This is a genomic window from Sphingopyxis sp. (assembly GCF_035998965.1).
GTDB lineage: Bacteria > Pseudomonadota > Alphaproteobacteria > Sphingomonadales > Sphingomonadaceae > Sphingopyxis.
Map to the genome: position 1 here is coordinate 1 of NZ_DASYHE010000014.1, position 57,671 is coordinate 57,671.

Sequence of the window (57,671 nt, forward strand, 5' to 3'; positions counted from 1 at the left end):
GCACATGCAGATCATCGTTCGCGACAATAATGTCGACCAGGCCCTTCGCGCGCTCAAGAAGAAGCTGCAGCGTGAGGGCGTGTATCGCGAAATGAAGCTGCGCCGTCATTACGAGAAGCCCAGCGAAAAGCGCGCGCGTGAGCACGCCGCCGCCGTCCGCCGCGCCCGCAAGATGGAGCGCAAGCGGATGGAACGCGACGGGATCAAGTAAGACCCGACCTTCCCGGTAAGGATTCGGATCGCGAAACAGGCGCTGCGGGCAACCGCGGCGCCTTTTTCGTTTTTTTTTACGTCATTGCGAGCAAAGCGAAGCAATCCAGAGTGCGCATAAACCGCTCTGGATGGCTTCGCTTTGCTCGCAATGAAGACGGTGCTTACATGCCCCGTAACTTCACGCTGGACCGCCCCGCACCGCTCCGACTATAGGCGTGCCCAACAATATGGCCCGTCAGGGCAGCGTTAAGGATCAGCGACAATGAGCGTAACGACGGTTCCCCTGCGCCCGGTAAGCAAAAAAGGCCTGTGGCTGATCTGGATCGGCGTGATTGCGCTGCTCGGTGCGGCCACCGCCTTTGCCTTTCATGTCACCCCGCGCATCGGGTTTGAAGTCGTCAAGGAAGGCACCGGCAACAGCCCGACCAAGGCCGACGTGGTGCTGGTTAAATATGAAGGCAAGCTGGACGACGGCACCGTGTTCGACGCCAATGAACAGGCGCCGATGCAGGTCGCGGGCGTCGTTCCCGGTTTTTCCGAGGCGCTGACCCGGATGAAGAAGGGCGGCGAGTATAAAATCACCATCCCGCCGCAGCTTGGCTATGGCGACCGCGCCACCGGGCCGATCCCCGCGAACAGCACTTTGCACTTCACCGTAACCCTGCTCGATTACCGCTCGGAAGCCGAGGTCCGCGCGATGCAGCAGCAGATGCAGCAACAGCAGCAGATGATGCAGCAGCAACAGATGATGCAGGGCGCGCCGGGCGGCGCGGGGCCGGCGCAAGGCGCGCCGCAGCCCTGACCCTTGCTTTTGTCATCCCGGCGAAGGCCGGGATCTCTCCGGTTCGTTATTCCGCCACGATGAGATCCCGGCCTTCGCCGGGATGACACAGGAAAGTTTGCAGCGGCCCTTATTCTGCCGCTTTCCCATCCTTCGCCGCCGTTCCCGCATTCCGCTCGGCTTCGCGTTCCAGCGCGACCTTGATCATCGCGACGATCGGGTCGGCGAGGAACAGTCCCATGATGCCGAGCAACGCACCGAGCAGGATCTGCGCGCCGAGCACCAGCGCGGGGGCAAGATCGACGGTCTTTTTGGCGACCATCGGGACGATCAGATAACCGTCGACCGTCTGGACCACCAGATAGATGACGATCGCCCATAGCCCAGCGTCGAATCCGGCCGAAAAGCCGACGAGCACCAGCAGCACGCCCGACACGATAGCGCCGATATTGGGAATGAAGGCGAGCAGCCCGGTCAGCAGGCCGAGCAACGCCGCCATCGGGATGCCGACCGCCATGCAGGCGAGCCAGGTGCCGACCCCCTCGACGAACATGCCGAGCAGGCGCCCCGCCATCAACCGCCGCAGGGTGAACCCCATCCGCGCGGTGGTGATGTAGAAATTCTCGCGGTTCTTCATCGGCAGCATCCACGCGACGCCGCGCTCGTACAGTCGCGGCTCGATCGCAATGAACACGCCGAGCACCAGGATCATCACCAGGCTGGTGAACGCGCCGACGACCGAGCCGACCGCGGCGGTCACGCGGCCAAAGGTGCCGGCGAAATTGTCGGAGATCGTTTTGGTATCGAGTTGAAAGCTGCCCATGCCATGATCGCTCGCCCAGGCTGCCAGCCGCTCGATCTGCGCCATCACCACGCTTTGCAGGCTCACGGCCTGCGCCGCGATCTGCGATCCCGCGAACATCGCGGTCCAGATCATGAACAGCAGCACCGACAGGCAGACGATCAAAAGACGCCAGCCGCGCCCGATTGGCAGCACGCGGCCGAGCAGGCGGGTGCCGCCGTCGAGGATGGCGGCCATGACGATGGCGGCGAAGATCAGCAGGATCGGCTGAATCAGAACGATGCACGCGGCGATCAGCAGCGCGAGGCCGAGCCACACGCTGGCCTTGAGCAATTCGGTGCGGACGAGATGACTGCGGATCTCGGTGGGGCCGGGGGCGTTGGCGGTCGCCTTGGCGCGCGCCTGAGCGCGCTCTTTCCGCTCGACCCGCTCCACCATGAACTCGCTCCCTATTTTGCTGTGCTGCTACGTTCGGGGCGCAGGTCGGTTCCCGCGCGGCCCGAGCGCAGCGCGTTGAACCAGCTGAGCGGATTGTACCATATCGCGGTGCCGTCGGTCGAAAAGCTGATGATCTCGGCCCGCCCGGCGATGACATCGAACGGGACGGGGCCGCCCAAACCCTTTTGCGAGGTATCGACGCGGCTATCGGCGCTGCCGTCGCGGTTGTCGCCCATCAGGAACAGATGGTCGGCGGGCACTTTGATCGGGCCATAATCGTCGGTGGTGTAGCCCGGCCCCATGTCGATGGTGTCAAAGGTAGCACCGCCGGGCAGCGTTTCGCGAACGATCGGCAGTTCGAGTATTTCGCGCCCGTCGGCGCCGCGGGTGATGAAGCGGTCGAGGCTGCTGCCCAGGCTCGGCAGGTTCGGATCGACGGGGATGGCCAGCAGCGGCTGGACCTCGCGCTTCACCGGCTTGCCGTTGATGCTGAGTTCGCCGTTGGTGAGCTGGATCGTGTCGCCGGGCAGGCCGATTACGCGCTTGATATAGTCGATCCGCGTCACCGGATGTTCGAGCACGACGATGTCGCCGCGTTCGGGCAGTTTGCCGAAGATCCGGCCTTCGGTTTTGGGCGCGAGATGAAAACTGACGGAGGCATAGGACCAGCCATAGGGATATTTGCTGACGATCAGCCGGTCGCCGTTGCGCAGCACCGGCATCATCGAATCGGACGGGATGTAAAAGGGCTTGGCGACGCAGCTGTGGATGCCCAGCACTAGCAGCAGGATCACCACGATATCGCGGATCAATTTGCCCCAGCTGCCTTCGTCCTGCGCCTTGTTCTTTGCCATGCTCCGGTCAGTCCTTGATTGCTTCGATGATGACGAACGCCTGCGCCCAGGGATGGTCGTCGGTCAGGGTCAAGTGGATGTGCGCGGTGTGACCCGCCGGGATCATCGCGGCGAGCCGTTCGGCGGCGCCGCCGGTCAGCGCCAGCGTCGGCGCACCCGAGGGGGCATTGACGACGCCGATGTCCTTCATGAACACGCCGCGCTTGAAACCCGTGCCGACGGCTTTGGAAAAGGCCTCCTTGGCCGCGAAGCGCTTGGCGTAGGTGCCGGCGCGGGTGAACGGCCGCCGCGCCGCCTTGGCGCGCTCGACCTCGGTAAAGACGCGATTTTCGAACCGCTCGCCGAAGCGGTCGAGCGAGTTTTGGATGCGCTCGATACTGCAGAGGTCGGAGCCGAGGCCGATGATCAAAGTGATCCTCCCCGGCACGGGGAGGGGGACCACCGAAGGTGGTGGAGGGGCACAGGCGGATTCGTGCGGCGCATGTAGGGCAGGAAACACCTTGCGTGCCCCTCCACCATGCTTCGCATGGTCCCCCTCCCCGTGCCGGGGAGGATCAGCCACGACCTGCTCACCCGCGCGCCTCATCCATCAGCGCGCGCATCCGGCGCACCGCATCTTCCAGCCCGGTGAAAATCGCCTCGCCGATCAGATAATGACCGATGTTGAGCTCGGCGAGCTGCGGGATCGCCGCAACGGGGACGACATTCTCATAGGTCAGGCCATGCCCGGCGTGCGGTTCGATGCCGTTCTTCCACGCCAGCGCCGCCGCGTCGGCAATGCGTCGCAGTTCCAAGGCGCGTTCTTCGCCCTCGCAATGGGCATAGCGGCCGGTATGAAACTCGACGACCGGCGCGCGCAGCATCATCGCCGCCTCGATCTGGCGCGGGTCAGGCTCGATGAACAGGCTGACGCGAATCCCCGCATCCGATAGTCGCGCGACGATCGGCGCGAGGTGGTTGTGCTGCCCCGCGGCGTCCAGCCCGCCTTCGGTCGTGCGCTCCTCACGCTTTTCGGGGACGATGCACGCGGCGTGCGGATTATGGCGCAGCGCGATCCCGACCATTTCGTCGGTCGCCGCCATTTCGAGGTTGAGTGGCAGGTCGGTGGCCGCCTGAATGCGCGCCAGATCATCGTCGCGGATATGGCGCCGGTCCTCGCGCAGATGCGCGGTGATGCCGTCGCCGCCGACCGCGGCAACGATTTCGGCGGCGCGCACCGGATCGGGATGCTCGCCGCCGCGCGCGTTGCGGATCGTCGCGACATGGTCGATGTTGACCCCCAGGCGGAGGCGCCCGGAAGATTGACTGGCGCTCAATTCGCGCGGCTCCCGGGCTTGATCGCCTTGCTGTCCGCCAAATGGTCAGGCAGTTCGTCGGCGGCGTAGGTCGGGAAATTGATCGCGACGAGGGGATAGAAGGGGACACCGAGATCGATGTTGCTGCCCGCGGAGCGATCGACCAGCGCCGCCTCGGCAATCACGTCGCCGCCGGCCGCCGCGACGCACGCCATGGCTTCGCGTGAAGACAGGCCGGTGGTCACGACGTCCTCGACCATCAGCACTTTCGCGCCCGGTTCGATCGTGAAGCCGCGGCGCAGCTCAAACGTACCGGTCGGGCGCTCGACAAAGATCGCGGGTTTGCCGAGCGCGCGGCCCATTTCATGGCCGATGATCACGCCGCCCATCGCTGGTGATACGACAACATCGATTGCCTGTTTCAGGTCGCGGGGCAGCTTGGCGGCGAGCGCGACGGCGAGACGTCCGGCGCGTTCCGTATCCATCAGCACGCGCGCGCATTGCAGATAATATTCGCTGTGGCGGCCCGACGAGAGCAGGAAATGGCCCTGGAGCAGGGCTTCGGCGGCGCGGAATTCGGCCAGAATTTCATCATCGGTCATAGGAGACTTGTTCTTTTATCCAGTGCGTCGCCCTGTGCGGGCGACCGGGTTTGGGCGGTGAAGATTTGCCAGCCGTAAAATAGTGTTAGAGATGCTTGAGGCAAGCGGCAAGCGGGTCTATAGCGCCCGCGAGATTCAGCCTGCCTTTCGGCTGTCGCGACGCTTGTCCGACATGCTGCCAGACGGGACGAAATATGATAAAGAACAACAGGCAACGGGCGGCACCAGTCTTATGAAGAGCTTGAAAACCCTTGTAATTGCGGCGGCTTTGTCGCTTGGCGCGGTGGGCGTCGGCCATGCGCAAACCCCTGCGGCAGCGCCGGTCGAAGCGCCCGTTGCGGCGCCGGTTGCGAATCCCGCGCCGGCCGCTGCCGATGCGACGGTACCGACGGCGGCTCCCGCGGCGACCGAAGCGGCGGTTCCCGCTGGCGATGCGACCTATACGCCGATGAAGCCGACTCCCGGTGTGGGTCAGCCTATCGACGCCGGGATCGATTTCCAGCCGCAGGTCAGCCCGGTTGGTGAGCAGGCTTATTGGTTCAACCATGTCATCCTGTTGCCGGTGATCACGATCATCACGCTGTTCGTGCTGGGCCTTCTGCTGTGGGTCGTGTTCCGTTACCGCGCCAAGGCCAACCCGGTGCCGTCAAAGACGACGCACAACACCTTCATCGAAATCATCTGGACCGCCATCCCGGTGCTCATCCTCGCGGTGATCGCAGTGCCGTCGATCCGCCTGCTGGCGCAGCAATATGAGCCGCCAAAGAAGGAAGCGCTGACGATCAAGGTCACCGGGTACCAATGGTATTGGGGCTATGCCTATCCCGACCAGGGGATCGGCGAATATGTGTCGAAGATGCTGACCGCAGATCAGGCTAAGGCATCGGGCGAGCCCTACCAGCTGGCGGTCGATAACCGCATGGTCGTTCCCGTTGGCCGTCAGGTCAAACTGATCATCACCGGCGCCGACGTGATCCACAGCTTCGCGGTCCCGGCCTTCTGGACCAAGATGGATGCGGTCCCTGGCCGCGCCAACGAAACCACCTTCACCGCCAACAAAGTCGGCGTCTATTACGGCCAATGTTCGGAGCTCTGCGGTGTCGATCATGGCTTTATGCCGATCGCCGTCGAAGTGCTGCCGGTCGATAAATGGGAAGCGTGGGTGCGTTCGAAGGGCGGCAATCCGGCTGGTCCGGTTGTCGCAGCCGCGGCGCCCGCTGCCGCTGCACCAACGCCCGCCGTTGCCGCGCCTGCCGCGACGCCGGCCGCCACCACGACCGAAGCTGCCCCGGCAGCGGCGCCCGCCGCCGCCCCGGTCGCCAAGAATTAATAAGGGGTCCGACAGATGACCGATATTGCCGCAACTGCACCCGCTCATGGTCACGCCGATCACGCGCATCACGACCATGATCACGACACGCCGGGCTTTTTTGTCCGCTGGTTCATGTCCACGAACCACAAGGATATCGGCACTCTCTACCTGATTTTTGCGATTGTCGCCGGGATCGTCGGCGGGGTGATTTCGGGCATGATGCGCCTCGAACTCGCCGAACCCGGCATCCAGTATCTGACCGGCTGGGCGCAATTTTTCGACGGCGCCGCTGGTGACGTTCAGGGCAAGCATTTCTGGAACGTCATGATCACGGCGCACGGCCTGATCATGGTGTTCTTCATGGTCATGCCCGCGATGATCGGGGGCTTCGGCAACTGGTTCGTGCCGCTGATGATCGGCGCGCCCGACATGGCGTTTCCGCGCATGAACAATGTCAGCTTCTGGCTGACCTTCGTCGCCTTCGTCATGCTGGTCGGGTCGATGTTCGTCCCGGGCGGCAGCGGCCTGGGCGCTGGTACCGGCTGGACCGTTTACGCCCCGCTGTCGACCAGCGGGTCGGCGGGTCCGGCGGTCGATATGGCGATCTTCTCGCTCCACCTTGCGGGCGCGGCGTCGATCTTGGGCGCGATCAACTTCATCACCACCATTTTCAACATGCGCGCACCGGGGATGACGATCCACAAGATGCCGCTGTTCGTGTGGTCGGTGCTCGTCACCGCCTTCCTGCTGCTGCTTGCGCTGCCGGTTCTGGCCGCTGCGATCACCATGCTGCTGACCGACCGTAACTTCGGAACGACCTTCTATGATGCGGCAGGCGGCGGCGATCCCGTCCTCTATCAGCATCTCTTCTGGTTCTTCGGTCACCCCGAAGTGTACATCATGATCCTGCCGGGCTTCGGCATCGTCAGCCAGATCATCTCGACCTTCAGCCGCAAGCCGGTGTTCGGCTATCTCGGCATGGCCTATGCGATGGTCGCGATCGGCGTCGTTGGCTTCATCGTGTGGGCGCACCACATGTTCACCGTCGGTATGTCGGTGAACCTGAAGATGTATTTCACCGCGGCGACGATGGTCATCGCGGTCCCGACCGGCATCAAGATCTTTAGCTGGATTGCCACGATGTGGGGCGGGTCGATGAGCTTCAAGACCCCGATGGTCTGGTCGCTCGGCTTTATCTTCATGTTTACCGTTGGCGGTGTGACCGGCGTCGTGCTGGCCAATGGCGGCGTCGACACCAACCTGCACGACACCTATTATGTCGTCGCCCACTTCCACTATGTGCTGTCGCTGGGCGCGGTGTTCTCGCTGTTTGCCGGTTTCTATTACTGGTTCCCCAAGATGTCGGGGCGGATGTACAATGAGGCTCTGGGCCAGCTGCACTTCTGGATCTTCTTCATCGGCGTCAACGTCCTGTTCTTCCCCCAGCACTTCCTGGGCCAGCAGGGCATGCCGCGCCGTTACCCGGACTATCCCGAAGCCTATGCCTTCTGGCACCTGATTTCGTCCTACGGCTATGTGATCATGGCGGTCGGCGTCCTGATCTTCTTCGTGAACATCCTGTGGTCGCTGGTCGCGGGCAAGAAGGCCGCCGACAATCCGTGGGGCGAAGGCGCGACGACGCTCGAATGGACGTTGTCGAGCCCGCCGCCGTTCCACCAGTTCAACGAACTGCCGCGTATCGCCTGATTGTGCGCGCCCCCTGCTAGTTTCGGCAGGGGGCGTTCGCATCCCAGGCTGGAGTTAACATGGCGCAGAGCCTGACCCACGGCGAAACGGCCCTTCCGGCCGACTGGCGCGACCTGTTCGCGCTGACCAAGCCGCGCGTCATGTCGCTGGTGGTGTTCACCGCGCTTTGCGGGCTGCTCGCGGCGCCGGTCAGCGTTCCGCCGGTCCTTGCCTTTTCGTCGATCCTGGCGATCGCATTGGGGGCAGGGGCGTCGGGCGCCCTCAACCAATGGTATGAGGCGAGTCTCGACGCCAAGATGAAGCGGACCGCCGGTCGGCCGCTGCCCGCCGGGCGGCTCGACCCGCAGACGGCGCTGCAATTCGGGATTGGGCTGGCGGCTTTCTCGCTGTTCCTGATGCTGTTTGCGTCGAACTGGCAGGCGACGCTGCTGCTGGCGGCCTCGATCCTCTTCTACGTCTTCGTCTATACGATGTGGCTGAAGCCTCGGACGCCGCAGAATATCGTCATCGGCGGCGCCGCGGGCGCGTTTCCGCCGCTGATCGGCTGGGTCGCTGCAACGGGCAGCATCGCGCCGCTGCCGGTGATGCTATTCCTGCTGATCTTCCTGTGGACGCCCCCGCATTTCTGGGCGCTCGCGCTGTTCATGCGCTCGGACTATGCCGCGGCGGGTATCCCGATGATGCCGGTCGTTGCAGGCGAGAAATCGACCCGGCGCCAGATCCTCTTTTACGCGCTGATCATGGCGGTAGCGGCGATTGCGCCATGGCCGCTTGGCTACACCGGAGCGCTCTATGGCTGGACCGCGATCATTCTGTCGGCGCTGTTCGTTGGATTGTCGGTTCAGGTTGGCACCCGCACCACGGGCGATGCCGATTTGATGCAACCCGAAAAGCGGCTGTTCGCTTACTCCATCGCCTATCTTTTCATTCTGTTCGGCGCCGTTGTTGCCGACCATTGGTGGCCCTTATGACCGAAAATCCGAATCTCGAACCCTTTGATGAGGTCGAATATCGTCGCCGTCAGCGCAGCCGGGCCAACATGATGGCATGGATGCTGGGCGGCCTTGCGGTCCTGTTCTTTTTCATCACCATCGCCAAGATCCAAGTATTCGCATGACATCTTTTCCGGTAATTGGGCGCCTGTCCCCGAAAGCAAAGACTGCGAGCTTGGCATCGGCCTTGGCGCTCGCGATGGTCGGATTAGGCTTTGCGGCCGTGCCGCTCTACGATCTGTTCTGCCGCGTCACCGGTTTCGGCGGCACGACGCAGCGTTATGACCCGGTCGCTGCGGCGGCAGATCCGGTGATCCTGTCGAAAACGATCTCGGTTCGCTTCGACGCCAATGTGTCGGCGGGGCTGCCATGGAAATTCTATCCCGAGCACCCAACCGACACGGTCAGCATCGGCGCGCGCGACATGGCGATCTTTATCGCCGAAAACAGCTCGTCGGTGCCGGTGGTCGGCACCGCCGGATTTAATGTCACGCCGACGCAGGCGGGCAAATACTTCACCAAGATTCAGTGCTTCTGCTTTACCGAACAACGGCTGGAGCCGGGGCAGCAGATGCGGATGCCGGTGCTGTTCTTCGTCGATCCCAAGATCATGGACGATCCCGACGCGCGCGACATCCAAGAAATCACTCTCAGCTATACCTTCCACCCTGTAGACGAGGGTAAAAAGGCGAGCTAAGGCCGCGATCAAGAGTCTAACAAGACCGGCGGGCGATGGGGAATCGCGATGCCGGGACTGCCAAAAACGGGAAACACGCCATGTCCGGTGCGAAACATCATGACTACCACCTCGTAAATCCCAGCGTCTGGCCGCTGATTGGGTCGTTCGCCGCGATGGTGATGTTCTTTGGCCTCGTGATGTTCATGCACGACGATTATTTCGGCGGCGTCGGCAAATGGGTGCTCGGCCTCGGCTTCATGGGCGTGATCGCAACCTTTTTCAGCTGGTGGTCGGACGTCATCAACGAAGCCCATGCCGGCGATCACACCCCGGTCGTTCAGCTTCACCTGCGGTACGGGATGATCCTGTTTATCGCGTCGGAAGTGATGTTTTTCGTCGGTTGGTTCTGGGCGTGGTTCGATTTCACCCTGTTCCCGGTGCCGATCGAATATGTCGATGGCGCGGTTACCTCGCTGTTCGGCCAGGAAGGCGCCGAGGCGATCACCCAGTGGCCGCCCAAGGGCATCGAAGTTATCGACGCCTTCTCGCTTCCGCTACTCAACACGCTGATTCTGCTGTGCTCGGGGACGACGATCACTTGGGCGCATCACTCGCTGATCCACGGCGACCGCGACGGCCTGAAAAAGGGCCTGTGGGCGACGATCATTCTGGGCGCGATCTTCTCGGCAATTCAGGCCTATGAATATGCCGCAGCCCCCTTCGCCTTTGGCCAGAGCAATTACAGCTCGGCGTTCTATATGGCGACCGGCTTCCACGGATTCCACGTGCTGGTCGGCACGATCTTCCTGATCGTCTGCCTGGTGCGCACGTACAAGGGACACTTCACGCCCAAGCAGCATTTCGGCTTTGAAGCGGCTGCCTGGTATTGGCATTTCGTCGATGTGGTGTGGCTGTTCCTGTTCATCATCATCTACGTCTGGGGCGGCTGGGGCGCGCCGGTCGCCGCGCACTAAATTGCCCGACGGCACTATCATTCCAAAGGGGCAGCCGCCGGTCTGGCGCGCTGCCCTTTTTGGCCTCTGTCCCGAGTGCGGCGGCAAAACCTTGTTCAATGGGCCGGTGCAATTCCACGCGAAATGTGACGCCTGCGGGCTCGATTATAGTCGCTACAATGTCGGCGACGGTCCCGCTGCGTTCCTGACCCTTATCATCGGTGCCTTGCTTGTTGCGGCGGCGCTGGGTCTCGATGCGGCGGTGCAGCCGCCCTTGTGGGTGCATGTGCTGTTGTGGGTACCGCTAACCGCCGCCGCGGTGGTCTATGGCCTGCGCGTCGCCAAAGGCGCACTGCTGGCGAGTGAGCATCAGCGGCAGGCGGCCGAGGGTCGACAGGTGGACAAATTGAATGACTGATCCAGCAGCGCCACCGCCGCGGCGCTGGCCGCTCATACCGACGATCGTTGTTATCATCGCTGTTGTTGTGATGATCGCTCTGGGGGTGTGGCAGCTCCAGCGCAAAAACGAGAAAGAAGCGCTGGTCGCGCTGTACCAGCGCAATATGGCGATGTCGTCGCTGGTCACCTATCCCGAAATGCCGCCGGTCGCCGAAGCCTTTCTGTTCCGCAAAAGCAGCGTGGTCTGCCTCGAACCCGTGCGCTGGGATCCGCGCAGCGGCACCGACCAGAAGGGCAAGGCGGGCTTTCGCATGATCGCCGATTGCCGCACTGGCGCCGAAGGGCCTGGGGTGTTGGTCGATGTCGGCATTTCCGATGATTTCACCCCGCCGAAGTGGACCGGTGGGATCGTTCGGGGGACGATCGTTCCCGGCCCCGACCAGCCGACGGTGATGGAGCGCGTCGCGGGCCAGGATATGCCCGCGCGGGCGATGCTGATCGCCGACACGCCCGCTGCGGGCCTGCGCGCAAGTGCGGTGCCGTCGGCCGACAATACGCCAAATAATCACCTCGCCTACGCGGTCCAATGGTTCCTCTTCGCTGCCGCGGCACTGCTCATCTATTTCCTCGCCGTCCGTCGCCGCTTGCGGCCTTGAGCCCGCGCCGCTAGGCGCTTTGGCGTCATGGACTATATCAGCACCCGCGGCACTGCGCCGACTCTAGACTTTCGTGCCGCCACGCTCGCGGGGCTTGCCAGCGATGGCGGCCTGTATCTGCCCGCGCGCTGGCCGCAAATGGCGAAGGAAGAGATCCGCGCGCTCGCCGGGCTCGGCTATGCAGAAACCGCGGTGCGCGTCATGCGCCCGTTTGTTGAAGGCGTACTGACCGAGAACGAGCTGCGGGAACTGTGCCGCGCTGCCTATGGCAGTTTCAGCCATGATGCGGTGACCCCGCTGGTCCAACTCGACCACCGCCACTGGCTGCTCGAACTGTTCCACGGCCCGACGCTGGCGTTCAAGGACGTTGCGCTGCAATTGCTGGGCCAGCTGTTCGAAAAATTCCTGAGCGGTGGCGACACGAACATCACGATCGTCGGCGCGACGTCGGGTGACACCGGATCGGCGGCGATCGAGGCGGTTGCTGGGCGCGAGCATATCCAGATCTTCATGCTGCATCCCGAAGGCCGCGTCAGCGACGTGCAGCGGCGCCAGATGACGACGGTGCTGGCGCCGAATGTCCACAATATCGCGATTGACGGCAGCTTCGACGACGCACAGGCGATGGTGAAGCGGCTGTTCGGTGACGAAGAGGCGCGCGGCCAGCTGACCCTGTCGGCGGTGAACAGCATCAACTGGGCGCGGCTGATGGCGCAGGTCGTCTATTATTTCTACGCCGCTGTCCGCCTCGGCGGACCCGACCGTTCGGTTGCTTTTTCTGTGCCAACGGGCAATTTCGGCGACGTGTTTGCGGGCTATGTCGCGGCGCAGATGGGCTTGCCGATCGCGAGACTGGTCGTGGCCACCAACGTCAACGACATCCTCCACCGTGCGCTCACCAATGGCGACTATAGCGCCGGGACGGTCACCGCGACCGCGACCCCCAGTATGGACATTCAGGTCAGCAGCAATTTCGAGCGCCTGCTGTTCGATCTGTCAGGCCGCGACGGTACCGCGATTACGAGCATGATGGATGAGTTCGATCGCAATCGCGCGATGACGATCCCTGCCGACATGCTCGCGGGCGCCCGAGGACTGTTCTCGAGCGCCAGCATAGATGGTGACGCGATGTCACTGGCGCTACGCTGGGCGCAGGAGCATGGCGGGCAGATCATCGATCCGCACAGCGCAGTCGGGCTGGCCGCGGCGCGCGCGCTGGAGATTGATTCCGACATTCCCGTCGTCACGCTGGCAACCGCACATCCCGCGAAGTTCCGCGATGCGGTCGAGCGCGCAACGGGCGTGCGTCCCGCCTTGCCGCCAAGGATGGGCAATCTGTTCGAGCGGGAAGAGCGTTACGAGCGCCTTCCGGGCGACTATGACGCCGTGAAGGCCTATGTGCTGGCGGAAGCCGCGCGTGGCTAAGCTGCTGCCGCTTGTCACCCTCGTCGGTGAGGCGTGGGACGATTATGGGCTGGTTGACAGTGGCCATGGCCGCAAGCTCGAACGTTATGGCCGCTACCGCTTCATTCGCCCCGAACCGCAGGCGATGTGGGCGCCCGCGCTGCCCACCAGCGAATGGGAAGCCGCCGACGGCGAATTCATCCCGGCGTCGGACGATGATGGCGGCGGACGCTGGTACTATAATAAGCCCGTTCCAGCCGAAGGTTGGCCGCTGGCATGGCGCGAGACGCGCTTCACCGCGCAATGCACCCCCTTTCGCCATTTGGGGTTTTTCCCTGACATGGCCCCGGTATGGGATTGGCTGCGCGCGCAGGTCGCCGACAAGCCCGATCCGGCGTTCCTGAATCTGTTCGGCTATACCGGCGTCGGGAGTCAGGCGCTCGCCGCTGCTGGGGCGACCGTGACCCATGTCGATGCGTCGAAGAAATCGGTGGGGCAGGCCCGCGAAAATGCGGCGCTGGCGGGGATGGCCGACAGGCCAGTTCGTTGGATCCTCGACGACGCCGGCAAATTCACCGCGCGCGAAGTGCGGCGCGAGAAACGCTATGACGCGATCCTGCTCGACCCGCCTAAATTCGGGCGCGGTCCCGGCGGCGAACGCTGGCAGCTGGAGGAGGGGCTGGCGCCGCTGCTGACCGATTGCCGCCGTTTGCTCGATGCCGACAGTCGCGCGCTGTTCCTCACCGTCTATGCGGTGCGTATGTCGGCGCTAGCGATCGGAGAGTTGCTGGCGCAGCTGTTTGCTGACCTGCCCGGTCAGGTCGAATGCGGCGAGCTGGCGGTGCGTGAAGAGACCCGGGGATTGCTGCTTCCGACGGCAATTTTCGCGCGCTGGAGCCGCTGATCGGGCTTATGTGCCGCGAACCGGCGCACATTGCGGTGCCCTGGTTCGCGGCGTCACGCCCCCTGGCGGGACGCTGGGGTCAGCTGGGGTCGGCAAGCTCGATGCGGTTACGACCGCTGGCTTTCGCTTTGTACAGCGCATCGTCAGCGGCCTTGAGCGCCCCGCGCGTTTCGCCATAGCCAAAGACGTCGGCGACGCCGCCGGAAAAGGTGATCTGTCCGAACGGTTCGTCCGTCTTGCGGTTGATCAGCCTGCGCTCGGCGAGCTGCTCGCGGGCCTCGTCAAGCCGCTCGGCGGCTTGCGTGGGGGTCAGGCCGCGGAACAGCATGACAAATTCCTCGCCGCCGTGCCGTGCGACATGACAGCGATCGTCCGAAATCCGCGACAGCGTGTCGGCAATCGCCTTGATCACGCGGTCGCCTGCCTCATGGCCGTGGATGTCGTTGACCTTTTTGAATTCGTCGATGTCGCAAAAGGCAACGCTCAGCGGTTCGCACGCGGCGCGGGCTTCCTTGTAGTGGCGATCGAGCAAGATTTCGAAAGCGCGGCGGTTGGGCAGGCCGGTCAGGAAATCGAGTTCGGCATCGCGTTTGGCGCGTTCGAGGCTGCGGCGCAGCGATTTCGCTTCGTCCTCGCTCTTGCGCATATGGTCTTCGGCCTTGCGGGTGCGTTCGAGCATCACCTTGGCCAGATCCGCAAGGCTGGAGACGATGCGGCCGGTTTTCTGGAGCTGTTCCAGATCATCGACATGCTGTTCGAGTTCGGAGCCATAGTCGCTGGTGACCGTCCGCGCTTCCTTGGCGTGGGCATGGAAGGATTCGAGGTTGGTTTCGAGCCGAGTCATCAGGCGGTCGAGATCGGCATGGTCGGCGGGAGCACTGTTGTGCTCGCCGAGTTCGTTCAGCCATTGCTGGGTGATCCCATCGGGCGATTGCGACCGCGACGTAATCTGGCGGGCCAGATGCGGGTTCATGCCCGAGAAGGCGGCGTGCGCGAGCAACAAATTCGCAGGTGATACATCGAGATCATTATCGACCAAAAACGCCATGATCGTGCCGATCAGCTGATGCCGGGCGAGTTGGGCGAGATCGCGCGTCCCGCCGCCGCTATCGGGCGGCGCATTCCGTCCGGCGGGAGGGGTGCTTCGCGCGCTGCGGAGCCCCAGCCAATCCAGGAGCCGTCCTACCGGCTCGTTCGATGGTGTTGCTTTGGTGGTCATGCGACAATTAACGGGCCGCGCGCCACGAATTTAAGTCGGCGTCAGGGGGATTTTTCCGCCGAAAACCGTTGATGTTGTACTAGTACAGGCAAAGCGATGCCAAATCAGGCGTTTAAGCAAGCTCGCTATGGGCAACGGTTCCATCCGGGGCCGCGGACCACGCGCCCCGGTGTGGCGCCGCTGTGCTCGCCGCCGCGCAGCACCGGGATGCCGTTGACGAACACATCACGCATACCGATTGAATACTGGTGCGGTTTCTCAAACGTCGACAGGTCGGCGACGGTCGCCGGGTCAAACACCACGACATCGGCATAATAGCCGGGTTTGAGCGCGCCGCGATCCTTGATGCCCAGATTGGCGGCGGGGAGGGCGGTCAGCCGGTACACCGCCTGTTCCAGCGAGATCAGTTTTTCGTCGCGGACATAGCGTCCCAGCAGGCGCGCGAAATTGCCGTAGGTGCGTGGGTGCGCGCCCGATTTCAGGAAATGACCCTCGGGCGCCTGTGACGACGCATCGGACCCGAAGCTCATCCACGGCAGCTGAATCTGCTTGCGGACATTGTCCTCCGACATCAGGAAATAGACGGTGCCGACGCGCGATCCGTCCTCGACCACCAGATCCATCGCGGTTTCTTCGGGCGTCTTGCCGCGCATCGCCGCGACCTCGGCCAGCGTCTTGCCGGTGAGCGGTTTGAGCTTCTCGCTCTTGAACCCCGACAGGATCATCTTGTCGGCGCCTGCGCCATAGTAGAGATTTTCCCAATCGCTGCCGGGCTGTTTCATTTCGGCGGCGACGCGGGCGCGGGTGGCGGGATCTTTCAGCCGTTCGATCCACGCTTCCAGCCCACCCGCCTGAACCCATGTCGGCATCGCGGCGTCGAGCCCGGTAGCGCCCGCGGTGTAGGTGTACATATCGGTGGTGATCCGCAGTCCTTCGGCGCGCGCATCCTCGATCTTTTTCACGACGGTATCGAGCTTATCCCAGTTGCTGCGCCCAGCCAGCTTGAGATGATAGATTTCGGCGGGCGCGCCCGATCGCCGCGAAATGTCGATCAGCTCATGGACCGCTTGTTCGATGCGGTCGCCTTCGGATCGCATATGGCTGATGTACATGCCGCCGCATTTCGCGGCTTCGCTGGTCAGCGCGACGAGTTCATCGGTTTCGGCGTAGGAGCCGGGCGCGTAGATCAGCGAGCTGCCGACCCCCATCGCACCTTCGTTCATTGCCTGCCGCACCAGCGCGCGCATCTTGTCGAGCTGCGCCGGGGTTGGATCGACGTCACCTTCGCCGAGTTCGTGGACGCGCACCGTCGCGGCGCCGACGAAGCTCGCGACATTGGTCGAAACGCCGCGTTTTTCCAGATAGCTGAGATAGTCGCCGAGGCTGGTCCATTCGATCGGGAATTTAAGGTCGCCCTGCCGCTCGGTTTCCTGGCGCTTCATTTCGGGGCTGAGCGGTCCCATCGACCAGCCTTCGCCCATCACCTCCAGCGTGACCCCCTGCCGGATGTCGCTCTGGCTTTTGGGATCGACGATCAGCGATTCGGTTGCCCAGCTCAGCATGTTGATAAAGCCAGGCGCCACCGCCATGCCCTTGGCCTGCACCTCGCTTTTGGCGGTTCCCGCCACCTTGCCCACCGTGACGATGCGGTCGTCCTTGATCGCGACATCGCCGACGACGGGGGGCTGGCCCGACCCGTCGTAAAGCGTGCCGCCGCGAATGATAAGGTCATAGTCAGGCGCCTGAGCGGCAACTGACGCCGACAGCAGCATCGAACTGCACAGCAGCAAGGCGGATGGGATAAAGGGCCGCGAACAGGCCATCAATTTTCTCCGAATGCGATCAGCCGTGCAGGCTCATCAGCGAATCCATCAACCCTTCGTCGGCGCTCGAACAGACGCCCAGCACCAGCGCCTCGTCAAAGCCCTCGGCAACCACATAAGCGTGGCCCATCGACGAATCGAGATAGATGCCCTGACCGGTCTTCAGCGCCACGGGATCATAGAACTCCGTGTGAATTTCGATCTCGCCCTCCAGCACATAAATGAATTCCTCGCCCTGATGGCGGACGAGCTCGCCAAATTCGCGTGCGCTGTGGGCGCGGATGCGGGTGATGATCGGGATCATGCGCTTCTGGCGTAGGTCAGTGCAAAGGTAATGATAATCGTAATTGTCGGTGGTGACGCGCACCGCCTGTTCGATCGTTCCGACGCTGCGGCGACCGGTGACACGCGGAGCGCTGTCGCTCTCCTCCTCCGCGAACAGGTCCGCCATGCGGATGCTGAGACGCTGGCTAAGCTGTTGCAATTTGTCATAACTCAGCGTCAGCCGGTCATGTTCGACCTTTGACAAGGTCGAAACCGGGATGCCCGATTTGGCGCTCATCTCCTTGAGCGTCCAGCCGTTTCGCGAGCGAATGCTCTTCATTACGGTGCCGAGCGTGGGTGGGGCCACACGAGCCGCCATCAATTTTTCCATTCCATATTTGACAATTTTCTAATCAGGATCATTATGTCCCTATCGGGTTAACAGTTGTTGACCCTTGGTAAGGGGTCGCGCGGCTTGCTGCAAGGTCAGACAGGGCGTGCCGGACAAAAGGGGAAAGTGATGCGTTTCATCCGCAAGGCGATGATCGGGCTGGCGGCGCTCGCCGCGCTGCCGCTCGCGGCGCAGGGGCCGCTGCCCGCGCCGACGGCGAAGAAAGTCGAGACAGTGGCGGCATCTGCCCCGACGGTGCAGAAAGCGCCCGTCGCGCTCAACGCCGCCGATCTTGAAGCGTGGATGGACGGTTATCTGCCTTACGCGCTCGAACGCGCGCGGATCCCCGGCGCGGTTGTCGTCGTCGTCCGCGGCGATCAGGTCGTGCTGCAAAAAGGCTATGGCTTTGCCGACGTTGCCAAACGCGCCCCGGTGCGGCCTGACACCACGATGTTCCGTCCCGGCTCGGTGTCGAAACTGCTGACCTGGACCGCCGTGATGCAGCAGGTCGAAGCGGGCAAGATCGACCTCGACAAGGACGTCAACGCCTATCTCGATTTCAAGATTCCGCCCTTTGAGGGCAAGCCCGTCACGATGCGTAACATCATGACGCATACCGCTGGATTCGAGGAGTCGGTGCGCCACTTGATCAGCAGCGATCCCAAGGCGGTGATGACGCTAAAAGAACAGATGCCGCTGGCGCTGCCCGAGCGCGTCTTTGCGCCGGGAACGACCCCGGCTTATTCCAACTATGCCACTGCGCTTGCTGGCTATATCGTCGAACGAGTCAGCGGCGAGCCGTTCGATACCTATATCGAAAACCGGATTTTCAAGCCCCTCGGCATGACGCACTCGACGTTCCGCCAGCCGCTGCCCGCGCGCCTCGCGCCGCATATGGCCAAAGGCTATCCCGACATCACGCAAAAGGCGAAACCGTTCGAGATCGTCATTCCCGGTCCTGCGGGCAGCCTGTCGGCGAGCGGTGCCGATATGGCGAAATTCATGATCGCGCATCTCAATGGCGGCGCCGGTCTGCTGAAGCCCGAGACTGCCAAGCAGATGCATGATTTCAAGGCGCCCGGTGTCGGCCCGCTCAACAGCATGGCGCTCGGTTTCTACGAGCAATGGGTCAACGGTCGGCGGGCGATCGCGCATGGCGGCGACACGGTCTGGTTCCACTCCTATCTGTGGCTGTTCCCCGAGGATGACATCGGCGTCTATGTGTCGATGAACAGCGCCGGAACCCAGGGCGACGCGGGCGCGATCCGCAGCGCGCTGTTCCACAAATTTGCCGATCGTTATCTTCCCGGCGAGGACAAGGGAGGGACCGTCGACGCCAAGACCGCCGCCGAGCACGCGCAGATGATGGTCGGCAATTATGTCAGCAGCCGCGGGTCGTTCACCAATTTCCTGAGCCTGCTCGGGCTGTTGGGGCAGGCGACCATCTCGCTCACCGAAGATGGCAAGATCACATTCCCGGCGCTCGACGGGCTCGGCGCCGGAGCGCGCGACTGGGTGGAGGTCGAACCCTTCGTGTGGCGTGACCGTGGTACCGGCGAGCGGCTGGCCGCCGAGGTCAAGGACGGCCGCGTGGTGCGCTTCAGCGTCGATGCCGGTTCGCCGTTCATGGTGTTCGAACCCGCCCCGGCGAGCGTCAATGCGGCGTGGCTCAACCCGGCGCTGATCGCCGCGCTGGGCATCGTGCTGCTCGCCGCGCTGGCGTGGCCGGTGCGCGCGCTCGTCCGGCGCAGCTTCAAGGCCGATTTCGCGCTCGCGGGCAAGTCGCGGCGCGCTTACCGCCTGTCGCGCATCTTCGCGTGGCTGGTGCTGGCGGCGCTCGCCGGTTGGCTGGGCCTGATCGCGGCCTTCTCGGCCGACATTGGCAGCTTGGGCGGGCCGCTCGATTGGCTGATCCATCTGCTGCGTGTCCTGACCCCGGTGGCAAGCTTCGGCCTGCTGGCAACCGCGGGCTGGCACCTGTGGCTGACGATCAAGGATAAGCGTCGCTGGACGATGAAGCTCGGTGCCGTGCTGCTGCTGTTCGCGGCACTGGTGCTGGTGTGGGTGACGCTCGCCTTCAACCTCTATGGCTTTGATATGGTGTATTGATGCCGACGCAAATGACCCAAGAACTGACGCTCGACCTCAGGGTCGAGCGTTTCCCCTACCACCAGCCGTTCCGCATTTCGGGGCATGTCTTCACCGAAACCGCGCTGCTCGTCGCCGAACTGTCCGACGGCAGGCATGTCGGGCGCGGCGAGGGGGCGGGGGTCTATTATCTGGACGACGATATCGACCATATGCTGGCCGAAGCGACGCGCGTCCGCGATGCGATCGAGGCTGGTGCGACGCGGGCTGATTTGCAGCAACTGCTGCCGCCGGGCGGGGCGCGCAACGCGCTTGACTGCGCCTTTTGGGATCTGGAAGCGAAGCAAACGGGGCGGCCGGTATGGGAACTGGCGGGATTGAAACCACCCCGCGCACTGCCCTCGACGCTGACGCTCGGCGCTGATAGCGCAGGCAATATGACGAAAGCCGCGTTGGCGATCGATCCCGACGCGCCGATAAAGGTCAAGCTGACCGGGGATCTGAGCGACGACATCGCTCGAGTCGTCGCGATCCGCACCGCGCGCCCCCATGCGTGGATCGGGGTCGACGCCAATCAGGGTTATGATATTCGGACGCTGGCGGAGTTGCTGCCAGTGCTGGTTCAGACCCGCATCGCACAGCTTGAACAGCCGCTGAAGCGCGGGCGCGAGGCCGATCTCGACGGATTGAAACGGCCGCTGCCCTTCGTTGCCGACGAAAGTGCGGTGACGCTCGCCGACACGGCGACGCTGGTCGGCCGGTTCGACGTCGTGAACATCAAGCTCGATAAATGCGGCGGGCTGACCGAGGGGCTGGCGATCGCGCGGCAGGCGCGGAAGCTGGGGCTCGACGTTATGGTCGGGAACATGATGGGGACCAGCCTGTCGATGGCGCCGTCGTTTGTGCTGGGCCAGCTGTGCGACATCGTCGACCTCGACGGTCCGACCTTCCTGGCGCGCGATCGGGTGCCGGGCGCCGAATATCGCGACGGGATGATCCATTGCCCGGCAGAAATTTGGGGATAATGACAGTTTGATGTCCTAAATGGGTTGACTATTTTCTGATTGGGACAATAGTCGTGAAAGTGTAAATTTCGAGAGTGGAGGGTGGAATGAGTCGATCATTCCCGCTGACGCGCCGCGCCATGGTGGCGGGCGCGGTGGGGGCTGCTGTGTGTGCGCCGATGATCAACCGCGGGGCATTTGCCTTTGCGGCGGCGCCGGAGCGCCGCTACTCGCGCCGCGCGGTCGACCTGGTGGCCTCGTCGCTCGTCATCGACATGCTGGCGCCGCTCAAGATCACGCTGTCGACCGACTATATCACCCACCGTTTGACCGATGCCGAGGCGGTAGAGTTCAAGGCCAGCGGTATCACGGGCTTTCACAATGCCTATGGTCTGGGCGGTCCCGATGCAAAAGAACAGGCGCTGACATTTCTCGCGGGCTGGCAGGGCTTTGCCGGGCGCAACAGCCATGTGTTCACGCTGGTTGATGGCGTCGCCGATCTCGATCGTGCGAAGGCCGATAAGAAATGCGCCGTCATCATGGGCATCCAGAACGCCGAGCATTTCGAAAAGATCGAGGATGTCGCGCTGTTCCGCCGCCTTGGCCTGCGCTGCGCGCAGCTGACCTATAACAGCCAGAATCTGATCGGTTCGGGAAGCACCGAACGGGTCGACGGTGGGGTCAGCGATTATGGCGCCGCGATCATCGCCGAGATGGAAAAGCAGCATATGCTTGTGGATGTGTCGCATTGCGGCGACCAGACGACGCTCGATGCCATCGCCATCGCCAAGGGGCCGATCGCGATCACCCACAGCAATGCTCGTGCGCTGGTCGATCACCCGCGGGTCAAGACCGACGCCGCGATCAAGGCGCTGGCGGCCAAGGGCGGGGTGATGGGCATCACCGGGGTGCGGATGTTCGTGCGCACCACCGACCCGACCAACGTCGCGCATATGGCCGACCATATCGACCATGTCGCGAAGCTGGTCGGGATCGATCATGTCGGCATAGGGTCGGATGCCGATTTGCACGGCTATGACGACATGAAGCCCGACGAATATGCGCTGCTCAAGGGCGCGTACAAGGGCAGCTACGCGTTTCGCGACAAGATCGATATCGACGGTTTCGATCATCCTTTGAAGGTCTTTGACCTTACCGAGGAACTGATCCGCCGCGGCTATTCAAACGAAAACATCACCGCCGTGTTGGGGGGCAATTTCCGCCGCCTGCTGGCGCAAGTCTGGGGATAAGACAATGAACAAGGGACTGTATTTCGCCGCAAGCATCGCCGCATTGATCGCTGCAATGCCGGCACAGGCGCAGGAACCGGGCGCGGTTGAGGCGGCAGGCGAGATCGTCGTCACCGCGCAAAAGCGCGTCCAGAATGTCCAGGACGTGCCGATTTCGATCGCCGTCGTGAACGGTGAAGAGCTTCAGCAGCAGGGTTCTGCATCGCTGGTCGACTATGCGGGTTACGTGCCCGGAATGAACGTCAGCAACAGCGGGACGCCCGGGCAGACGACAATCACGCTGCGCGGCGTCGCGCCGCTGAACTCGAGCCAGACCGTCGGCATCTATTTGGATGACGCACCGGTCGGTTCGAGTGCGATCTACAACCGTGCCGGGGCGTTCACGATCGACCTGATGCCCTATGATCTGGAGCGGATCGAGGTGCTGAAGGGGCCACAGGGTACGCTTTATGGCGCCAGCTCGATCGGCGGCCTGGTAAAATATGTCACGGTCCAGCCGAACACCAATGCGTTCAGCGTCAAAGCCGGGGTTGAAGGTTTCGCGATTAAGGGCGGCGACGGGCTCGGCTGGGGCGCGCAGGTGATGGTCAATGTGCCGATCGTGCAGGACAAGCTTGCTGTCAGCGGCAGCTTTGCGTGGCGCAGCACCCCAGGCTGGGTCGACAGCGTCAACAATGCCGCGCTGAAGGACCAGAATGATTATGAACAGCGCGGCGGCCGCGCGGCGCTGCTGTGGACGCCGACGCCCGAATTCAGTGTGAAGCTGGCCGGGATCTGGCAGTCGCTCGATTCCGACGGCAACGCCCTCTACGCCGCCGACCTGACCGGGCAGCGGCTGGGCGATGGACGCTCGTTCAACAATTTCGTTCCCGAATCTTACGACATCGATCTCGACTATTATTCGGCAACGCTCGATTACGATTTTGGCGCCGCGACACTGACGTCGGCGACAACGTACAGCAAGACGCAGAGCGCGCAGCTGCAAGATGCCAGCTATGCCTTTGGCGTGCTGTTTCCGCTGCTGACCGGCGGCGCGGTGCCGCCGGGCATCACGCCCTTCTCACTCGACCTAGGCCTGAAAAAATGGACGCAGGAAGTGCGGCTTGCCTCGCCGAGTGGCGGACAGTTCGAATGGTTGATCGGCGGCTTCTTCACCGATGAAACGACCAGCAACGCGCAGCTTGTCCGCTCGTTCGACATGGCCGGTAATCCGATCCCCGGGCTCGATCCGCTGGCGATCGTCGGGCTGCCCGCGACATACAAGGAATATGCGATCTTCGGGAACGGCACGTTCAAGCTCAGCGAGCAGTTCGAAATCACCGGCGGGCTGCGTTGGGCGCGCAACAAGCAGACGTTCCGCCAGATCAGCTCGGGCGCGATCGTGCCGCAGGCTGACGATCCGGGCAAATCGGCCGAGAGCGTGTTCACTTACTCGATCAGTCCGCAATTCCACATCAACGACGACGCGATGCTCTATGCGCGCCTCGCGACCGGTTATCGCCCCGGCGGACCGAACGTCATCGTCCCCAATGTCCCCCCGACGGTCGATGCCGACCGCATGAAAAACTATGAAATCGGGCTGAAGGCCGACTTCGCCGATCGTTTGGTTTCGGTCGATGTCGCGCTGTTCCTGATGGACTGGACCGACATCCAGGTCGTGCGCTCGTTCGGCGGCGTGTCGGGCGGTGCGAACGGCGGCAAGGCACGGAGCAAAGGGATCGAGGGCAGCTTTGCGTTGCGTCCGACCCCCGGGCTGACGATCAGCGCCACCGGCAGCTACACCGACGCCACGCTCAGCGAGGATGTGCCCGACATCAGCGGCGCCGATGGCGACCGTCTGCCCGCGGTACCGAAATTCAGCGGCGCGCTGCGCGCCGACTATGAATTCGAAATAGGCGGTGGCAACAAGGGCAGTTTTGGCGCCGGTATCCGCCACGCCAGCAACCGGCTGTCACTGGTCGAAAGCGATCCACTGGTCGCCACCGCAAAGCCTTATACATCGGTCGATCTCAACGCCTCGATCACCTTCAACGATCATTGGACTTTGCGTGCCTATGCCCGCAACCTGCTCGACAATCAGGGCGAGATGGCGCGCTCGACTTTTGCCAATGGGCTCAATCAACCGAGCTTCCTTGGCATTTCGCCGCTCCAGCCGCGAACCGTCGGTGTTGCGCTCGACCTAGCTTATTGAGCGGATTGGAGTTGGAAACGATGAACGCGCCCACCGGCAGGCTGGAGAGCAGCCTCGCCCTGCCGCAGCCCTATCTGCTGTTCCTCGGCGACACGACCGAGGCGGGCTATGCCAAGACCGCCTTTGGTCTGGCCGATTGGGCGGCGGATCGCTGCGTCGGTGAGCTGGCAATCGGCGGCTGCACCGTCACCACCGGCCTGCCGCCAATGTCGCCCGCAGAGGCGCGGGCGGCGGGGGCGCGGTCGCTGGTGATCGGGGTTGCCAACCAGGGCGGGGTGATCGGCGACAGCTGGATCGCCGCGCTGGTCGAGGCGATGGAAGCGGGTCTCGACATCGTCAGCGGCCTCCACGTCCGGCTGGCGAGCCTGCCCGTGCTCGCCGAGGCGGCAAAACGCACCGGCCAGCGATTGATCGACGTGCGGACGCCGCCGCCGTCGATCCCGATCGGCAACGGCCGCAAGCGCAGTGGCAAGCGGCTACTGACTGTTGGCACCGACTGTGCGCTTGGCAAGAAATATACCGCGCTGGCGCTGCACCGCGCGTTCGTCGAACGCGGCATCGATGCGGACTTTCGCGCCACCGGCCAGACGGGGATCATGATTGCGGGCGGTGGCATGCCGATGGACGCCGTGGTCTCCGATTTCGAGGCGGGGGCGGCAGAGATTCTCAGCCCCGATGCGCCCGCTGATCATTGGGACTTGATCGAAGGTCAGGGGTCGATCTTCAATCCCGCCTATGCCGCCGTGTCGCTCGGGCTGCTCCACGGCAGCCAGCCCGATGTGTTCGTCGTCTGTCACGATCCGACGCGCAAGGTGATCCTGGGCATGGAGAGCTTTGCGCTGCCGTCGATCGAGGAGGTTATCGACCTGACCATCCGCCTCGGCAGCCGCACCAATCCGGCGATCCGCTGCGGCGGGGTCAGCCTCAATACATCGAGTTATGACGCCGACGCCGCCGAAGCGCTCATGGCGGCGGAGCTGGCGCGGCTCGGTCTGCCAGTCGCGGACCCGATCCGCGGCGGTGCCTCCTTCGACGCGCTTGTCGAAAATATTCTCGCATGACGGCCCGTTTTTGTGCCCCTGCGAAGGCAGGGGCCCATCTCCGGCCTTTGCGAAATCCGGCGAGCGGCTGTTGAGAGTGATGGAGCAGGTGATGGGCCCCTGCCTTCGCAGGGACGCAAGCGAGGAATTAACCGATGCCGTCCAATTCTAGCTGGTTCCAGCGCTTCCTGCTGCCCGGGCTGGCGCTGAAAGCGGTCATCATCGGCGGTGGTTATGCCACCGGCCGTGAACTCGCCGAATATTTCGTGCCGTCGGGGCCATGGGGCGGGCTGTCGGCGATGCTGCTTGCGACCTTGATCTGGAGCGTCGTCGCGGCGGTCACTTTCGCGCTGGCGCGCAAGATGGGCGCCTATGACTATCGTGCCTTTTTTCAGGGACTTCTTGGACCGGGCTGGGTCGCGTTCGAGCTGGCCTATCTGATCTTCGTCATCCTGATCCTTGCCGTGTTCGGCGCTGCGGCGGGTGCGATCGGCGCCGCGACTTTTGGCTGGCCGGAACTTGCCGGTTCCATCCTACTCGCGATCAGCATCGTCGCCTTCACCGCGTTCGGGACCGACATTGTCGAGACATTGTTCAAATATGCCTCGATGCTGATCTATGCCGTCTATGCGTTGTTCCTGATCTTCGCCTTGACCAGCTTCGGCGGCCTGATCGCCGACGGCTTTGCCAATGCGCCGCCGCCGTCGGGCAATTGGGTTGCAGGTGGGCTGACCTATGCGAGTTACAACATCGTCGGCGCGGTGATCATCCTGCCGGTGCTGCGCCACCTGACCAGCCAGCGCGATGCGGTGGTCGCGGGGATCATCGCCGGTCCGCTGACGATGCTGCCCGCGATCCTGTTCTTCGTCGCGATGATGGCCTTTTACCCGGCGATCGGCGCGGAGACCTTGCCCTCGGACTTTCTGCTCCGCCAGATGGCGGTGCCGGGGTTCCACATCCTGTTTCAGCTGATGATCTTTGCCGCGCTGCTCGAAAGCGGGGTCGGCGCGATCCATGCGATCAACGAGCGCGTATCGGGGGTCGTTGAGGCGCGGGGCCGGCCGCCGCTGGGCACCGGCGCGCGCGCTGCCATCGGCGGGGTGATTTTGGTCGGATGCATGTTCGTCGCCGCGCGCATCGGCCTCGTCGATCTGATCGCGAGCGGTTACCGCTTCCTCGCCTGGCTGTTCCTCATCGTCTTTGTCGGGCCGCTGCTGACCATCGGCGTCTGGCGCCTCTTGCGCCCCGCGCCCGTTCGAATGGAGACCCTGCCATGAAAGCCGTCCGCCTGCTTGCACTGTCGCTAATGCTGTCCGTCGCGGCGCCCGTCTGGGCCGAACCGCCGAAGGACATCGTTGAAACGGTCGAAACCTTGCGCCAGAAGATCGGCGCCCCCGGCGTGTCGATCGCGATCGTCGAGGATGGCAAGACGACGCTGTCGCGCGGCTGGGGTGTCCGCAAGCTCGGCGAGCGCGCGCCGGTCGATAAACAAACGCTGTTTCAGACCGGATCGACCGGCAAGGCGATGACGGCGGCAGGGCTGGCGATCCTCGTCGACGAGGGCAAGATTGCGTGGGACGATCCGGTCATCAAACATATGCCGTGGTTCCGCATGTACGACGCGTGGGTGACGCGCGAGATCACGATCCGCGACCTGCTCGTTCACCGCAGCGGGCTGGGGCTGGGGCAGGGCGATCTGATGTTCGTGCCGCGCACCAACTTGACCCGCAAACAGACGGTCGAGCGGGTCGCTTACCTCAAGCCGCAGACCAGTTTCCGCTCGGCTTACGCCTACGACAATATCCTCTATGCGGTGGCGGGTCAGCTGATCGAAGAGGTCACCGGCAAGACGTTGGAAGTGTTCATGCGCGATCGCCTTCTGCGCCCCGGCGGGATGCGCGACGGGACGACCGACAGCGAGGACCGCTTCCGCATCCCCAATCGGTCATGGCCGCACGCGCGGCTGTCCGGCGCGCTGCGCGGTCTCGGCCCGCAGCAGGCGCTGAACGAACGCGACGAGCTGGGCCGCAATGGTGCGCCCGCGGGCGGGCTGGCGCTCAGCGCCGACGATATGGCCGCATGGCTCAAGATCCAGCTCGCTTATGGCGCGCTGCCCAACGGCAAGCGGCTGTTCAGCGAAAAACAGGCGAGGGAAATGTGGGCGCCGGTGACCCCGATGCCGATCACCCCGCTGCCCGACAGCCTGAAACCGGCGCAGCCGAACCAGCAAGCCTATGCGCTCGGCTGGCAGGTGCAGGACTATCGCGGCCACCGCATCATCCAGCACAGCGGCGGGGTGTTCGGATCGATCACCCGCGTCGTGATGATCCCCGACAAGAATGTCGGCTTCGCGATCATGATGAACAGCGAGGACAGCGGGATGCTCCTCGGCCTCTATTTCGATCTGCTCGACCATTATCTCGATCAACCCGATTATGGCTGGATCGAAAAATGGGAGGATTGGTATCAATCACGGCTCGCGGGCGGGGTGGAATATCTGAAACAGACGCAGGCATCGCCAGCGAAAAGCGGTCCCTCGCTTTCGCTGGCGGGCTATGCCGGGCGCTACCGCGATCCCTGGTATGGCGATGTGGTCATCGGGTCGGCGACGACCGGGCTGACGATCGACTTCACCTCGACGCCGCGGATGGCGGGACGCCTGAAACATTGGCAATATGACAGCTTCGTCACCGATTTTGACGACCCGGCGATCGAGCCTGCCTATGTCACCTTCGCGCTCGATGCCGAGGGCAAGATCACCGGGGTGACGATGAAGGCGGTGAGCAAGATTGCCGATTTCAGCTGGGACTATCATGATCTCGACCTGAAACCGGTGGAGGAGAAGAAGTGAAGAATCTTGCAATCCTGCTGGCCGCCACGGCACTGGCGGCGTGCTCGACTGGCGAACAGGCGGTTAAGACACCGGAAGCGCCGCTACACAGCCGAATGCTCGTGCTCGACACCCACCTCGACACCCCGCTGCATTTCGAACGGCAGGGGTGGAGCTTTGCCGATCGCCACGGGCTGACCGGGGATATGGTCCAGCTCGACATCCCGCGGATGAAGGACGGCAACCTCGATGGCGGCTTTTTCGTCATCTACACCGAGCAGGGCGCGCTTGATGCGAAGGGCTATGCCGACGCGCTAGCGTTCGCGCGGGAGCGTTCGGACCTGATCGACGCGACGATCGCCAAACATGGCGACGCGATCGGAGCGGCGCGCACCGGCGCCGACGCTCGGGCGCTGAACAAGGCAGGCAAGCTCATCGCTTTCAAGTCGATGGAGAACAGCTATCCGCTCGGCGAGGATGTCGCGCTGCTCGCCGAGTTTCATCAAAAGGGCGTCCGCATGGCGGGGCCGGTGCATTCGAAGACCAATCAGTTTGCCGACAGCGCGACCGGTGAGGCGCGCTGGAAAGGCCTCAGCCCGCTGGGCAAACAATGGGTCGCCGAAATGAACCGGCTCGGCATCGTGATCGATGCTAGCCATGCGTCCGACGCCGCATTCGACCAAATGCTGGCGTTGTCGAAATATCCGATCATCCTCTCGCATTCCAGCCTGCGCTCCACGAACGATCATCCACGCAATCTGGATGAGGGGCGGCTGAAGGCACTGGCGGCCAAGGGCGGCGCGATGTGCATTTCGACGATCTTCATGTCCGACATGAATATGACCCCGGCGCGCGGCGCATTGTTTGGCCAATATGAGCGCATCGGCACGCTGTCGCCGGCAGAGCAGGCCGAGCTCAACCGCAACTGGCGCGAGCTCGACAAGACCGAACCGCTGTGGGCCGCCGATTTCGAAAAATACATGGCGATGGTGCTGCGCGCGATCGAAGTCGCGGGGCCAGACCATATCTGCTTCGGCGCCGACTGGGACGGCGGCGGCGGGCTCAAGGGGATCGAGGATATTTCGGCGCTGCCCAAGGTGACCGAGCGGCTGAAGGCGGCGGGCTATTCGGACGCCGACATCGAAAAGATGTGGAGCGGCAATGTGCTGCGCATCTTGGCGGCGCAGCAGGCAGCATAAGGCCGCGCCCCCCCATCGCCACCGCTGCGCCTTGGGTGAATGGTCAACGCGCCGTTAACCATCCGGATGAAGCGAATTCTCACCTTGCTTTGGCATGTCATGCGGCATGTCGGCGCCCAAATCCCTATCAGTCGGTTCCGGTACCGGACGGTTCGTAATGGCGGTGGCCGCCGCGATCCTGCTGCCCGCAACGCCTGTTGCTGCGACAGAGGCGTCGGCGGCCAAGGTGGTGAACGCGAAACATTATTCCGTCGGCGATACCTGTCATGTCAGCGCTGCACTGTCCGCGGGCGCACCGTCATTCAACGCGCCGCGGCTGGCCGTTGATGACATGCCGACCGCGCTCGACCGTATGCGGATGCGTCAGGAAGAGGCCGCGCCAACGCAGGACATTGTTCCGGCACCCGGTTCGCCGCTGGTGGCCAGCCCCGCGATGGCAACTGGCGTCGATCGGGTTTTCGGTTCGTTGCGCCCGCTTCCGATGGATCTGGCAAACATGGCCCCGCCGCGGCGCGTCGATTGTATTTTGCCCGTTGCCGCTGCGGCTACGTTTGCCGTCGATGACGACAGCGAGCTCGGGACGCTAGCCATTCCGGTCGATACGACGCGCTTTGACGATCGCTGGGCGCGGGCGCGGCGCGCCCCGGCCATGCCGCTAATGCGGGCGCAGCTGGCGCGTGCGGCGGTGACCGACGGGCTTGGCGAGGCGGTCAAGCTTGAACGGATCAATCAATGGGTCAACCGCCAGATTGCGTATATCGCTGACGAAAGCAATTATCGGCAGCGCGACTATTGGGCAACGGCCGACGAAACCATGTCGCGTGGCAGTGGTGATTGCGAAGATTATGCGATCCTGAAAATGCACTTGCTGCAAGCGGCCGGTATCGACGACGCCCGCATGAAACTCGTCCTCCTGCGCGACCTGGCGATCAACGCCGACCATGCGTTTCTGCTGGTGCGGTCGAAGGCCGGATGGGTCGTGCTCGATAACATGACCGACCGGATTTATGATGGCCGCAAATCCGATGCGATGCGGCCGATCCTTTCGTTCAGCGGCGATCGACGTTGGGTTCATGGCTATCGCGACGAACGGGCATCGTCGATGATGGCGGCGTCGGAAAAGACATCGACCGTGGGGTTTGCCAGTGCTGCGCCAGCCGCGAACGCGCGGCCATTGTCAAAGACGGCGGTTGTCTGGCCGACAACGGCCAACCTCGCCTCTGTCCATCTATCGATCACCAACGCATTGCCGAGAATGTTGGGGCGGTTGCGGTCGCACGGAACCAGATAGTTCGCGGCGACCACAGGAACGGCGATAATTCCAGCATCCAAATCGCTGTTCTAAGGCGGATCTGGTCCGTGCGCGAAAATGCAACCGGATTGGCGGCATCGACTCTGTCGCGACTCGTCCGGCCCGCTGCGTTTACGGCCAATTCTTTATCAGCCAAAGAGCGAGCATTAACCACAATTGTTAGCCATTATGGCCCCATCGAGGCCATCGTGCCGCCGGGCGCTTATCCGAAAGGCTAGAAAATCCTCTTTGGGATTGCGTCAAATTTAACCGCTGCATTGTAAAAGTTTAGAATCGCTGCATTCCCCTGAACAGTCGCTCTCTCTCCCACCGACCAACGTCCGGCCTACCTCTTTGTGGGTATATAATAAAATCCTCGTAGATTCTGTCATTTAGTTGTATAACTTCATGGGTAGCGATTGGATAACCAAACAATAAAATTAACAGTGTCAACGTGGGGAGGGGTCCGCCGCGATGAACATCAAAGGAAACTTGTGGTTTAGACCGAAGTCCAGACAAGTGGGGTCGCCTTGACTGAGAATTCAGGGGAGGCGGATATGTCGCAGTTGATCAAAATTTCGCTCTTGGCGAAATATGAAATCGCGAGGGAGGGGTTACGCAACATCCTTTCCGGCGAAAGCTTTCAAATTTGCGCATCGGTTTCCGATGCGTCGGCGCTGTTCGATCCGCAGGGGATGATCGCGGACGATGTCGATCGTCATGTGATCGTCGTCGATGGCGGCGATACGGGCTTTGGCCTTGACGCCTGCCGTCGGCTCGCCGCGAAGAAGGAGCAGGCGCGCTTGGCGTTGCTATTCGATCACTATGTGTTCGAGGATGTCGTCGAGGCATTTCAAATCGGGGTCGACGCGGTCATCGTCAAAGTGATTCTGTGCGCGCCGCTGGTGGAATCTATCAAATTGGTCGCGTTGGGCGAAAAGGTTTTTCCGTCGCAACTCGTCAACAATCTGACCAGCTGGGTTCCCGCCGCCCTCGGCGGCGATTGGAAGAGCAGCGCCGCTTCGGTCGGGCTGTCCGATCGCGAAATTGAAATACTCGAAAGCATTATGGCCGGCATGGCAAACAAGGTCATTGCGCGGCAATTCGGCATCTGTGAAGCCACGGTCAAAGTGCATGTGAAGGCGATCCTGCGCAAGCTCGGCGTCGAAAACCGCACCCAAGCCGCGACCTGGGGGGTCAAGAATGGCCTGGGGGAGCCGGTGCAGCTGACGCTCCGCGAGGTAAGACCGGTTCGCGCCGACGTTAGGCCGCCGCCCTATTCGGGCAGGGCGGCCTGACTTCGATCATCGTTACATGGTGATCAGAGGCGCTGCGGCTGCAACCGTGGCGCCTCTCTCTATTGCCGCTTTGTCTTGGCCCTCAGCGTTCGGTAAATGCTTCGGAGCGCGCGCGCAGAAATGGCTTGAACAAGTAGCTGAGCACACTCTTCTTGCCGGTCAGCACCTCGACATCGCAAATCATGCCGGGCGTGATCGGTAATTGGCGCCGACCATTTTGCAGATAAGCAACGTCGGTTTCGACGACGACGGTAAAATAGGCTTCCTTGGTTGCTTCATCATACAGGCTGTCGGGCGAAATCTGGACGACGCGCCCTGACAAGCCGCCATAGACGGCAAAGTCATAGGCAGTGACTTTGACATTGGCGCGGTCGTTGACCTTGATGAAGGCAATGTCGCGCGGTGCGACGCGCGCCTCGACCAGCAATTTGTCGCCGACCGGCACGACCTGCATGATCTTTTGCCCGGCCTGGACGAAGCCGCCTACTGTGGTGACCTGAACGTCGTTGACGATGCCGTTGGCGGGCGAGCGGATTTCGCTGCGCTGCTGGCGTCCGGCGGCTCCGCGCAGCGATTCCGAATTGACCGCCATCTTGGCGACGATCTGATTGCGTTCGTCGAGCGCTTCCTGGCGAAATTCCAGCCCGGCGGAGGCAGCCTGCGCCTGCGCCTCGCTGATCGCGGCGGCGGCGCGCGACGCGGCCTGTTCGGCGGCGGCCAGTTTGCCGCGCACCTCGGTCACTTCGCGCTGGGCGTTCAGCAATTCGGTTTGCGGCACGATCGACTTGGCGGCGAGCGGGGCAAGCAGGTCGACCTGGCTCTGGGCGAGCGACAGGCTCGATCGCAGCGAGGCAATCGTCGCCTGCGCCTCACCATAGTCGCGGCGGCGCTGCTCGACGGCGGCGTTGAGCGCCATGCGGCGGCTGCGCTGGGTCGCGGCGCGCACCGATTGCAGGTCCGCTTCCTGGCTGCACTCCGCGGGTCTGACACCGTTGGCGTTGGGGGCACAATCGGCGGCCGCTCCGCCATTGCCTTCGCGGCCAAGCCGCGCGGCGCGCGCCGCGAGCGAGCGGTTTTCAGCCTCGATCTGGCCCAGCTGTGACGAGGATTCGGTATCGTCGAGGCGCACCAACAGCTGGCCCTTGCGCACCGCTTGGCCCGACCGTACGACAATGTCCAATATCGTTGCCGGTTCGGCGGACTGGACGATCTGCGCCTTGCTCGACGGAATGACGCGTCCCTGGCCGCGAGTGACTTCATCGACCTGGGCAAAGCTGGCCCAGCTGACGAAGACGAACATGCCGACGCCGGACGCCAGGATGATCCGGCGCGTGCCGACATAGGGCCGCGATCTGATCATGATCCACTCTCCTTTGCGGCGACATCAAATTCGCCGCCCTGTTGCCGCGCCATCATCCGCGCGGCACGGCTGGTTTCCTCGGGTTCGGGGATCGCGAGTTCCCAGCCGAGCGATGTGTCGAGACGTCCGCCCGCATCATTGGCGGCGCGGCGGTCTTGCAGTGCGTCGAGTGTATTGCCGGACGAGGCCTGGATCAGACCTTGCCCCTCGCCGACGTCGCGCCCTCGCACGACCGCGCTGCGTGCCAGGATCGTCGGAATTGCTTCGATCCCGCTGTAGCGACCCGAGAACGCCCCCGGCGTTCCCCATTTGCCGGGCCAGCGATAAAAGATGTGGGCGCCCAGCTGCGCGATCTTGACCAGCTTGGGTGCCCAATAGGGCGACACATAATTGGCGTGATAATGGGTCGCGTGACCGACCGACGTTTCGACGTAGCCGCCGAGCGCAGCGCGCGCGACATCCTCGGCCTCCTGCCACTTCGCCGGATTGGGGCGCCGATTGAGCGAGCCGTCGCAGGTGAAGCTGAACTGGCACACCGGGCGGTTAACGCCCTGATAGACGACGCCGCAGATCGATTTGGGGAATGCGGGGTGCAGGGCGCGGTTGATCACCACCTGCGCCACCGCGCGCCGTCCGGCGATCGGCTCATAAGCCGCTTCGAAATAGACCGCCTGGGTCAGACAGCGCAGCGCGGTCATGACCGCCGTTTGGTCGGCGGTCACGGGATGGAAAGGCCGCGCCGACGCGACCGGGCCGGTGGAGAAGGGTATCGCCTCGTTGCGCGTCATCGCGGTTTCGGGCGCCTGAATCGGCGTCGCACCGGGGTCTTCGGTCAGCTTGATCAGACGCGCGATTTCAGGATCAGTGATCACCTGTGTGTCGGGGCTGCTATATGCGGTGTCGGCGGTATCGCCGCCGACAAAATCGGCAACATATGCCCACATCGTCCGGGAAGTGAGGAGCGTTACCACCACCGCCATCGCGACCAGCCAGAGGATCGTGCGGCGGTTGTCATCGCGAGCGACGGTGCCGTATCGGCGGGCGGTCGTGGCGGTCATGACGCGGCTCGCTGCGCGAGGATCTCGTCGCGCGGGCCGTCGGCGACGATACGGCCCTCGTCCATGACGATGAGCCGGTCGACCAACCCGAGCACCATCATCCGGTGCGTCGCGATGACCAGCGTCTGGTTGGCTGGGATCGCGGCTTGCAGGCGATCGACGAAATGCTTTTCGGTCTGGCTGTCCATCGCGCCGGTCGGCTCGTCGAGGAACAGCAGATGCGCGGGGGTCATGAGCGCGCGCGCGAGCACCAGAAAGCTGCGCTGTCCGCCCGACAGGCGCGCGCCGCGCTCTCCGATATGAAAATCGAAACCCGCGGTGTCGCGGCCAAGGAATTCGTCGGCGCCCGATCGCCGGACGGCATCGATAATGCTCGCGTCGTCGGCGTCGGCGGCGCCGACCAACAGATTTTCGCGCACTGTCCCGCTGAACAGTTCGGCATCCTGGCCGACAAAGCGCAAAGTCGAGCGCAGGTCGTGCGGATCATATTGGCGGCTTTCCAGACCATCGATCCGGTAGCTGCCGCTGGTCGGATCATAGAGACCGCACAGCAGCCGCCCCAGCGTCGACTTGCCCGATGCGACGCGGCCGATCAGCCCAATGCGTTCGCCGGGCTCGATGCTCAAACTGACATCGGCGAGCGATTCCCGCTCGGTATCGGGGTAGCGGAAGCCGACATGGTCGAGCTGCAACCGCCCGTCGCGGACTTCGGGCGTGATCGAGCGACTGCCCTTGTCGCGCTCGTCGTCCTGATCCATCAGCTGTTGCAGGCTGTTCAGGGTGACGAACGCCTGCCGTCCGCGCGTCATCAGGAAAGCGAGCTGGCCGACCGGGGTCAGCGAGCGGCTGGCGAGCATCACGATTGCGATGATCGCACCCATCGAAATGGTCCCGGCGTTGAACAGATAGAAGCCGCCGATGATCAGCGCGATGCCCGTCGCCTGCTGGCACAGCGTCGCCAGGTTGACCGCCGTCGCGGTCAGCTTGCGCATTTCCTCCTGCGTATAAGCGTTCGACGCCGACAGCCGCCGCCACTTGCCGAGCATCCGGCCTTCGGCGCGGCAGGCTTTGACCGTTTCCAAGCTGCCGATCGTCTCGACCAGCGTCGTTTGCAACATGCTGGCATCGACCTGTGCGTCGGCGACGGCGGCGCTCATCCGCCGCTGCAACACCCAGCCCATCGCGAGCATAATGACCATCGCCACCATCGGAATGACCGCCAGCCAGCCGCCAAGCACCGCGATCAGCGCGACGAACACCACCAGGAACAGGATGTCGGTCACCAGCACGACGGTCGTCGAGGCAAAGAAATCACGGACCTGTTCATAGTCGGTCACGCGCCGTGCGAGCGCGCCCGTGCTGCCGCGCTGGGTTGCCATCGGCAGGTTGAGCACCTTGTCGAGCAGCCGCTGCGACAGCCGCGCATCGATACCGCGCCCGACCTCGTCGATCAGCCCGGTGCGCGCCAGCCGCAGCCCATATTCGACCGCGATCGCGAACAGCGCGCCGAGCGCCAGCATCCACAGGCTGGCCGCCGCCTTGTTGGGAATGATGCGGTCGTACACATTCATCGTGAACAACGGCATCGCAAAGGCGAGCAGATTGATCAGCAGCGACGCGAACATCACATAGCCATATTGGCTACGCTCCTTCCACACCTCGCTCCAGAACCAATGCTGCTTTGTCGCCTGATCCCACGGCCGTTCGCGCGCGGTTTCGCTCGCGGGGTCATGGCGGACGATGACGCCCTGACCCGAATGGGCGGCTTCCAGCAGACGCCGGTCGATCTGGAGGTCGCTGCTCGCGCCCGGCAAGCGGACCCAGCAGCCGTCGTCGTCGATGGCGGTGAGCACGACCGGCCGGTCGTCCGCCAGCAGCAGGATTGCCGGGACGTCGTGCGTATTCCACCCGGCCAGCGGCCGGCGCACCAGATGACAGCGCAAACCGATGGCCCCAAGCGCGTGATCGAGCTGATCGAGCGGCACCAAGCTGTCATTGTCGAGCGCCAGCCCCTTTTTGACCCGCAGGTCAGAGAAGGGGCGCTCGAACAGCGCGGCGATCGCTGCCACCGCTTCGAGCAGTTCATCGCCCTGCGCCGGGGTGCTGCGCCATGCTTCAAAACCCGTTGCAGGGGACGGCTGGCGCGACCGCCGCGCCCCGCGGGCGTCGGCCGGATAGTTCATGTGGGATCCCGCATCATTTCAGGATTCATCTCAGGGGTCGGTCTCACCTTGAACCGCTCGCGCGCGGTCGCGGCGGCGGCGGCCGGCGGCTGGACGTCCATCGCTGCGAGCAGGTCGTTGAGCGCTGCCAGCAGTTTGAACTCCGAATAGAATTGCGCAAATTTGGCGGTCTCGGTGCGGACCTGGACGTTATAGCGCGTGTTCTGCGCGTCGAGCACGTCGAGCAATGAGCGGCGACCGACGTTGAACTGGGCGCGGTACGAGCGCAGCAATTCATCCGAAACCCGGCTCTGCTCTTCCAGCTCCTTGACCAGCTTGCCTTGTGCGTCCCACGTGTTCCACGCGACGCGCACATCCTCTTCGGCCTCACGGACCATCTGGTCCATACGATAGCGCGCTTCCTTTTCGCGCCGGTACATCTCCTGCACTTTCGAGCGTTTGATGCCGCCGTTGAAAATGTCCCAGCGCAGTACCACTCCTGCGTGCAGGTCGTTGGTTTCGCCGCGGAACCCGTCGATGTCGTCGCCGATCCGGGCGTTGCCTTCGAGCGCGAGCGTTGGCGCCATTTCGGCTTTTGCCTTGCGAACGAGCGAATGGGCGGCGTCAAGGTCGGCTTGTGCTTCGCGCACGCGCGGGTTTCGCTCGCGGGCGCGGGCCAGTGCGTCCTCGATCGTCGCCGGGATGCTGCCGGCGAGCGAGGGCGGCAGCGCCGCGCCATCGATCAGGTCAAGCCCGGTTAGGGTACGAAACGATGCGGAAGTGTTGATGAGGTCGAGATTGGCCTCGGTCACGCGCGCGCGCGCCGCTTGCTGGCGTTCTTCGGCCTGCTGCTGATCGGCGATGCTGAGCGACCCCTTGGCCACACCTTCGCGCAGGTCGGTTACCAGTTTGCTGTGGAAATCGATGTTGTCCTCGGACGCCGCGACGATCCGTTGCTGCAACAGATAGTCGAGATATTGGCGTGTGACTTGGAGCGCGATAAACTGCGAGCGTTCCTCGACCCGAAACGCAGCACCGTCGGTGCGCGCTGCCTGACGTCGGACTTCATTGCGGCGAACCCCGCCGTCAAACAAGGTCTGCTCCACGCTGAGGCTACCCTCCATCGGGTACAGCTCGTTGTCGGCGATGCCCAACGCCCGGCGCGTGCTGTTTTCGAGGCGGCGAATGCCAATTGAGCCTTCGACCGAGACGCGCGGCGCAAACAGGCGTTGCGCCTGTTCACGTTCGAATTCGATCGCGGTCTTGTTCTCGACCGCTTGGTTGATTTCGGGGTTGGTCTGAACGGCCGTTTCTACCGCGGTCTTCAGCTCAATCCGTTGTGCCCAGCCGGCTTCGTGGGTTAGAACGAGTGCAATCGCCGTAAGCAACAAAGCTGCGGTACGAATTTTCGGCATCTTTTGTCCCCTGCATTTATCCGGTCGAAGTCGAAGATCCTTCTGCGTGATCCTTCACCTGCGCCGGTGTTTCATAATGTCCGGCATCGCTGCCGGTCGGCCTATGCGTGACCCGCCGAGGCCATTTGTTCGAGCTGCACCACGACATGCTGCTGCGCGAGATCGGCAATGAATGATTGACCTGATGCGCCGTCGCTGAGCAGGCCGACCGCACCGCCATCACCCAGCATGATGCGGGCGAGCACGGGCTCCGCTGGTGCCGCGGGACCGAGCAGCGCGTCGAGTTCGACCTGTGGCCCCTCCAGCGCGGCTGCGACGATCGTGTCGATCTGTGCGACGGCCGAGTCAGGCATCGCTTCGGGCGGCAGCGCCATTTGCATCTGGTCGCCCGATGCGGTTGCCGCTGCCGGTTCGGGGGGCAGCTCGACATCGGTTCCAGCAAGCAGCTGGGCATAGGTCGGATCGGGCGCTGAGGTGTCGAGCTCGTCGCTTTGTGGCTCGCGCCGTTCATCCTCGTCCATCTGGCGCTGGGTAGGATCGGCTTCGATTTTTGCCGTTTCCGGACCAGAGAAATACTCGTGGACGAGCCCTTCGGCCTTGGCGGCGGGAAGCGACGATATTGGTTCGGGGGTTTCGTTCGGTAGGCCGGATTGCTGCGCCGAAGCCGCCGCGTCGCCATCGGACGTGGCGGGCGGGCGCGCCGCCAGCGGAGTCGCGGCGGCAAGTCCGGCCACCAGCATCGCGGTCGAAACGCCTGCGGTTCCGTTGGTTGCGGCGACCCGCTGCTGGTCGGCGAAATTGGTGGCAAAGGCCGCGTCGGCGAGCTTGCCGGTGCTGCCGTCGGCACGGGTGTAGAGCGCTTCGCCCTTCACCTGCACCTGACCATAGGCGGCGGTGTAAGCGCGCCCGTCGGATGTCAGCGCGATGCTGATGATGCCTTCGCTAATCAGCGAGCGGAATTCACCCGCGTCGGTCACGCCATTGCTGTTCGCGTCCTGCCAGATGCCGAATTTCGTGAACTCGGCGTCGGTCGCGTCGAGCTTGCCGTCGCCATTGCTGTCATAGGTCGCGGCCAGACCTTGCAGATCGGACAGGCCCGCGCCGCCGAACACCAGTTCGGCGCCGTTGTTGACCTTGCCATCGCCATTCTTGTCGATCGCGAGCAGACCGTCGTCGGCGCCGACCCATGCGGTGGTCTCGGCGATCCCGTCGCCATTATAGTCGAAGCTGACCCCCGCCGCGTTTGACACGAATTCGACGCCGTCGCCATCCAGATCGACCGCGATCGGCGGTGCCAGCGCCGTGATGGTGACCGACAGGTTGGTGGCCGCGGTGTCGCCATCACGGTCGGTTACGACATAGTTGAACACCTCGGTCGCGGTGACCGTGATCGGGCTGGGAGGCTGGTAATTATACTGACCCGTAGCAAAGTTCAGCGTCAGCGTACCGCCCATCGGGGTGGTGATTGTATTGAGGCTGTTTCCGGCGATGCTGCCGCCGCTCGACACTGCGATGCTTGATGCACCGTCCCAGGTGTATGTCGTCGTTCCGATGGTGATCGACAGCAACCGGCCGCCGTCGGCGCCGAAGAAATCATTGGCGTCGAGATCACCCGACACTGCCGACGGCACGATCACCGATAGCAAGGTCGCGACCAGATCCTCGAAATCATCGACCAAGATCGGTTCATTGTTCGGCGCCGCGTTCAGGTCAACATCGCGCAGCCGCTGGATATTCAGCGGTTGCAGTGGGTTGTTGTCGATACCAATCGCGGTGACGTTGACATTGTTGTTGTCCACGAAATTGTTCCACGCCGTGGCGGTGGCGGCAGTCAGCGAATTAATGACCATTGGCGGGATGCCCCCGAACTGCGTTTGCTGGTTCGGGTTTCCGTCGCTCAGGAAAAACACCTGATTGCTCGCGCCGGGGATGGTGTTGAAATTGGCGAGCGCGGTCTGAATCGCGCCGGTGTAATTGGTGTTGAACCCGATATCGTCCTGCGACGGTCGCTCGCCGCCGGCCGCTGGGTTGAGCGAGTCGAGGTAGGCGTTTGCGTCGGCTGCGGTTGAGAACGCCTCCGAGGCGAATGAGCCCGACGAGAAGATCACGAACTTGATGGTCAGGACGGCTGATGCCGCGCTGTCCAACTGCGCAAGCGCGCCCTGGACTGCTTCCAGCATGATGTTCAGTTCGCTGTTGTCGATGCTGTCGCTAAAGTCGAGGATGAAAAGGGTGTTAACATCCTGCGTCGGCTGCGATGTCGCTCCGGTCTCGCCGGTGGCGGTCGGCGCATCATCCTCGATCACGATCTGGATTGCGGAGGCATTGGTCGTGGTCGTGGTACCATCAGATACCGAGACGGGGACGAAGAAGTCCTTGAGGTCTTCGATCGCAACGGTCGGATGGTCGACGGCGCGCGACAGCGTTACGGTGTAGGCGCCGTTCGATGCGAGCGTGACGCGGATGACTTCCGATCCGCCGACCGAACCGATCAGGGTGCCGGTGCCGATCCCGGTCCAGGCAACCGGAATGCCACCTGCGGTCAGCACTGCACCTGGGTCGCCGAGCGTCGCTGTCAACGTCTCGCCTGCGTCGGCGTCGCCGATCGCCAGCGTGCCGCTGAAGGTCGCGCTGTTGGTGGTGTCGAGCGTGGCGTTCGGCGCCGTATCGGGCAGCCCGTTCGGCAGACCTTCTTCCGACACGCGCGCGATTGCCGTGCCGATCGTCGGGGCGTCGTTGGTGCCAAATATGGTGATAGTCAGGGTCGAGCCGACCGACAGCGATCCGTCGCTGATCGTATAAGCAAAGCTTTCGGTCAGTGTCTGGCCGCTATCCAGCGCGTTGACGACCGGCTTGTCCTCGTCGAGCGTATAGGTGTAGCTGCCGTCGGCGTTGATCACGAGTGTGCCGTAAAGACCGACAAAGGTGCCAGCCGAGATAACGGTGATCGCCTCCAGATCGGGGTCGTTGTCGGCGACGTCGGCAAAGCTGCCGAACGGTGCGCCGGGATGCGCGATGTCCTGAAGCACATTGCCCGATGCGCTCGGGTCCGAGCCGCTGACGCCGTCGAGCACCCAATTGGTATCGGCGCGCGCGATCGGGAAATCATTGGCGCCGGTGATCGAGATGGTGATTGTGGCGACCGATGTGTCACCGTCGGCGTCCTGAACCGTATAATGGAAAGTTTCGGTCAGCGTTTCGTTGGCGTTCAGCGCGATGACCGCGGGGTCATTGGGGTCGAGATCGTAACGATAGCTGCCATCGGCAGCGATCGTTATCGTGCCATAGTCCCCCGCCAGCGCGGCACCCGGTGTTCCCGTGGTAGACCCAAAAGCGACACCGACGACCAGCATGCCACCATCGGCGCCCGCACTGTCGGACGATCCGTCCATCCCATTGTCGTCTGTGCCGCCGATCCCGGTCAGCACATTGCCGTCGGCAAAATTCTGGCCGTCGCGCGAGACATTATCCTTGTCATGCACCGCTAGCGGCGCATCGTCGCGGATTGCAAAATGGCCGGTGATATCGGCGGTGGTTTGCGCCGTGTCGCCGTCGCCGTCGGTTGCGATGGCGGTCAGCGTAATCAAGTTGCTGCCTGACAGGAACAAGCTCTGGTCGGGACCGTTTTCGGGTAAATGGAGAACGGCGCGCGACTGGTCAAAGGTGACGAGCCCGCCCGGCGTCACCGAAATGCGAAATACTTCATGTGCCGAGGTGCGGCCGAAGACGACGCCGCCCTCGATAGACAGGATCACCGCTTCGCCGGTCAGCGAGTCGATCAGGCCGCTCGCTCCGGCGGTGACGCCCAATTCATAAGCGATAGTGCCCGGGCCGTCTGCGCCGAAGTCGGTCGTCGCCGTAAACAGGCCCGACAGGTCGACCGTCGCGTTGGTGGCAAAGTCGCTTTCGTCGACGGTCAGCGGCGATGCAGCGCCGCCCGCAGTGATCGACGGGCCGTCGTCGGCAATGCGGATGTTGCCGCCTAGGTCGACCGCTACAGTGTCCGAAATGCTGTCGCCGTCGCGATCGACGATTGTCGCGGTGCCGCGCAGCTCGACCAGGTTGGCCCCGAGTTCAACAAGCTGCGCCGCATAACTGCTGGAAGAACCCGGCAGCGGATGATCGATTTCGGCAAATTGGGTCAGCGTGACGACGCCGGTCGCGGGGTTGACTGCGATAGAGAAAATGGGCGTGCCGGCCGCGCTGCCGACGATCTCGCCGGAGACAAGGGCCAGCGTGACCGGCACGCCGTTGCTGGTCAGGGCGGAGGTCGCGGCCGCCGAGCCCAGCACAAGAGAATAGGTCCAACTGACTGCGGCTGCATCTGCGGGACCGTCGGCGCCGAAATTGACCAGTGCGGTCGAGAACGCCGCAGAGAAGTTCGCGGTTGCCACGTCGAACGCGCTGCCGCGCGTTTCGGCGTCCTGCGTCGTCAGGGTAATGCTGTTGGTATCGACATTGGTCGCGTCGATCGACGGGCCGTCATCCTTGAACAGCAGCGTATTGCCGATGGCGACTAGTGCCGACGCCTGATCGCCGTCACTGTCGGTGACGGTTGCGGTCAGCCGGATGATGGTCGGCGATAACGTCACCGGGTCGTCGGGGCTAGCGGCGTCGGGGTGGCGGACAGCACGGATCTGATCTAGCGTCGCCTGACCATCGGCGGCGACGGTCAGGCGGAAGGCGACGGTCGATGGCGAATCCTGCAACCGACCTTCGACGACATTGCCGGTCGCCTGCAGGATGATCTTTGACCCCGTGGCGACGTCGACCAACCCGGTCGCTGTTGTCACTTCGAAGGTATAGCTGACGCTGCTGCCTCCCTCATCGGCGCCGGTGACGATGTTGAACAGGCTGGCGAAGTTTGCTGTCGCGTTTTCGGCCAAGTTGCTCTCATCGACCGTCAGCAGGCCCGCGGGCGATGACAGCGCGCTGATCGACGGGACATCGTCGGAAACCGAAATTCCCACCGTGCCTGCCACCACGTCGCCGTCGGCGTCCGTCGCGATCACTTCCAGCGATCCCAGCGCGACGAGATCGTCCAGCGTGGTGTCCGGGTGCAGCGCATAATTGGATTGCAGCGTGACGGTCACCGTCGCGACATTGCCCGACACGTTGAGGTCGATCACGACAACCGGATTTTCGTCGGCGTCCCATCCGATGATTTGATTTTCGGATTCGAGCGTCCAGCTGAGCCCGCCGTCAAGCGTCGAAATATCGCCAAAACCGATCGACGCGATGGCGTCGGAGCCGGGGGTGAAGATGATATTGCCGCTGCTGGAAACCGGCTGCACCGGCGACGGGGTCGAACCGCTTTCCAGATGTTGATCGTCAATGGTCAGCTGGATCGGCCCGCTGGCGGTCGGCAAGGTGCCATCGGCCAGGCGGATCTGCTGCACCGCCGATGACCGATCGCCGTCGCTGTCGGTTATCGTGTAAGTGAAATCGGCGTGGATCGGAAATACGCTGACTTGCGGCACCGGATCGAACGTCCAGACGCCATTCGCCTGAAAGGTATAGGTGCCGTTGGCGTTGCTGAAAGTCGTGGTGCCGGTGGCGGCGACCGCCACGACCGCGCCGCCGATCGTCACCGATGTTACTGTTGCACCGTCGGCACCCTGCGTGTCGTTGGTCAGCAGATTGCCCGAAATCGCGGCGGCGTCTTCCCCGACAGTGATCGAGGGGGCCGACCGTGCGACGGGGACATCGTCGATCACCTGAACGTCGAGGGTTGCGGTCGCGATCGACCCGTCGCTGTCGGTGATTTCGATCGCAAAAGCCTCAGTCAGCGCGCCGTTGGTTGGGCCACTGTGCAAGACGCTGTTTTCGGTCAGTTCGTAGCTGTAGCTGATCGTGCCGCCGATGATATCGCCGGCGGTGTCGAATATGGGCGCGAAATCGGTGATCGTCAGAATGCCCAACTCGGTCGTGATAACCAGCCCGGCGGCAATTGCGCCGTCGAACAAGGTTTCGCCAGCAATTGTGATCGTCGCGATCCCGTCGGCGGCATTGAAGCTGAAGTCGCCGGTCTGGGTCAGAGCAGCATTGTCAGGGTTTGAACCGTCGGCGAGGTTAGCCTCGGAAACAATTGCTTCGGCGCCTTCGGGATTGAGCCCGTTGATCGTCACAATGTCGTCGCGGCCGCGGATGACCACGGTCAGTGTGGCGGTGGCCTCGTCCCCGTCGCCATCAGTGATGACATATTCGAAGACTTCGGTCAGCTCGTCGTCGCCGTCGAGTCCCGCCACGTCGGCATTTTCGGGGTCCAGCGCGTAAATGTAGCTTCCGTCCGCCGCGATCTGCAGCGAGCCATAGGCGCCAAACGTCAGGCCGTTGATGTCGCCGCCTTCACCGCCAAACGAAATGGCGGTGACGCTCGCGCCATCAGCGCCTGGAATGTCGGCCTCGCCATCGGTGGCGTTGGCATCGCTGCCGCCGATGCCGGTCAGCACATTGCCGTCGGCGGTCGCCGTGCTGACCGATTGCAGAAGGTCGAGGTCGTCGACCGCGGTCGGGACATCATCCTCGACGACGATGCTGAGCGTACCGCTGGCGCTATCGCCGTCCGAATCGGTCACGACGACGCCGAAGGTTTCAACCACATCGTCGCCGCTGGTCGCGTCGGCCAGAGTGTAGTTGTATCCGATCGACGTCGCCGTGATGCTGGTGATGGCCAGCGTGCCATATTCGCCCGCAATAATCTGGCCGACGGCCGTCACCGTTTCGCCATTGATGCGGACGGCGTCCACGCCATCGGTCGCGGCAAAGGTTATCGAGCCTTCGGTCGTTGCAGAGTCACTGTCGGGCGCGGATCCATTCGGCAACCCAGCTTCGGACACCAGCTGACCATCGTCGTCGCCGTCAGGCAGCTGAACGGTGACGCCGCCATCGCCGATCGCGATCCGCAGCGTGGCGGTGGCCGTGTCACCATCGCCGTCGGTCAGCCGATAGGTAAAGGTGTCGAACACGCCGCCCGGGGTGCCGGGGTTACGGACATAGTTGTAGCTGCCGTCGGCGTTCAGCGTCAGGACGCCATATAATCCCGCGACGGGTGTTCCCGCGGCGACGAAATTGCCGCCACCTGCCACCGATGACACGCTGGCGCCGTCCGCTCCGGGGAAATCGCGCCCGCCGTCGTTTTCGGCGTCGGTAATGACGTTGCCGGTAGCGGTGCCAAAATCGCCCGCGGCTATGCTGTCGAAGTCAGCGACGGCTTCCGGGACATCGTCGATGATATCGATTTCGAAACTGGCCGATACGGTATCGCCGTCCAGGTCGGTGATGCCAACGGTGATTAATTGCGACGCATTGTCGCCGGATGTGTTGTCGGCCAGCCAGAAGAAATATTCGATCGAATCCGGATTGATCGCAATGATGTAGAAGGTGCCGGTCGCCAGCTCGATCGCCTGACCTTCTTCGGTAACAGCAACGCCATTGATCGTCAGTGCTGCGGGTCCATCGCCAGCGCCAAATTGGATGACGCCGGACGTGAAATCGGACCCGTCACCCTCACGCGAACCGGGGCTTTCGCCGTCGCGTTCGGGCAGGCCGGCTTCATCGACGAAGGTGCCGTCGTCGCCTGCGCCGGGCAGGATCAGGCTGGGTGCGGTATCGCCGATCCGGATCGTGAGCGTCGCGGTCGACACGTCACCGTCGCCGTCGGTCAGCCGATAGGTGAAAACATCTTCGACGCCGCCCGGCGTTCCCGCCGACCGGACATAGGCATAGGTCCCGTCCGGTGCGATCACCAGGCGGCCATATTGGCCCTGCACCGGCGTTCCGGTCGGGCTGAAGTCAGTAGCGGATGCGCCGCGCACACCGGTGATCAACGCTCCGTCTGCACCGGGAGAGTCGGCGCCCGCCGCCCCGGTGGCGGTTCCCGCGCCGGTGATGACGTTGCCGCCCTGCGGAGCGTTGCTGCCAAGGAGGGTGTCGTCGATATCGGCGCGCGCGATCGGGGCGTCATCTTCGATCGTGAGCGTGAGCGTCGCGGTACCGACGTCGCCGTCGTTGTCGGTGACGGTGATCGTCACGACGTCGGTGGCGGCGGGGTCGGTGCTGTTATCGGTCAGCGTATAACTGTAGCCGATCAGACCCGGCGTGATGCTGGTGATCGTCACCTGGCCCAGCGGGGTCGTGATGACTTGTCCGACCGTGGTCACGGGTGTGCCGTTGACGGCGACTACGACCGGCTGGTCGAGGGCGGCGATCTGGATCGTGCCGCTTGTGGATTCTCGCGGCGAGGCGGGATCCGTCCCGGCGGGTTCGGTGCCGCGCGCGGCCAGCGCTGCCTCGGATACCAACGCAGTCGCGGCGGTGACCCCGACGGTTTGGTCCGGGGTTGTGATCAGGATTTTGGGTTCGTCGTCTATCGCGTCAGGAATGACCTCGACGTTCGAGATTGGGGCGAAGCCGAATTCGGTCGGGGGCAGCAGATCCCCAAGGCCAAAGGGGTCGCCGATGTCGCCCGGCGTTTGCGCAAAATTGCCGCCCGAACTCTGCGGTCGGCCGGCGGCAGGTTCGGGTTCCTGCCCAGCGATCAGCGCAGCGATCGTGGGGGCCGGAATGTTGATCGGACCGACCTTGATTTGCGGGATCCGCAGCGCGCCATCGACGATCACCAGCACTTGCCCGTCGGGCAGGGTGACGAGCAGATCATTTCCCGAAAGCTTGATCGCGTCGAGCCGGGTTCCGGGTGGCAGCTGGATGACGCCATCGCGAGGCAGGATCGTGGTCGCACCGGGCGGAATGGCGCGTGCTATCGTGGCGATTTCGCCAAGCTGTTCATTCCGCTTCAATTCCATCGCCTAATGCCCCCTGCACCTCGATGTTCGCGCGTTACGCGGCAGCGACCTGTACGGGGGTCGCTGCGGAAACGGGCGAACGGCATCGCATTTCCGCGCCGGATGTCGCGCAGAGCAGCAATGCAAGCCCTTGTGATCGTGCTGGGTTCTCTTTGGCGACCTGTGCCCGTGCCTTGTCACTGACCCCCGAAATACAAACCCCGGGGCGTGATTCTGCAATGGCAATTTCCGGTATGGCTGCCTATACTTTTGTATAAAAACAATATCTTATGGGTTAATTTTTCGTTAAATTATCTATAAATTGCGTAACATTTTTGTATATGGTTGTCGCATTTTGAATATAATCTTGGATTTGTATAAATTTTTTGGCCTTATTTTTAAATATATTATTGTTATTAATGACATAATAGCGACCTATGTTCTGACAAAATTTGGGTAATAAGGCAGAAAAGCTATAGGGAGTTTTGAAATCTATTTGATCAATCCGTGTGTTTCAAATCGCGCAATCACGACGTCGTCGCGTTTGAGATCATAGCGCCCGGAATAACGACCGCTGGGCCAGCCCGCCGCCGGGGCGCGTTTGCCGCTGTACGCGAACCAGCTGAGCCCGCCGTCGGCGACGACCGTTTGCTGATTATGGACAATCTGTCCGTTCGGCCCCGTGATCAAAAATGTCTGACTGTCGCCCGGACGCGCGCCGATCGCATCGACCCACAGGATCAGCGGTGCCTGCCGCCCGTCTAGCCCCGGAAGCGGATCGCGCTCGGCGACCGTCTTGGCCGGTACCGCCGATGCCAGACCGCCCGTAATCACGGCGGCGGGTTGGTAATCGAGCATCTGCGCCGTCGCCGACGTCCAAAGCCCTGCGGAGGGTGCCGCAACGCCGCAAGGCGGCAACGGGGCGGTCCCCACAAAAGGATCCACAGCCTCGCCATTGTGGCGAATGGTAAAGTGCAGGTGGGGAAATTCGCTGTTGCCCGACATGCCAACCATCCCAAGCCTTTGGCCAGCCATGACGCGCTGCCCCGGAATAACGGCGACATCGCCTTGGCGCAGGTGGCTATACTGCGTCTGCCAGCCGCCACCATGATCAAGAACGACCGCATTGCCTGCATCCCTGCCGTCCGGCACGGCCCGTTTATCGACGCTGACGTCGGGTTCGCCATCGCGGATACGCAGCACCGTCCCGGCCGCTGCGGCGACGACGGCAAAACCCGTTCGCATGTCGGCCATCGTGCGCAGGCGGATATCCGTGCCGTCATGGCCGTTGGTTGTCAAATGGCCGCAGCGATAGTCGCGGCGACCTGGCCCGGGATCGTGATCGACCAGCTTCTGGATCAGGCAGGATTTGCCGATGGTGCATTCGACTGGGAGGGTAAAGGCTGGCACCTTATTCGCAGACGGAGCCTGAACCGTTGCCATGGCCCATGAAAAGGCAATCAGGAACGCATGGATCATGGTCGGGCTCTCGATGCGGTCGACAGGCTCGTTGCGTGATATGAACGTCGTTGAAACTTCGACGCCGGCCGCCGCCAGGGGGCGTGGCGGCGGACACGGCTAGCCAGCGGGAGCTGACCGAACGCGGAGTCCTGTTGAGTGATGATGGGCATAATCGACCCCTCACGTCGTCGTCAGAACCCTTGTTTTTCTTACACCCAATCTCTGCAAGCCGGTTCGGCTAAAACCGGCATCGTCCGGATGATTCTTGCCCTGTCATCCTTGTGTCAAAATTGGCGGAAAGCCCGGTTTCTCGCCATTCCCTGATGGGGACATTGCGAAATTTGTCCGACCGAAACGGTGCTAATTCGTTGCATCATCGCCGAATTTGCTTGGTACGCCGGACACAAAAAGGAGGGCAGGCCGCGGCCTGCCCTCCAGTTAGCAGAGGTCCGTCGAGGAGTGGCTCCCCGTACGAAGCCTTGTCCTCAGACGAACGTGATCATGTCATAGGACGCGTTGCCCTGGCTGTACGTGTTAAGCGCAGCAACCGAGTCGTAGGCACCGAGGGCAGCGAGTGCTGCGATCGGAGCCGAAGCGCCTTCCCAGAAGTCCTCGATCAGAACCGTGCCGGCCGCAGTGAAGACATAAACGTCGAGGGCGTCGCCTTGTCCGTCCCAGTCGCCCGTGACGACGAAAGCATCATTTGCAGGATCAAATCCGGCATCGACGTCGAACACCAAGGTGTCACGGTTAGCGAGGTTGAAGTCGCGGCCCGATCCCAAGCTGAACGGTGCGCCGATGACATCATTGCCGAAACCGGGTGACGAGTCGGTTGAGTCGAAGCGGAACAGATCCTTGCCTGCGCCGCCCGACATATGGTCGTCGCCTTCGCCACCAGTGATGGTGTCGTTGCCTTGTTCGCCTTCCAGATTGTCATCGCCAACGCCACCGTTGATGGTGTCATTGCCGGTGTCGCCCCGGATGGTGTCATCGCCGTCATCACCGTTCATCACGTCGTTGCCGAAACCGCCGGACATATAGTCGTTGCCGTCGCCGCCTGACATGGTGTCGTTGCCGCCACCCGGGTTGCCCAGGTTTTCGTACAGCGTGTCACCATACATGATGTCGTCACCGGCGCCACCAAACATGGTGTCGTTGCCAGCGTCGCCAGCAAGCTGGTCGTCGCCGTCATTGCCGTTGACGGTGTCGTTGCCGGCACCACCATAGATGAGGTCGTCGCCGTCGTTACCCGACAGGTTGTCGGCACCGTTCTGACCCTGGATGGTGTCGTTGCCTTCACCACCCGAAACAACGTCGTTACCGTCGTTGCCGGAGAGGTTATCGTCGCCGTCGCCGCCGTCGATCGTGTCAGCGCCAGCGTCGCCAGCAATCAGGTCGTTGCCGTCATTGCCTTCGAGAACGTCGTTGCCTTCGTCACCATTGATGGTGTCGTTGCCGTTGCCGCCCGAGATGAAGTCGGCATCGGTGTTCGTCGGATCGAGCGGATCGAAGAAGGGGTCCCCGTTGCCGCGGATCACGTCGTCGCCGTCGTCACCATAGAGCGCGTCATCGCCGCTCTGACCCCAGATCAGATCATTGCCCGCGTCACCGTGGACAAGATCGTTTCCGTCGTTGCCGTTCAGCGTGTCGTCGTCAGCACCGCCGCCGATGTCATCATCGTCGGCACCACCCTGGACGAAGTCAAAACCGGCGCCGCCGCGGATGATGTCATTCCCGGCGTCGCCGAGAAGTTCATCATCGCCGTCATTGCCGGCCAGATTGTCGTCGCCTTCGCCGCCATCAACTTGGTCGAATCCGGTTCCGCCCGTGATGGTGTCGTTACCGTCGTCGCCCCACAGGAGGTCGTCGCCGCTGTCCCCAGCAATGACGTCGTTGCCGCCTTGGCCGAAGATCTGGTCGTCGCCAGCGCCGCCCGAGATGTTGTCGGCATGTCCATTGCCGGGATTGTAGCCACTCTGGTTATAGGCAAAATCGGGATCGGCTTTGCGGTTGACACCATTGTCGCCGAAAATCACGTCATTGCCGTCACCGCCCGTCAGTTGATCGACGCCGTTGGTGTTAGTGCCACCTTCGATGTAGTCGTCGCCGTCGCCGCCCGACACCACGTCGGTTTCGGTTCCGCCGTAAAGGTTGTCGTTGCCAAGGCCGCCGCTGATGACGTCATCGCCGGCATTGCCTTCGACACGGTCATCGCCCGATTGGCCGTTGAGCGTATCATTTCCGGCGTCGCCGCGGATATAGTCGTTTCCGCCGCCACCCCAGGCCGTGTCGTTGCCGGCACCGCCAAGCAGCGTGTCATTGCCATCGGCACCGCCATTGTCATCGCCGGTATAGACGACGTTGCCGGGACCGACGACGACGAACGAGGCTTGGTCGCCGATCAGCGTATCGTTACCGACGCCCCCATCGATGCGATCGTTGCCGCTGCGGCCGATGACATTGTCGTCGCCTGCATCGCCATAAAGATCGTTGTCGAAGTTGTTGCCATAAACGGTGTCAGCGCCGCCGTTCCCGCGAGCGTTATATGGCAACGCAGCGGTCGACGTGATCGCATTCAGATCGATAAAGTCGACGGAATTGGTTCCAAGTACTTGCCCTCGCGAGGTGGGCAGCTTTGCACTATTCGGTGCGTTAGAAGGTCCTACTGTAGGCATGTCGCTATCCTCTTCTTTCATGGGTCGCAAGGGATGCGTGGTCGCCGACTCGGCTTGCTCATCCCCCCAATGACCCCGACAGTTCAGGGCCATGACAATGGGATATGGCGGTGCAGGGGGACCGGACATTCCTGCTTGGGGACATGACCGATAATTTTGTGATGTGGTTCATTTTGGGTCAGGTTGACAGCGGCAACCGTGCGCAATCTCGTAAAAGCGTCGGTATTTCCGACGTTTCGGATCATTCCGACATGGACCGGTCTGGAAAGAAAACTTGCTGGCTAGTTAAGTTTGCGGCCCAGCGCAGAGGTCGCGGGGCGGGCAGGATTTCCTGGTGCGGTGACCGCATCATCGGCGGCGTAATCGGAACGCTGCCCCAGCGATGACATCTCGGGACGGGGCGATGTCGCGGGGTTCGCAATCACTTTTTCGGTGCTGGTCAACACTGGCCTGCCGAGCGCAGACATGGCGGGACGCTCGCTCGTATCCGCGCCGCAACACCGTCCTTCGAGAATCGCCTTGGTATCAAGCTGGCCCGTCGTCGCCAGCAGGCTGGCACGCGCGACGAATTCGTTGCGCAGCGCGCGTTCCAGCGTGACGCGTGCGTTAAGCAATTCGTTCTGAGCGTTCAGCACATCGGTGAGCGTGCGGTTGCCGCCGATGGCTTCCTTTTTGATGCCCTCGGCTGCTTCTTGGGTCGCCGCGACCGCTGTCTCGGCGGCGGCAATCGTGCTCTTTGCCGACTGCCACCGGGTCCAGGCACCTGCCACATCTTCAGCCACGGTGCGCAGCGCGATGTCGGTTTGCGACAATCGTTGATCGCGGACGGCGCGCGCCCGGCGGACTTCGGCGTGATCACGCGGTAGGAAGATCGGTACTCGCAGCTCCAGCCCATAATAAAGCGACGAGCGATCGTCCGGATATTTGCCCGTAAAGGTATTGGTCGCACCGCCGGTCAGATAGTCGTAGCCGCTGACCGCATCCAGCTGGGGAAGCAAAGCACCGGTAGCAAACTTGACCCCCGACTTTCCTGCCTGGGCGTTGAGCCGTGCGGCGCGCAGGCGCGGCGCCGCATCGAGCGCCAGTTTCTGGGCCGCGGCAAGCGAGGAGGGAACGGGGGCCAGGGGCGGCAGCGGCGGGACCATCGTTCCCGATTGGCCACTGACGTTGCGGAACCGGAATCCGTCGACGCTGACCTGTTCAGTCGCGGCAAGCACGCCCGCCTGTGCGGTCGCCAGCCGTGCGCGTGCCAACTCCTCATCGGTGCGCGTTGCTTCGCCGAATTCTAGTCGACGCGATGTCGCGCGCAGCTGTTCGCCGATCGCCTCGCTCTGCGCTTGGGAAAATTGCAGGATCTTGCGATTGAGATGCACGTCCGCGGCGCTGGTCAGAAGTTCGAGCAAGGTGTCCGATGTCGTCGCATCGAGTCCCGCGCTGGTTGCTTCCAGCTCGGCCTTGGCGATGCGCACGGCATTATATGTCCGGCCGCCGTCATAGAAGCGCAACCGCGCCTCGATCCCTGCCTGTCCGGCGGTGTACCGTGCGTCGTTGGCGTTGCTACCGTTCTTGATGTCAATCTCACGCCGCTGCACGGTGCCGTTTGCCTCGATTGTGGGCAGATAGCCGGCCTCTGCCGACTCCAATCGCGCTGCGGCAATACGGACCTGATGGCGCTGCGCCGCAATATCGGGGTTGGAGATGACGACTTGGCGGGCGAGCGCGGCCATCGTGCTCGACGGTGCGGCTGTAGGCGAAACCGATTGCGCCAGCAGCGGAGTCGCGGCGATACCGAACGTCGCTACCGCGGCGGGTGCGCTCAACGCGCTCGCCAAAAAAGTCCATGATTTCCGCACGTCACCCCTCCTGAATCATCGCAGATTTCAGTGCAGACCCCCTCTTTTCATAGTTAGGAAAGAGTAATGCGCGGTGGTGAATGGCGAAACTACCCTAACGGATATGTCCGAGGGGATAATAGACTCGATCCGCCGAATCGAAATAGACACTGACAGTCGCTTGCAGCCGTCACGGCAGGCGACGCTATCGAGAGATTCACATCAATCGACAGCCAACGCCGGGTAGAAGATGCTTCAGGCAACCCCGGTCGGCGCGTGCGTTCTGAACCGTACTCAGAGCATCGCGTCAGACATCATGGTCGCGCGTGAGACGCCTGCGGCGAGCTTTGCATCGCTTCGGGATTAGTGTTTTTTGGGGGCGATAATGTCTGCGACCATGGAATTTTCAACGCATTACGCAGAAGCGACTCAAGGCTATGCCGCTCCATTCGAGGGACTGTCCGATTATGACGCCCATGACGTTGCGGACCCACACTCGTCGTCGGTCGATGTTGCGGCCGAAACGCGGCGCCTTTGGCATGACTATCTTGCCCAGTTCCAAGTTTCGTCTGCGATCCTGACCGTTGCCCTGCCGGGCGCAGGGCATCAAAGGCATGCCTTTCTGATCGGTTTTGACAAGGTTCGCGGTGACCGCGCGGCAACGCGGCGCCTGCTGGCGATGATGGACGATGTGTGGGCGCGGATCGGCGAGCAGTCGGTGCATCATTTTCAGTTTTCTGGCGGACTGTTTGGCGCCGGAGCGGTTGCAAACGACGCGAGCGAAAGCGACGTGCCGCCTTCGCTCCACGCCGGCGTCGCAATCCAGATGAAGCGCGAAGGCAAAGTCATCCGCGCGCTTTTCTTCCGGCCCGACAGTTCCACGCCGTTCTGCGATCGTGACGCCGCATCGTTGCAATTGATCGCGCCGCTGCTCGCTGAATCCGCGACGGGCGTGGCACAGCTCGCGCGCCAGTCGCAGCGTTCGGCGATGCTGGAAGGAATGTTCGACCGGGTTTCGATAGCCATGGCTTTGCTTTCGGCCGACGGGCAGCCGTTGTTCTTGAACAGCGCGGCGACCGGGCTGGTTGAACAACGCAAATGGCTGCTGCGTGCCGCCGATGGCGCGATCGTTGCGGCTAACCCGGGGCAGGCCAAACAATTGCGGGAAAGCATCCGCCGTGCTGCCACAGCGGCGCCCGATGCACCGGTCGAGGATGTTTTTCGCCTCGATTGCCGCGATGGCGAATGGCGGCTGGCCTATGTTATGTCCGCCAAGTCGCGCACCGGCGGCGGCATGACGCGCTGCGCGATGGTGATCATCATGGGGCCGGGCAAAGTCGATGCCCCAAGTTCGCTCCTCGAAGCGCTTGGCTTGCTGCCGTCCGAGCAACGTTTTCTGGGTCACTTCCTCAAATCGAGCAGTCTGGGCAATGCGGCGGAGGGGTGCGGCCTGTCAGAAGAAACCGCGCGGACATATCTGAAGCGGGTGCGCGCGAAGCTGGGGGTGCATCGCCAGATGGAGCTTGCCGGACTGATCTCGGGGCTCGTGCTACCGCTGCACGCCGCGGACAGTCCGGGGATCTGGGAGCGCTAGGCGTGGCCCGGAACGCGATGGCGGCTCGGCGCGCGCCTGCCAATCCCGATAATTTGTTGCGCAACCTGCTGCGGCCGCAGCGCAACATCGCAACGCGGTTGATCCTGTTTTCAGCAATCACCAACATGGCGGCGCTCGCCATGTCGCTGTACATGATGCAGGTTTTTGACCGCGTCCTGACCAGTCAGAGCAAGGACACTTTGTTCTTTCTGGCGCTGGCGATCACGCTGGTGATCGCGCTCGGTTCGATGCTTGACGGCATCCGCCAACAGGTCGCGAACCGCGTTGGCACCTGGCTGGCGCAGCAACTGGGGCCGTCGCTGCTCATCCGCTCACTCGAACAACGGCTAATCGCCCCCAATGTGCGGCTTGAGGCCTTGCGTGAAATGACGCAGGTCAAAAATTTCATATCCACCCCGACGGTGTTCAGCGTCGTCGATATGTTGTGGGTGCCGCTGTACCTGCTGATCGTTTTCATGTTGCATCCCGTTTTCGGGTTCATCGCAGCGGGCGGCGCGGCGATGCTGTTCGGGTTGACTTGGTATAATGAGCGGATCACGCGCAAGGCGATCACCGAGACGCAGTCGCTTGCCGCCAGCAACATGCAATATGCCGAGTCGCTGGTCCGCAACAGCGAAGTCATCGACGCGATGGGGATGGGTAAAGACACAGTCGCGCACTGGCGGGACCGCTATATCGCCGAAACCGAAGCGGTCGATGCGACGCAGTTCCAATCAAGCAAGATTCTGGCGTGGATGAAATTCGTCCGCAATCTGGTGCAGGTCGCGGTGCTGGGTGTCGGGGCGTTGCTGGTGCTTGACCAGCAGCTGACCGGCGGCGCGATGATTGCCGGATCGATCCTGATCGCGCGGCTGCTCGCGCCGATCGAGGCAGCGATGAGCTATTGGAAACAATTTGTACTGGCGCGCGAAAGCCTGCAACGTCTTTCGCGATTTTGCGATCTGCCGACCCCGCGCCCTTCGCAGATGGCGCTGCCCAAGCCGTCCGGTGCGATGGCGGTCGAAAATCTGACCTATGCCGCGCCGGGCATGAAAGGCGCGATTTTAAAGAATGTCAGCTTTGCGATCGCGCCTGGGACGTCGCTGGCAATCGTTGGCCCGTCGGCGTCGGGGAAGACGACCCTGTCGCGCTTGCTGGTCGGCGTACTCAAACCAATCTCGGGCCATGTGCGTCTCGACGGTGCCGACACGTTCGATTGGATGCGCAGCGATTTCGGGCCGAACGTTGGCTATCTGCCCCAAGACGTCGAGCTGCTGCCCGGATCGATCCGCGAGAATATCGGTCGCTTTCGTCCCGACGCGCGCGATGCCGACGTCATTGCGGCGGCCAAGCTGGCCGATTGCCACGAGATGATCCTGCACCTGGATGGTGGCTATGATTGTGTGCTCACGGACGGCGGACATCAGCTGTCGGGTGGTCAGCGCCAGCGGATCGGGCTGGCGCGCGCCCTGTTCGGGCTGCCCCCGCTGGTCGTCCTCGATGAACCCAACGCCAGCCTGGATGCGCGCGGCGACGCGGCGCTGCTGGCGACGATCAAGAAGCTCAAAGCTTTGCATATGACGACGATTATCGTCTCACATCGCGCCAACCTTCTCGAACTTGCTGACAAGATTCTGCTTCTGATGGATGGCCAGGTCGCCAAATTCGGTGACGCCCGCACCGTCGTCGATGAAATGGCTGGGCGAAAACGCGCGATCCCGACAGGTGACGCGCCGCCGCCGGGCAATCCGGCCAAGCCCAATCCTGCGATGTTCAAGCAAGGGGGAATGGAAGCATGAACATCCCCTTCCGCATAGGCGCCGACGGGGACCCGGTGCGCTTGGCGCTGCCGTCACCCGGTTCAGAAGCGGCCGGGCCGCAGGTGAAAGGGTCGATGCGGCTGGCGTTGGTATCGATTGGCCTGTTCGTTTTGGCCTTTGCCATCTGGAGCTGGGCAGCGCCGCTCAATAGCGCAGCAATCGCGAGCGGCTTTCTGGAGGCCGAGGGCGGTGGGCGGCGCACGGTTCAGCATTTGGAGGGCGGGATCGTCCGCCAGTTTCTGGTTAAGGAAGGGCAGGAGGTGCGCGCTGGCCAGCCGCTTATACTGTTTGATGCGACCCAAAATGATGCGTCGGACGCTGCCTTGCGCACAAGCTTCTATGGCCTGCTGGCGCAGGACGCGCGGCTGACCGCCGAACGGCTCGGCCTGCCAACGGTGCGTTATCCGGCCGAGTTGCTGGCCGCGGCCAACGACCCCGAGGTCAAGGAGATCATCGCCGCCTCCAACGCGGAATTTGCATCTCGGCGACGCGGCCTTGCGGAGCAGGCGCAGATATTGTCGCAGCGTATCGGCCAGTCGAACGCCGATATTCGCAGCTCGGGAGCGCAGATCGCGGCGCTGACCGATCAGGCGAAGTTGCTCGACGACGAACAAATGAGCGTCGATATGCTGGTCGATGAGGGGCTGGAACGCAAATCGCGTCTGCTGGCGTTGCAGCGTCAAAAGGCGCTGGTCGATGGCGAGCGCGGCAAGCTGACCAACAATCTGGACCGCCTGCGCGATACGATCGGTGAAACCCGTGCCCAAATGGTGTCGCTGCGCGGACAGATGGTGCTGGAGGCGACGGGGCAGCAGCGGCAGGTCCAGTTACAAATCGCCGAAGCGCGCGAAAAACTGAAGGTCAGCGGCGACATTCGCGCCCGCCAGCAGGTGATTGCACCAATCGCGGGCCGGGTCGCCAATTTGCGACTGATCACGTCAGGCGGCGTCATCGGCGCCGGACAACCGATTCTCGACATCGTTCCGACGTCCGAAAAGATCGTGGTTTCAGCGCGCCTTCGTCCGATCGATATCGATGTTGTGCACAAGGGGCTGGCGGCGGAGATCAAACTGACGCCGTATAAGGCCCGCGTCATTCCCAATCTGCTCGGGACCGTGAAGGACGTCAGCCCGGATGCGATCTATGACAAGGACGCGCAGCAAATCTATTACAAGGTGATCGTCGAGATATCGGCGGCGCAGCTCAAGAAATATCCTGATGTCCAGCTGATGTCGGGGATGCCGGCCGAAGTCTATATCGATCTCGGGTCGAGTTCGCTGCTGCAATATCTTTTCCAGCCGATGATCGACAGTTTCAATCGCTCCTTCCGTGAAGGGTAACCCGTCGCGAATTGGGCAAAGGTGAAGGCCGGGGTCAGTCGGCACAACAGGGGTAAGAGGTTGGCCGGATACGGACTATTGTTCCGGGGCGTTCACCAGGCGGTGCAAGGCACTGCGCTGGGCGTTGCGGTAATATTCTGCGTCGGCGAAACCGGAGCGCTCCATGCGCGTGAGCGCGAAATCGTTCAGACGCTGCCCTATGTCCCGCTTCGCCAATCGACCGCGATGGCGCGGGTGCTGTCGATTCAGGAGGGGCGGCCACTCGATCAACCTGACGCGGGGGATGCCATCA

General features: G+C 62.9%; 42 protein-coding genes (1 of these 42 running past the window's edge). 26 read left to right on the forward strand and 16 right to left on the reverse strand.

The genetic code is table 11. The features are described from left to right. Positions 1-4 precede the first annotated feature (4 nt). Together rpsU and VGN68_RS01415 are read left to right on the forward strand one after the other, a co-directional pair. Positions 5-211: a 30S ribosomal protein S21 gene (rpsU, locus tag VGN68_RS01410; RefSeq protein WP_037510267.1), complete on the forward strand. Its 207-nt coding sequence runs from the start codon at positions 5-7 to the stop codon at positions 209-211. Between the two features lie 264 nt (positions 212-475). After that, complete coding sequence (locus VGN68_RS01415; protein ID WP_327473171.1) at positions 476-1,015, forward strand: FKBP-type peptidyl-prolyl cis-trans isomerase; 540 nt, start codon at positions 476-478, stop codon at positions 1,013-1,015. 109 nt (positions 1,016-1,124) lie between these two features. Here the strand turns inward: VGN68_RS01415 and VGN68_RS01420 are convergent, their stop codons facing one another. From VGN68_RS01420 to pyrE, 5 genes are all read right to left on the reverse strand, one after another. Then, positions 1,125-2,234: an AI-2E family transporter gene (locus VGN68_RS01420; protein ID WP_327473173.1), complete on the reverse strand. Its 1,110-nt coding sequence runs from the start codon at positions 2,232-2,234 to the stop codon at positions 1,125-1,127. 11 nt (positions 2,235-2,245) lie between these two features. Further along, a complete protein-coding gene (lepB, locus tag VGN68_RS01425; RefSeq protein ID WP_327473175.1) occupies positions 2,246-3,088 on the reverse strand; it encodes a signal peptidase I in 843 nt (280 codons plus the stop codon). Between the two features lie 7 nt (positions 3,089-3,095). Continuing rightward, complete coding sequence (gene acpS, locus VGN68_RS01430) at positions 3,096-3,497, reverse strand: holo-ACP synthase (protein ID WP_327473177.1); 402 nt, start codon at positions 3,495-3,497, stop codon at positions 3,096-3,098. A gap of 160 nt (positions 3,498-3,657) precedes the next feature. Beyond that, complete coding sequence (locus VGN68_RS01435) at positions 3,658-4,404, reverse strand: pyridoxine 5'-phosphate synthase (protein ID WP_327473179.1); 747 nt, start codon at positions 4,402-4,404, stop codon at positions 3,658-3,660. Beyond that, entirely contained in the window at positions 4,401-4,985 is a 585-nt protein-coding gene (gene pyrE / locus VGN68_RS01440; RefSeq protein ID WP_327473181.1) for an orotate phosphoribosyltransferase, read from the reverse strand. Before pyrE ends, VGN68_RS01435 begins: the two co-directional genes overlap by 4 nt. A 232-nt stretch (positions 4,986-5,217) precedes the next feature. On the opposite strand from pyrE, the gene coxB reads away from it, so the two are divergent. The 10 genes from coxB to VGN68_RS01490 all read left to right on the forward strand — a co-directional run bounded on the left by coxB (position 5,218) and on the right by VGN68_RS01490 (position 13,991). Continuing rightward, positions 5,218-6,315 carry a cytochrome c oxidase subunit II gene (coxB, locus tag VGN68_RS01445; protein WP_327473315.1) on the forward strand — a complete coding sequence of 366 codons (1,098 nt, stop codon included), beginning with the start codon at positions 5,218-5,220 and terminating at the stop codon, positions 6,313-6,315. Between the two features lie 15 nt (positions 6,316-6,330). Next, a complete protein-coding gene (gene ctaD / locus VGN68_RS01450) occupies positions 6,331-8,004 on the forward strand; it encodes a cytochrome c oxidase subunit I (RefSeq protein WP_327473183.1) in 1,674 nt (557 codons plus the stop codon). A 59-nt stretch (positions 8,005-8,063) separates the two neighbouring features. Then, the gene (locus VGN68_RS01455; protein WP_327473185.1) at positions 8,064-8,975 is read left to right on the forward strand and encodes a heme o synthase; all 912 of its coding nucleotides are present in this window, start codon (positions 8,064-8,066) and stop codon (positions 8,973-8,975) included. Next, positions 8,972-9,121, forward strand: a complete 150-nt coding sequence (locus tag VGN68_RS01460; protein WP_327473187.1) for a hypothetical protein — start codon at positions 8,972-8,974, stop codon at positions 9,119-9,121. Before VGN68_RS01455 ends, VGN68_RS01460 begins: the two co-directional genes overlap by 4 nt. After that, positions 9,118-9,693 (forward strand): cytochrome c oxidase assembly protein, encoded by a 576-nt coding sequence (locus VGN68_RS01465; RefSeq protein WP_327473189.1) that lies wholly within the window; start codon positions 9,118-9,120, stop codon positions 9,691-9,693. Before VGN68_RS01460 ends, VGN68_RS01465 begins: the two co-directional genes overlap by 4 nt. Positions 9,694-9,773: 80 nt before the next feature. Then, positions 9,774-10,649 (forward strand): cytochrome c oxidase subunit 3, encoded by an 876-nt coding sequence (locus VGN68_RS01470; protein ID WP_327473191.1) that lies wholly within the window; start codon positions 9,774-9,776, stop codon positions 10,647-10,649. A gap of 1 nt (position 10,650) precedes the next feature. After that, positions 10,651-11,046, forward strand: a complete 396-nt coding sequence (locus tag VGN68_RS01475; RefSeq protein WP_327473193.1) for a DUF983 domain-containing protein — start codon at positions 10,651-10,653, stop codon at positions 11,044-11,046. After that, complete coding sequence (locus VGN68_RS01480) at positions 11,039-11,683, forward strand: SURF1 family protein (protein ID WP_327473195.1); 645 nt, start codon at positions 11,039-11,041, stop codon at positions 11,681-11,683. Before VGN68_RS01475 ends, VGN68_RS01480 begins: the two co-directional genes overlap by 8 nt. Before the next feature lie 27 nt (positions 11,684-11,710). After that, complete coding sequence (gene thrC / locus VGN68_RS01485) at positions 11,711-13,108, forward strand: threonine synthase (RefSeq protein ID WP_327473197.1); 1,398 nt, start codon at positions 11,711-11,713, stop codon at positions 13,106-13,108. Between the two features lie 4 nt (positions 13,109-13,112). Further along, on the forward strand, positions 13,113-13,991 hold the full coding sequence (locus VGN68_RS01490; protein WP_327473318.1) for a class I SAM-dependent methyltransferase: 879 nt from the start codon (positions 13,113-13,115) through the stop codon (positions 13,989-13,991). A gap of 79 nt (positions 13,992-14,070) precedes the next feature. On the opposite strand, the gene VGN68_RS01495 is transcribed toward VGN68_RS01490, so the two are convergent. The 3 genes from VGN68_RS01495 to VGN68_RS01505 all read right to left on the reverse strand — a co-directional run bounded on the left by VGN68_RS01495 (position 14,071) and on the right by VGN68_RS01505 (position 17,676). Continuing rightward, positions 14,071-15,210, reverse strand: a complete 1,140-nt coding sequence (locus VGN68_RS01495) for a GGDEF domain-containing protein (protein WP_327473199.1) — start codon at positions 15,208-15,210, stop codon at positions 14,071-14,073. Between the two features lie 125 nt (positions 15,211-15,335). Then, positions 15,336-17,033, reverse strand: coding sequence for a D-aminoacylase (locus tag VGN68_RS01500; RefSeq protein WP_327473202.1), 1,698 nt, complete (start codon positions 17,031-17,033; stop codon positions 15,336-15,338). Positions 17,034-17,052: 19 nt separating this feature from the next. Further along, positions 17,053-17,676, reverse strand: coding sequence for a helix-turn-helix domain-containing protein (locus VGN68_RS01505; RefSeq protein ID WP_293700882.1), 624 nt, complete (start codon positions 17,674-17,676; stop codon positions 17,053-17,055). 141 nt (positions 17,677-17,817) lie between these two features. Between VGN68_RS01505 and VGN68_RS01510 the strand changes: the two genes are divergently transcribed. The 10 genes from VGN68_RS01510 to VGN68_RS01555 all read left to right on the forward strand — a co-directional run bounded on the left by VGN68_RS01510 (position 17,818) and on the right by VGN68_RS01555 (position 31,879). Continuing rightward, a complete protein-coding gene (locus VGN68_RS01510; protein WP_327473208.1) occupies positions 17,818-19,797 on the forward strand; it encodes a serine hydrolase domain-containing protein in 1,980 nt (659 codons plus the stop codon). An 11-nt stretch (positions 19,798-19,808) separates the two neighbouring features. Then, positions 19,809-20,801: a dipeptide epimerase gene (locus VGN68_RS01515; protein ID WP_327473210.1), complete on the forward strand. Its 993-nt coding sequence runs from the start codon at positions 19,809-19,811 to the stop codon at positions 20,799-20,801. An 86-nt stretch (positions 20,802-20,887) separates the two neighbouring features. Beyond that, on the forward strand, positions 20,888-22,030 hold the full coding sequence (locus VGN68_RS01520) for a dipeptidase (protein ID WP_327473212.1): 1,143 nt from the start codon (positions 20,888-20,890) through the stop codon (positions 22,028-22,030). A 4-nt stretch (positions 22,031-22,034) separates the two neighbouring features. Further along, a complete protein-coding gene (locus tag VGN68_RS01525; RefSeq protein WP_327473214.1) occupies positions 22,035-24,221 on the forward strand; it encodes a TonB-dependent receptor in 2,187 nt (728 codons plus the stop codon). 20 nt (positions 24,222-24,241) lie between these two features. Further along, positions 24,242-25,282: a DUF1611 domain-containing protein gene (locus VGN68_RS01530; RefSeq protein WP_327473217.1), complete on the forward strand. Its 1,041-nt coding sequence runs from the start codon at positions 24,242-24,244 to the stop codon at positions 25,280-25,282. 134 nt (positions 25,283-25,416) lie between these two features. Then, entirely contained in the window at positions 25,417-26,538 is a 1,122-nt protein-coding gene (locus VGN68_RS01535) for a hypothetical protein (RefSeq protein WP_327473219.1), read from the forward strand. Beyond that, on the forward strand, positions 26,535-28,112 hold the full coding sequence (locus VGN68_RS01540; protein WP_327473221.1) for a serine hydrolase: 1,578 nt from the start codon (positions 26,535-26,537) through the stop codon (positions 28,110-28,112). Before VGN68_RS01535 ends, VGN68_RS01540 begins: the two co-directional genes overlap by 4 nt. Then, positions 28,109-29,290 (forward strand): dipeptidase, encoded by a 1,182-nt coding sequence (locus VGN68_RS01545; protein WP_327473223.1) that lies wholly within the window; start codon positions 28,109-28,111, stop codon positions 29,288-29,290. Before VGN68_RS01540 ends, VGN68_RS01545 begins: the two co-directional genes overlap by 4 nt. Before the next feature lie 157 nt (positions 29,291-29,447). Then, entirely contained in the window at positions 29,448-30,581 is a 1,134-nt protein-coding gene (locus VGN68_RS01550; RefSeq protein WP_327473225.1) for a transglutaminase-like cysteine peptidase, read from the forward strand. A gap of 557 nt (positions 30,582-31,138) precedes the next feature. Continuing rightward, positions 31,139-31,879: a response regulator transcription factor gene (locus VGN68_RS01555; RefSeq protein ID WP_327473227.1), complete on the forward strand. Its 741-nt coding sequence runs from the start codon at positions 31,139-31,141 to the stop codon at positions 31,877-31,879. An 82-nt stretch (positions 31,880-31,961) separates the two neighbouring features. Here VGN68_RS01555 and VGN68_RS01560 read toward each other — a convergent pair whose 3' ends face one another. The 8 genes from VGN68_RS01560 to VGN68_RS01595 form a co-directional block, all read right to left on the reverse strand. Beyond that, positions 31,962-33,239, reverse strand: coding sequence for an HlyD family type I secretion periplasmic adaptor subunit (locus VGN68_RS01560; protein ID WP_327473229.1), 1,278 nt, complete (start codon positions 33,237-33,239; stop codon positions 31,962-31,964). After that, the gene (locus tag VGN68_RS01565) at positions 33,236-34,297 is read right to left on the reverse strand and encodes a cell wall hydrolase (protein ID WP_327473231.1); all 1,062 of its coding nucleotides are present in this window, start codon (positions 34,295-34,297) and stop codon (positions 33,236-33,238) included. Before VGN68_RS01565 ends, VGN68_RS01560 begins: the two co-directional genes overlap by 4 nt. Then, positions 34,294-36,480 (reverse strand): type I secretion system permease/ATPase, encoded by a 2,187-nt coding sequence (locus VGN68_RS01570; protein WP_327473233.1) that lies wholly within the window; start codon positions 36,478-36,480, stop codon positions 34,294-34,296. The genes VGN68_RS01565 and VGN68_RS01570 overlap by 4 nt, the downstream gene beginning before the upstream one ends. Continuing rightward, positions 36,477-37,874 (reverse strand): TolC family outer membrane protein, encoded by a 1,398-nt coding sequence (locus tag VGN68_RS01575; protein ID WP_327473235.1) that lies wholly within the window; start codon positions 37,872-37,874, stop codon positions 36,477-36,479. The genes VGN68_RS01570 and VGN68_RS01575 overlap by 4 nt, the downstream gene beginning before the upstream one ends. A gap of 101 nt (positions 37,875-37,975) precedes the next feature. Beyond that, positions 37,976-46,678 (reverse strand): DUF5801 repeats-in-toxin domain-containing protein, encoded by an 8,703-nt coding sequence (locus VGN68_RS01580; RefSeq protein WP_327473237.1) that lies wholly within the window; start codon positions 46,676-46,678, stop codon positions 37,976-37,978. A gap of 471 nt (positions 46,679-47,149) precedes the next feature. Beyond that, entirely contained in the window at positions 47,150-48,136 is a 987-nt protein-coding gene (locus VGN68_RS01585) for a M23 family metallopeptidase (protein ID WP_327473239.1), read from the reverse strand. Positions 48,137-48,603: 467 nt separating this feature from the next. Beyond that, complete coding sequence (locus VGN68_RS01590; protein ID WP_327473241.1) at positions 48,604-50,814, reverse strand: calcium-binding protein; 2,211 nt, start codon at positions 50,812-50,814, stop codon at positions 48,604-48,606. A gap of 260 nt (positions 50,815-51,074) precedes the next feature. After that, on the reverse strand, positions 51,075-52,613 hold the full coding sequence (locus tag VGN68_RS01595) for a TolC family protein (RefSeq protein WP_327473243.1): 1,539 nt from the start codon (positions 52,611-52,613) through the stop codon (positions 51,075-51,077). 397 nt (positions 52,614-53,010) lie between these two features. Between VGN68_RS01595 and VGN68_RS01600 the strand changes: the two genes are divergently transcribed. The 4 genes in view from VGN68_RS01600 to VGN68_RS01615 are tightly spaced (at most 60 nt apart) and all read left to right on the forward strand, a layout consistent with a single transcriptional unit that may run on beyond the window. Further along, a complete protein-coding gene (locus VGN68_RS01600; RefSeq protein ID WP_327473246.1) occupies positions 53,011-54,219 on the forward strand; it encodes a sigma-70 region 4 domain-containing protein in 1,209 nt (402 codons plus the stop codon). 2 nt (positions 54,220-54,221) lie between these two features. Continuing rightward, positions 54,222-56,018, forward strand: coding sequence for a type I secretion system permease/ATPase (locus VGN68_RS01605; protein ID WP_327473248.1), 1,797 nt, complete (start codon positions 54,222-54,224; stop codon positions 56,016-56,018). After that, entirely contained in the window at positions 56,015-57,379 is a 1,365-nt protein-coding gene (locus VGN68_RS01610; protein WP_327473250.1) for an HlyD family type I secretion periplasmic adaptor subunit, read from the forward strand. Before VGN68_RS01605 ends, VGN68_RS01610 begins: the two co-directional genes overlap by 4 nt. 60 nt (positions 57,380-57,439) lie before the next feature. Beyond that, positions 57,440-57,671, forward strand: partial view of a BamA/OMP85 family outer membrane protein gene (locus VGN68_RS01615; protein ID WP_327473252.1) — the 5' end (the start) only. 2,009 nt of this gene lie beyond the right edge of the window; 232 of the gene's 2,241 nt are visible here — the first part of the coding sequence; it begins with the start codon at positions 57,440-57,442; its stop codon lies off the right edge, out of view.

What these genes read in the sequence shown, in the direction of transcription:
- rpsU (WP_037510267.1), top strand. Translation starts at nt 5, where the DNA reads ATGCAGATCATCGTTCGCGACAATAATGTCGACCAGGCCCTTCGCGCG.
- VGN68_RS01455 (WP_327473185.1), top strand. Translation starts at nt 8,064, where the DNA reads ATGGCGCAGAGCCTGACCCACGGCGAAACGGCCCTTCCGGCCGACTGG.
- VGN68_RS01575 (WP_327473235.1), bottom strand. Translation starts at nt 37,874, where the DNA reads ATGCCGAAAATTCGTACCGCAGCTTTGTTGCTTACGGCGATTGCACTC.
- VGN68_RS01470 (WP_327473191.1), top strand. Translation starts at nt 9,774, where the DNA reads ATGTCCGGTGCGAAACATCATGACTACCACCTCGTAAATCCCAGCGTC.
- VGN68_RS01420 (WP_327473173.1), bottom strand. Translation starts at nt 2,234, where the DNA reads ATGGTGGAGCGGGTCGAGCGGAAAGAGCGCGCTCAGGCGCGCGCCAAG.
- VGN68_RS01460 (WP_327473187.1), top strand. Translation starts at nt 8,972, where the DNA reads ATGACCGAAAATCCGAATCTCGAACCCTTTGATGAGGTCGAATATCGT.
- VGN68_RS01465 (WP_327473189.1), top strand. Translation starts at nt 9,118, where the DNA reads ATGACATCTTTTCCGGTAATTGGGCGCCTGTCCCCGAAAGCAAAGACT.
- VGN68_RS01585 (WP_327473239.1), bottom strand. Translation starts at nt 48,136, where the DNA reads ATGATCCATGCGTTCCTGATTGCCTTTTCATGGGCCATGGCAACGGTT.
- VGN68_RS01565 (WP_327473231.1), bottom strand. Translation starts at nt 34,297, where the DNA reads ATGACCGCCACGACCGCCCGCCGATACGGCACCGTCGCTCGCGATGAC.
- VGN68_RS01500 (WP_327473202.1), bottom strand. Translation starts at nt 17,033, where the DNA reads ATGGCCTGTTCGCGGCCCTTTATCCCATCCGCCTTGCTGCTGTGCAGT.
- VGN68_RS01520 (WP_327473212.1), top strand. Translation starts at nt 20,888, where the DNA reads ATGAGTCGATCATTCCCGCTGACGCGCCGCGCCATGGTGGCGGGCGCG.
- pyrE (WP_327473181.1), bottom strand. Translation starts at nt 4,985, where the DNA reads ATGACCGATGATGAAATTCTGGCCGAATTCCGCGCCGCCGAAGCCCTG.
- VGN68_RS01505 (WP_293700882.1), bottom strand. Translation starts at nt 17,676, where the DNA reads ATGGCGGCTCGTGTGGCCCCACCCACGCTCGGCACCGTAATGAAGAGC.
- VGN68_RS01600 (WP_327473246.1), top strand. Translation starts at nt 53,011, where the DNA reads ATGTCTGCGACCATGGAATTTTCAACGCATTACGCAGAAGCGACTCAA.
- VGN68_RS01525 (WP_327473214.1), top strand. Translation starts at nt 22,035, where the DNA reads ATGAACAAGGGACTGTATTTCGCCGCAAGCATCGCCGCATTGATCGCT.
- VGN68_RS01570 (WP_327473233.1), bottom strand. Translation starts at nt 36,480, where the DNA reads ATGAACTATCCGGCCGACGCCCGCGGGGCGCGGCGGTCGCGCCAGCCG.
- VGN68_RS01610 (WP_327473250.1), top strand. Translation starts at nt 56,015, where the DNA reads ATGAACATCCCCTTCCGCATAGGCGCCGACGGGGACCCGGTGCGCTTG.
- VGN68_RS01540 (WP_327473221.1), top strand. Translation starts at nt 26,535, where the DNA reads ATGAAAGCCGTCCGCCTGCTTGCACTGTCGCTAATGCTGTCCGTCGCG.
- coxB (WP_327473315.1), top strand. Translation starts at nt 5,218, where the DNA reads ATGAAGAGCTTGAAAACCCTTGTAATTGCGGCGGCTTTGTCGCTTGGC.
- VGN68_RS01415 (WP_327473171.1), top strand. Translation starts at nt 476, where the DNA reads ATGAGCGTAACGACGGTTCCCCTGCGCCCGGTAAGCAAAAAAGGCCTG.
- ctaD (WP_327473183.1), top strand. Translation starts at nt 6,331, where the DNA reads ATGACCGATATTGCCGCAACTGCACCCGCTCATGGTCACGCCGATCAC.
- VGN68_RS01495 (WP_327473199.1), bottom strand. Translation starts at nt 15,210, where the DNA reads ATGACCACCAAAGCAACACCATCGAACGAGCCGGTAGGACGGCTCCTG.
- VGN68_RS01530 (WP_327473217.1), top strand. Translation starts at nt 24,242, where the DNA reads ATGAACGCGCCCACCGGCAGGCTGGAGAGCAGCCTCGCCCTGCCGCAG.
- VGN68_RS01515 (WP_327473210.1), top strand. Translation starts at nt 19,809, where the DNA reads ATGACCCAAGAACTGACGCTCGACCTCAGGGTCGAGCGTTTCCCCTAC.
- VGN68_RS01555 (WP_327473227.1), top strand. Translation starts at nt 31,139, where the DNA reads ATGTCGCAGTTGATCAAAATTTCGCTCTTGGCGAAATATGAAATCGCG.
- VGN68_RS01535 (WP_327473219.1), top strand. Translation starts at nt 25,417, where the DNA reads ATGCCGTCCAATTCTAGCTGGTTCCAGCGCTTCCTGCTGCCCGGGCTG.
- thrC (WP_327473197.1), top strand. Translation starts at nt 11,711, where the DNA reads ATGGACTATATCAGCACCCGCGGCACTGCGCCGACTCTAGACTTTCGT.
- VGN68_RS01560 (WP_327473229.1), bottom strand. Translation starts at nt 33,239, where the DNA reads ATGATCAGATCGCGGCCCTATGTCGGCACGCGCCGGATCATCCTGGCG.
- VGN68_RS01590 (WP_327473241.1), bottom strand. Translation starts at nt 50,814, where the DNA reads ATGAAAGAAGAGGATAGCGACATGCCTACAGTAGGACCTTCTAACGCA.
- lepB (WP_327473175.1), bottom strand. Translation starts at nt 3,088, where the DNA reads ATGGCAAAGAACAAGGCGCAGGACGAAGGCAGCTGGGGCAAATTGATC.
- VGN68_RS01510 (WP_327473208.1), top strand. Translation starts at nt 17,818, where the DNA reads ATGCGTTTCATCCGCAAGGCGATGATCGGGCTGGCGGCGCTCGCCGCG.
- VGN68_RS01550 (WP_327473225.1), top strand. Translation starts at nt 29,448, where the DNA reads ATGGCGGTGGCCGCCGCGATCCTGCTGCCCGCAACGCCTGTTGCTGCG.
- VGN68_RS01580 (WP_327473237.1), bottom strand. Translation starts at nt 46,678, where the DNA reads ATGGAATTGAAGCGGAATGAACAGCTTGGCGAAATCGCCACGATAGCA.
- VGN68_RS01480 (WP_327473195.1), top strand. Translation starts at nt 11,039, where the DNA reads ATGACTGATCCAGCAGCGCCACCGCCGCGGCGCTGGCCGCTCATACCG.